This window comes from Shewanella kaireitica (assembly GCF_023284045.1).
Classification (GTDB): domain Bacteria; phylum Pseudomonadota; class Gammaproteobacteria; order Enterobacterales; family Shewanellaceae; genus Shewanella; species Shewanella kaireitica.
The window spans coordinates 1-57,671 of sequence record NZ_JAKIKQ010000020.1; the positions used below are offsets into that span (position 1 = coordinate 1).

A 57,671-nucleotide genomic window follows, 5' to 3' on the forward strand; every position below is an offset into this window, starting at 1 on the left:
GGCTCTGGCTCTGGCTCTGGCTCTGGCTCTGGCTCTGGCTCTGGCTCTGGCTCTGGCTCTGGCTCTGGCTCTGGCTCTGGCTCTGGCTCTGGCTCTGGCTCTGGCTCTGGCATGATTTCAAGCGCCTCGCCTTCAATATCAAGCTTTTTATCAAAGCTGACACCTTCATCTGACGGAGTTGACACGTCGCTATCTGCTGTTGGTGTAATATCTTTTACTTCAGCTTCTAGTGCCTCTTTGGCAGCCTCTTCTTGCTGAGCTTTTTGTTCTTGTTCTTCATTTGCTAATCGTTGAGTACGCTTATAGAGATAAACGCCAATTAAGATAAGCAAAATAATGGCAATAATTTTCATTTTTTTCCACCAGTGGTTGGCCAGAGACTCAATATGCGAGTCTGTTTAAGCATGTCAAATTGCACGAAAATAGAACGTTATTATTAATCTATTCTCTTTACTAAAATCAAGTATTTATACCTATTTTTTAATCGGGTATCAAAAATAGTGCACTATATCGACCAATTTAGTCAAAAAGGCAGCATAGTTCAGCTGAAATAGCCCACTCATAAAATGGAAAGCTTGCGCTAAAAGGAGTGTTAAAGCGCTATTTTGTGCGCACCTTCAAACTTTAATACATGATTTTTGTTTGTCGCTTGGTAGGGTTTTATGATGGTAATAACCCAGTGGCTTACTAAGGTATAACATGGCTTTTGAACAACTTTTAACTGGCAAATTACTTAGCGAGTTTAAAACCATCTCTGCGATGGTCGAAATCTACTGTAAAGCTCACCATAAAAGCACTGATGGGGATGTTTGTCAGGACTGCCAAGCATTCAAAGAATATGCTCATACACGTCTAGATAGATGCCCATATGGACAAGACAAGCCAACGTGTAATAAGTGCCCGGTACATTGTTACAAACCACATATGAAACAAAAAGCGCGCGAAATAATGATATTCGCAGGCCCTAGAATGTTACTTCCGCACCCTATTATGGCTATTAGGCATTTACTCTCTGAGCGTAAAGATGCGCCAGGAAAGCCACCTGCAGAAGCTTCAAACAGACATCTTCGCATTAAAGTTAAATCTGAAAATTAACCTTCTAAGCACTGCTGCTGGCTAACTCTGCTGGTTGCAGACAAATTATATATCTGACTCATTATATTGAGAAAACCTCCCTAAGCGCACGATACTCTCAAATAGTATCATGCGCTTTCTTGTCGTATCTATCATTCACTACTAGACTTTCGGAAAGTAAACGGACTTATTTGAACAACGTTGCGATGTTGATATGGCTCGTTGGGAACATTCAGCATGGAGGCTGCCGCTTTGACCAAAGAGATCCTGCTCGTAGAAGACAATAAAGTCATGTTGTTGATGATGTCGCAAATGCTGTCTTCTCGTGGCTATCAAGTCGTAACTGCCAAGCACGGTATAGATGCGCTCTTACAACTCGAATCTCACCCCAATATTCAACTTGTTCTTAGCGACTGGATGATGCCAGAGTTAAACGGCATTGAACTTTGTTACCAGCTAAAATCTCCCGAGTATGGCCGCTATATCTTCTTCGTTCTACTTTCAGGCCGAGACGATAAAGAATCGATTGTAGAAGGCATCAACGCTGGCGCAAATGATTTTGTAGCAAAAGATACCAACATCAATGAACTTGATGCTAGGCTAAAGGCAGGCTTTAGAACGCTTGAATTGCACAATCAGCTAGTGGCTAAAAACATCGAACTCGATCGTGCCTATGCCACCATAAAACAGGATTTAGAGTCAGCCAGCGAGCTCATTCAACGCATGCTGCCTAACCAAACAAGCTTTAAAGGCGTTGAAATTAACTACACCCATATTCCCAGTGCACAAATTGGCGGTGATATGCTGGGCTGTATGCAACTCGATGAAGAGCACATAGCCGTCTATCTGTTTGATGTAGCAGGACATGGCGTAGCTTCAGCTTTAATGTCATTTTCTATCCAGCAAAGTATCAGTTCAAATTCAGGCACCACCTCTAATGTAAAACGTAAGAAAGATACCGATCCTTTTTACAGCCTCATAGAACCTAGTGAAGTTATCTCCCACCTGAATCAAAGCTATATCAGCCACGACCAAAACAACCTGTATTTCACTATGGTTTATGCCGTTTTAAACACTAAAAACGGCTTGCTGACATATGCCTTTGCAGGTCATCCCCCCATGATTTGGCTGCGAAAGTCAGAACTGTCTAGTGAATTTATCGAACAAGATAGCTTTGTCGCCGGCATGTTCGACTTTGCAGAGTACAAGACAGAGCAAGTACAACTAAAGCCTGGCGACAGGGTGTTTCTCTATTCAGACGGTATCACTGAAGCGGAAGACCAACAAAAAAATCAGTATTCAGAGGTCGGCTTAAAACAACTAGTTCTAACCCAGAGCAACAAACCTAGAGCGCAGCAAACCGACAGTATCGTCCAGGCCGTTAGTACTTGGGCTGGCATAACACAGTTCGATGATGATATCAGCCTGCTTGCCCTTGAGTGGCAAGGTGAATAGAGAGGAAACACTATGCAATTCGATATTATAGAAAAAGGTCAGTACACCATAATCCAAATCAATGAAGGCCGTTTTGATGCAAAACTTGCCCCTGCATTCAGGGAGCAGTTGGAGCAAATAAAAGGCAACATTCGAGATCATTTGGTGCTAGATCTGGGTGAAGTACGCTTTATGGATAGCAGTGGACTCGGTGCGGTAATGGGTGCTTATAAAATGCTACGCAATACCAAAATAAGCATTGTTAACCCACAAAAGCCCATCACGGATCTGCTCAAACTAACCCGTATGGACAAACTAATTCTCAGCCACCCAACAATTGAAGATGCACTGGCTCCAACCGCTTAAAGAGGTAGATGTTATGAAAGGAATGATCCTAGCCGCAGGGAAAGGCACCCGTATTAAGCCAATATCTTACGCAATTCCAAAACCAATGGTGCCTATTTTGGGGAAACCCGTAATGGAATCAATGATCCAACTATTTGCCAAAAGTGGCATAGATAAAATAGTGATCAACACTAGCCACTTAGCTGAAATTATCGAAAACTATTTTGGCGATGGTCACCATTTCAATGTGCAGCTTTCCTATTCATATGAAGCTAAAGAGGTTAATGGAGAATTTGTTAGCCAAGCATTAGGTTCAGCTGGCGGCATGAGAAAAGTACAAGATTTCTCAGGTTTTTTCGACGAAACCTTTGTGGTAGTTTGCGGCGATGCTTGGATTGACCTAGATCTTAAAGAAGCTGTCGAACATCACAAGAAACACGGTGGTATCGCTACTATTATTACTCGCGAAGTGCCCTCTTCAGAAGTGAGCAAATACGGCGTTGTGGTTACAGATAAGTATGAACAAGTGGTTAGCTTTCAAGAAAAGCCACTAGAATCAGAGGCCTTATCCAACAAGATCAATACCGGGATCTATATTTTCGAACCCGCCATCTTTGACTTTATCCCCAAAAACACCGAATTCGATATCGGTAGCGACCTATTTCCACTGTTAGTCGAAAGAAAAACCCATTTCTATGCCGTTAACATGGATTTCCAATGGTTAGATGTTGGTAAGGTTAAAGATGTCTGGGAAGTGACCAGTGATATATTGAATGGAAAAGTGAAAGGCTATCCAATTCCTGGCACCCAGCTAGCCCCCGGCATTTGGGTTGGTATCAATACCCAAATTGATATCTCTAAATGTAAGATTACTGCGCCAGTAATTATTAGCAGTGGCTGCGAAATTCAAAATGGCGCAACCATCATAGGTCCAGCTGTTGTGGGGGCTAATTGCAAAGTCGACGCTAAGAGTCTTGTCAGCAATACCCTCATCTGCGATTACATCCACTTAGCTAACGACGCCTACATAGTTAACAAAACCATGTTTGGTGATTACTTGTTAGGGCACGATGGTTATACCCAGCTATTGGCCGACTGTCAGTATGTGCATATTCTGAAAAACCGTAATGTCTCACGCCCTTTAACCGGACAAGCCAGTATCAACGATATCTATAACACACTGCAAACCCCGACGGCTGAACCGGTGCCGCTACAACAGGTAAAATAAGGTCAGCTTATGAACGTGAACACAAGGACGTTTCACAAAGAATACCTCAGCAGTTTAGAAGCATCTAGAGAGGTTGCTGAAGACATAGTGCCTTACTGGAATAGCCTGGGACTTAATGAACTGATTATAGGGCAGATGGAGCTTTGCCTTGTGGAGGTGGTCAACAATGTTTTTGAGCACGCCTACTGCAATAACGAAGGCGACAAGTTTGAAGCCAAATCCTATATGAGCAAGACTCAAAATCTGATTATCGAGATCTCTGATTTTGGTCATTCAATGCCCAGTTGCGTGCTTGAGGAGCTATTAAGTACAGACTTTGTAGAACCGCTAGCTGACGACCCAGAAACTTGGCTACAAAGTAAACGAGGGCTGAAGATCATTCAAGAGCTGTCAGACAAGCTAGAGTATTTTTCACACCAAAACCGCAACACATTGAAGCTACAAAAAAGCGCAAGCTGAACCAAAATAAATTGCAGTTCAGGCTATGCAGCACGACTTGAGGTAGCCACAAGATAAAAGCGCCTTAGTCAAAACAGATAAGTGCACGGAGAATAGATAAATGGACTTTTACTTCAGTGAGTTTGAAAAACGAACTCCACCGCAACCTGCAAACTATAGCGCATCAAGAGAGCTGCTTTATCAGTATCTAGCGACCTGTAATATTGCGCTCGGCATCTGGTATCTGGTGTGGCGCTGGGGATTTGCACTCAACTACGATGCAATGTGGTTTTCGCTACCGCTGGCTTTTGCAGAGTCCTGTGCCTTTATCGGCTCTGTCCTATTTGCTTTTAACCTATGGAAAACTGCTGACGAGCCCATTAAAAGCCCACCAGCCACGATAAATGAATGCATTAATGACCCCATGGATGATAGACCCATAGGCGTCGATATCATGTTCCCGACTTATGATGAAGAGCCAGAATTAGTAGCCTTGAGTATTCGCGATGCCTTAAATGTACGTTACCCCCATGAAATAGAAACACGCATTTTTATTCTTGATGATGGCCGTCGGCCAGAGATGGCACAGCTCGCCGCCGACATGGGAGTCGAGTACATCACTCGTGATAATAATATTGGTTATAAAGCCGGTAACTTGCGTAACGCACTTGAGCAAACCTACGGTGACTTTATTGTTATATGTGATGCCGATACCCGTCCTTTTCCCAGCATTTTAGAAAATACTTTGGGTTACTTTAAAGACCCTGACGTGGCATGGGTGCAAACACCTCAATGGTTTTTCGATCTGCCAGCCGGCGAAAGACTGCCAGTCTGGCTCAAAAAACGCCTAGGCACACCCATTAGCTGGCTGGGGACAGCATTTGAGAAAATCTACGGCCCAGTCACACTCGGGCGCGATCCCTACGCCAACGATCCGCAGATGTTTTATGACGTCATTCAGCGACGCCGTAATTGGGCAAATGCCTCATTTTGCTGTGGTGCTGGCTCAATACATCGCCGTGAAGCCGTCATGGAAGCAGCGCTGAGAAGTTATAGCCAACAGATCAGCAAAGAGCATGAGGAGGTGGAAAAGCAGATCCGCAAACTCACTAAGGAGAAGAGTGTCGATAAGAATATCTCGGCTAATCTACGCCAAGAAATTATCTTCGACACTGAATTCACTCCCTACAAATTCCATGTTTCCGAAGACATCTACACCTCGCTTATCCTTCACGGTGATACCGAACGAGAATGGCGATCGATTCAACATCCTCAAATCGAAAGTAAAATGCTATCTCCGCAAGACCTACAGAGCTGGACAGTGCAACGCTTTAAATATTCAGGCGGCTCGATAGATATCTTCATGAATGATAATCCGCTATTTAAAAAAGGCATGAGCCTAAAACAGAAGTTAATGTATGGCGCCAGCTTTTGGTCTAATCTTTCAGCGATTTGGAATATCATCTTCTTGGCCTGTCCAATCGTGTACTTCCTTACCAGCATTGCGCCTGTCAGTGCTTACGACACGACATTCTATATGCACTTTCTTCCTTTTGTTATTACCGCAGAACTCGCGATGATGGTCGGTACTTGGGGGGTTGCGGGTTACCAAGGCAAAACAAATTTCCTCTCTTTTTTTCCGGTCAACTTGCGGGCTTTATGGACAGTCCTACGCGGTAAAAAAATCAGTTTCCCCACCACTCCAAAAAGTCGCCAGCAAGGTTTATTTCTGCACCTGGTGATCCCACAAATTTCAGTGTTTGTACTCAGCCTTGGCAGTATGCTTTTTGCTTGGTACGCCTACAGTAGCAACTCATTTGGTAGCTACTCCCTCGGAGGACTGATCCTCAATAGTTTTTGGACCATCAATAACATGATGGCCATGTGGGGCATGATCGCTGCCGCATGCTGGTCACCACCAGCGGATGACGTATCCAGCACTGTTGAAACGACCAAGGAGTTAGATTATGGAATCGAGTAGCTCATTTGTAAAAGCGCGCCACCATATAGTGTTCTTAGCAGGGCTATTTACGGCACTAGCCATCGCTTTTACGATCGAAACCCGCGAATACAATCAGGTGATGGGCAATCTCTCTTTCGCTCCATCAGAACCCATTCCCTTTAGAGAGAGTCGGGTATTAACTGACCAAGAGTATCAGTGGGCTAAGACTGCTTGGCGCTACTTCGAAAATAATTATCAAGACAATACAGGCTTGGTCAATTCAGTGGATGGCTATCCTTCAACAACTATGTGGGATACAGCATCCTACCTAATGGCACTGATCTCAGCTCAACGTCTTAACGTGATTAGCTATGACGAATTCAATCTTAAAATGGAAAAGGCGTTAGTAACCTTAGCGCGGCTGCCTCTAGTCAGAGATGAGTTGCCCAACAAAGCATACAATACACAAACTCTACAGATGGTTGATTACACTAACCAACCAGTCTCTGATAATGATGGTATCGGATGGTCAGCAATCGATATTGGCCGCATTCTGGTACCGATGAACATCCTCATTTGGCAATACCCTAAATTCAATAAACAAGTAAATAGCGTCTTACAGCATTGGCAAGTGGGAGAGATGACTATAGATGGCTACCTGTTCGGTTCAAGACCTGCAGCCTCTGGCACTGGGTTGGAGTTAGTCCAAGAGGGCCGTATTGGTTATGAAGAATATGCATCAAAAGCATTAAGTCTTATGGGTCGAGATGTATTTAATGCCTTAAAGTATGCCGACTATCTGAAGCTGATTACCATTGATGGCATTGAAGTTCCAACTGATAGCCGCGATCCAGCCAAGTATCATGCACATAACTATGTGGTGAGTGAGTCCTATATTCTCGACAGTATAGAGTTCGGTGCAGACAGTGTATCGCGGATCTTTGCCTTTAGGGTTTATCAAGCCCAAGAACAGCGCTACAAGCGCTCTGGCATTATCACTGCGGTAAGCGAAGATAACATCGACCAAGCCCCCTACTTTGTTTACAACACTGTGTTTTCTGACGGTAAAAAGTGGAACACCATTACCGATACTGGTGAAGATGCCTCTGACTTTAAAACGCTATCAACCAAGGCCGCTTTCGGTTGGTACGCGCTTTATGACACTCCCTATACCGATAAGCTTATCACTGGTGTCGACAGCCTCTATTCCGACAGTAAGGGTTGGTATTCAGGTCTTTACGAAAAGACCGGAGAAGCCAATAAAGCGATTACGGCTAACACAAATGGAATCGTCTTAGAGTCATTAGCTTACATTCAAAATGGTGCCTTACTGAATGTCGGTGTTGAAAATCAACTATAGAGAGATGCCTATGAAATTAATTTTAATACTATGTGTCGCTCTATTTGTCGTTGCATGCGGTAACAGCTACCAAGGTTTTTCTAACGATATTGTTAAACGACATTCTCATTGGGATGTTCCCGAACCGCGCTCAGGAGAGTTAACCGAGCAAGAGATGGAGATGGCGACTATTGCATGGCAGTACTTCGTCAATAACTACCAAGAGTCTACAGGAATGGTAAATGCGGTAAACGATTACCCTTCTGTCACCTGGTGGGATGCGTCATCCTATCTAGCAGGAATGGTAAGTGCCTTGGAGTTTGGCATTATTCAAAAAGAGGAGTTCGATCGCCGTTTTATCCGTTTTATTGCCACTCTTAATACCATAGACCTATTTATGGGAGAGCTACCAAACAAAGCGTATAACACCCAAACTGCCGCCAAGGTGGATTATGCTAACCAGCCCGGTGAAATCGGTTACTCTGCGCTTGATCTGGGACGATTACTTATATGGCTACACATTGTTAAACATCGATTTCCACAGTATGCCAGTGCTATCGACTCAGCGGTACTACGCTGGAACTTTTGTAATGTAGTCGATGAGACGGGAACCATGTTTGGTGCCCTGCTAGAACCGGGCAAACCAGTACAATATCTACAGGAAGGTCGCCTAGGCTATGAAGAGTATGCAGCTAAAGGGTTTGAGCTTTGGGGATTCAATACAAAACAGGCCTTGATGCCTGAACCCTACGCCACCATTAACATGTATGGCTACGACATCCCCTACGACACCCGCGATCCACGCAAGCTAAAAGCCCATAGTTACGTAGTCACCGAAAGTTATGTGCTGGATGGGATTGAATTTGGTTGGGATGTAACTTCAGATCGTAGCGCACACGATAACAACTATAGCCACGATTGGGTCGCTGAGTTTGCATTGCAGATCTACCGAGTACAAGAAAAGCGCTATCACGAAACCGGTATTCTCACCGCTAGAACCGAGCATCAGCTCGCTGGTGCGCCCTACTTTGTTTACGACACCATCTACACCGATGGCTTTGCTTGGAATACGATCTCCGAAGTGGGTGCATTCCTGCCTCAATATTCGGCAGTTGCCATCAAAGGTGCTATGGGAATGTGGGTGTTATGGGATACCGAGTATACCGATCTACTCTTTGAGCATGTGAGCCATGTTTATGACCGCGAGAAAGGGTTCTATGAGGGGATATTTGAGAATGGCACAGGGCTAATTGACACTTTCACCTCCAACAATAATGGCATTTTGCTCGAAATCCTACTGTATAAGAAGAAAGGTAAAATACTCCAATATAAGGATCCTGTCGCGCCTAGCCTATGGGAAAAAGCACTGCAAAGTCCTTTTGGTTATGAAGGCCAATGCTTACCTAGAACAGTTTCAGCTGACTAGTTCAGCAACCTAACTGGGGTTCTATGCTACGACTATGTGTTTTGCTGTTATTACTACTCAACCTTCAAGCTTGTGGTCTTATATACCAGGGAGTTCAGTCTGGCGTATCTGGAGTAAATGAATCACAGGTTATTCGTCAAGGTCGACACGGTGAACTCAACGAGCAAGAAATTGCCTGGGCCAATACCGCTTGGCAATATTTTGCCAATAATACCCAACTCTCTACAGGGTTAGTCAACTCTATAGATAATTATCCCACTATGGATATGACCTCTCTGGCTGATTACCTTATTGCACTGCAGGCTGCCCGCCAATTCGAACTCATCTCCAGTAAAGCTCATGACGAGCGGCTAACCATGGCGATTGATTTTTTGGTAACAATGCCACTCACTCGCCAAGGCGTGCCCAACAAAGTTTATTCAACCATTAATCGCACCATGGTTAATTATGCCAACCAACCTGCAGAGTTAGGATGGTCGGCAGTCGATATCGGTCGACTACTCATCGCCTTAGCGATCACTAAACAACACAACCCTGAGTTCTCAGAATATATAGATAAAGGTGTTTTACGCTGGAACTTTTGCGCTTTAGTCTCCGATAAGGGAGAGCTTTATGGAGGCAATATTAATAATGGCCAGGTACACAGCTACAAAGAGGGGCGTTTAGGCATTGAAGAGTATGCCTCTTATGGCTATTTAGACTGGCAAATCATCCCTAAAAAATCAATGACGCTTGAGCCATACGAAGTCGCGACAATCAATGGTATTGATCTGCTTTTCGATGGCAGAGATCCCCGTTTTTATGACGTGTTAAGACCTGTATTTAGCACCCCTTATCTGTGGTTAGGGCTTGAGTTTAATTGGGATGACCTTGACGACTTACACTCACTCGACGCCCTGCACAGTAATGAACCTTTAGCCGCCATGGCTGACTCAATCTATCAAGTTCAACAAAGCCGCTGGGATACCGAGCGGATCTATACCGCCCGCGGTGAGCATGTCGTTTCTGGTGAACCTTATTTTGTCTATGACGCCATTTATGCACTCGGCACACCTTGGATAACCGTCGCTGAAGATGGTAGCAGCCACGACCATTTAGCACTTATCTCAACTAGGGTTGCCTTTCAAATGTGGGCGCTATGGAAAACAGATTACACCGAGCGACTAATCACGCTAGTAAAAGAGCTATATCACCCACAGCGAGGCTGGTATGAAGGCCGCTATGAGATCTCAAGCGCCTATGAAAAAAGTATCACATTAAAAACCAATGCTGGTGTGCTAGAGGCATTGCTGTACAAAGTAAATGGCAAGCTTTACCGAGGACAAGAGGATAAAGAGTATCGCGATGTACGCTTCAACTCTCGCTTCGATCATCCTGGTAAATGCTTAGTGGAGACATTCGATGAGATATAAACACTATTTAGCCATGGCGCTTGCACTATGGCTCATGACGAGTGGAAAAACAGCTGTGGCTGAAGCGCTTAACCTTGAATTACGCCCCTTCAGCAAAGGCAACTATTTATTGGCAAAAGGGCGCTATCCACAGGCTGCAGCCCATTGGCATCAACTCAGTGTTTTGTTATTAAGTAATCCGCAAAAAGTATCCCAGCAGCAGATGTGGCAATCGGCAGGTCTTGCAGCATCACTCGCTGCCATAGCCGCTGACAGATCTGAAGACCCAATCGCCTATCAATATTGGGCAGATAGCACCCGTTATCTGCTAACTGGCGGTACTAATTGGTCTCAAGTGCAACAAAACCTACATCAACGTCTAGAAACCGCTAACACTCAACTATCGGTCGCCATGCAAGTCACCGATGTCACCAGCGGTATTGACGAAAACCTCGATATAGAACTCACCGCACTTCAACTGTGGGATGAAAAGCTAAACCTATTCGCCTTCACTACACCAAAATTGGGGCTTAATAGCTATGACTCCACAGTCAATAACGCTATGGTTCAGCCCGTTACAGCCGTTGCGCCAACAGCAATAAATCCGCAGCAAGAGGCGGGCAAAAAACTATCGGGTTATGATACTAATTTCTCTCACTCTCCGTCTTTTACTCCAACGCCCCTCCCCGCTGATACTAATGACCCGCTACCCGCAGTTCAACAAAAAGAAGAGCCTATCATCAATGCATCAGACACAGGTGCCGCCTCTGCAGCACAAGTTCAATCTGCAGCTTCAGAGGCATCAGCAGATGATATCTCTCCGAGCAATCCACTGGGAATTGGCAGCATCAATCAAACACAAGCAATCAAAGTAGAGTCACTGCAAAAACGACAAATAGAACCGATTTCGATAACAAAAGAGCCTATAGAAAACGCTGTTTCAGAAACTGCTACCGAGAAAGCTGAAGGTCAATAAAATCGCTAACATAGACTAACGATACAGCACTATAAACTAAATTCAGGCCAATCAATCACTATAACCTACAACTAATAATGCTAATCAGCTTGCTGTTTAAAGAATCTATTACTACATTTTAATAAGCTTAATGTCGTTGTAGAACTTACTACTGAGCGCTCAGGAAGAGTCAATAAATGAAAGGATTCATTATGAAAATACATAAAGAAGATCTCGATCAAATCTATCGCTCCGCTAGTAATCAATTTGATTTAACAGAATCCTCTCACCAGATTTGTCTCCTTGAACTGGCAGATTCTTTACTCGGTCTAAAACAAACCTCGCCAGCACAACTTGCCGCATTGGCTCAAAAAGAGAATTGCCCGTTGGCATTCAAGCTAGCAGTAAAGCTTGTGCAATCACGCAAATACTTAAAGCAAATCACAAAACCTATCTCCATTGGAATTGTCTTTGCCATGTGGGGTGAGCATCACAGGTTACTAGAAAAAAGTCCATCGAATATCAACGGTGAAAACTCTTTACTGACCAAAGTCACTCAACTCACTTGGGCATGTAAAGGCACCAAGGTAAATTGGCAACTTTACCCTGTTGACGACGGATGTCCTCACGGTAGCTTCACTATAGCCAAACGCATCGCGAGCAGAAGCTCACAACCAGAAAAGATATCGGTACTCAACCTCAAAGACGGCATTACTGCGACTAAGGGGCCACTAGCTAAACTAAAAAATGTCGATGATTCAAGAAAAGGCGGCGCTATTATTCATGGCTGCATGCAAGCGCTAGACGATGGCGTTGATGCTGTGATCTACACCGATGCAGACAACTCAGTACATATGGGACAACTCGGGCTCATATTGGCTCCTTTTGTCGCGAACAATGCTCAGGTTGTACTAGGTAACCGTAAAGATCCGCTGTCTATTTTAGTCAAACAAGAACAACGCTGGGGCATTGGGATCAAAACACTCAGGCATATGCAAAGAATGGTTGGCTCGGCTATTTTTTCACAGGGTATTCACGACACTCAAGCCGCTTACAAGCTCTTTAGCCGTGAAGCCCTATTGCCCATTCTTGCTCAACCCACCGTATTCGACTTCTCCTTCGATACCGACTGGATCTTAGCGGCAATGCAGCAGCAACAGCGTATTGCCACAGTCCCTTTTGCTTTTATCGACTCAGCAGCTGAGTCAGCCTCTATAACCCAGGGACCGATGAGTACTTGGTTAACTTTACTGCAAGGCTTAGTAAAAGCACTACGCGCAAGGGGAGCAGATTACAATCAAGAGATGGCACAACTGATCGACAAAGAGATAAAAACGGCAGAAGATTTAGATCGCATTATAGATCTATTGCCAGAAGAGCTGTTACACGCCAGTGACGCTGAGCTTGGTAGCCCTCAACTGATGAGCCCTGCGGCATTAAAGCTGTGGTTGAGTAAAGTAAAAGCTGAGCAACTCGCGACCATAACTTAGGAAGGACTCATCCAAGCTACACATTCGTGCGTCAGCAATATTCGCACAGCTATGAGAGTACTTAACATAGCCGATAAATGAGCAAGAAAGGATCTAAAAATGATAGAAGTTAATGAATTAAGAGCACTATGTGGAGATGATGACTCCATGGTAAAAATGCTACTTAGCATTTACTTAGAAGAATACGGGGAAAGCGATAATGTACTCCAAAGTCGCTTCTCCAAAGATGACGTTAATGGGCTATTTCAGCTTTCACATGAACTAAAAGGGATGTTTAGTAACCTTTGCGCTAAAGAAGCGATGACACTAGCTCAAGCAATTGAATCAAGCTCTCAAGCAGGCTCGCTTCCGGCGAGGAATGATATCAACGCACTGTGCGGTAAAATAAAAGAGATTAACCAACAAATAGCAGGTATTTTGCAATAAGGTGCACATTGAAATCACCAGTATCACCAAAGAGCATCCAGCATATCGCAGTGTGCTCTTTGATCATTCTGAGCGTAACGACCGCTCATCATACTTGGGCAAAAAACAATCAAAAGCACCTTAATGAACAAACGCCAACACCAGCTAATCCACAAAGAGTCTCGAGGGTCATATTGGGCTCAGAGTCTCCAGTTCAAGCACAGATTGAGTTTCAGCGCCGAGCTGTAATACCGATTATAGAAACAAGCAAAGCAGCTATAACAGCCAATAGCCAAAGCACTGATAGTGCAGCAATAGTTGAGAGAAATATCACCACTCTCACCCCAAGGTCAATATCCGTTCCCCTAAACCGTCATGAAAAACTTCTCATTAGTAAAGCCCAGCGCTACATAGATAAAAACTGGAATGAAGAAACCGGAATGATTGATTCGGTGCAAGGTTACCCTCACACCACGATGTGGGATGTAGCCAGTGGAATAGGTGCATTATTAGCCTTAGAAGCGCTCGGAGTTAGCGACTCACACATCATCGATATTCGGCTTGCTAAGCTACTTAACACCCTTTATGAATTGCCTTTGTATGACGATAAACTTCCCAATAGACAATACAATACAGTCACAGGCAAACCATCAGGTCGCTTTAGCCAGACTCCATCAAATGGTAATGGTTGGTCGGCTTTGGATCTTGGACGACTGTATATATGGCTCACCATTGTAGCCCGAAAAAAACCGCACCTTGCCAATGATATCAGCAACATCAAACAGAAATGGCGACTAGCAGCCGCCGTGCACCGTAAAACGCTCTATGGCACCAAACTCAACTCTAAAAAGGAGAACTTCCGCCAAGAAGGGCGCCTTGGCTACTTACAATACGCTGCGACTGGCTATCAAATGATGGGGTTAGATGTTGCTAATGCATTTAATTGTAACGCATTACAACAGGTGGATATCGATAGTATGCCGCTAAAAGTCGATGGCCGTAATCTGCCTTTCTTAACACTCGACCCTTTTCTGCTTTATACCATTGAGATAAGTGATGAAAGCTCTTGTTGGAATCAGCTAGAGACACTTTTCCTACTGCACAATAAAAGGTACATGATAAGTCAGAGGTTAACCGCTTTTGCTGAAGACTCGTTGAGTAAATCACCTTGGTTCTTATACAACAACATTTACTATCAAGGTCAAGCTTGGCATAGCGTTTCCCATTCAGGTAAACCTTTTGTCGACTCACAAACATTTAGCAATAAAGCCGCATTTGCGATGAGCGTTATTTTTCAAAATGAGTACAGTCAAAATCTCGCATTACAGGTCATAACCAACAGTGTCCGCCATCAAGAGATCCCTACAGGACTTTACCGTGATGGAAAAACAAATACCGCCTATAATATAAATACTAACTCGCTGATCTTAGTCAGCCTTTGGTACAAAATGCGTGGCCGAAAAGCAATTTGGCAAGAGTAGAAATGGTAAGTCACTGAATGAAAAATGCGATTACTAGTTAGGAAAGACACATTTGAAAATGCGCCAAGGACGGACAAGCAATACTGCACAATGGATCTCCATCCTTTGCTTTTTTACGGCTGAGACTTTAGCTAGCGAACACCAAACAGAGATGGCAAAGCATGCGCCAAAGCCTGTAGAAAAGAAGGTTATCAATAGCCCTGCCATTACCAAAATAGCGCAGCCCTCAGAAGCCGACTTGATTTGGAAAGGCGCCAGCAGTTCATTTATGTTGCCATTTGAAACTTGGAACACTGATCTCCCTTGGTATAAACGCTGGAGCGCCAGTGTTGCAATAGGCTATCCATTGGTAGATATCGCTGCCGTTATCCCCGCAAATGCCACCACAGGCCCGAGCAATCAAAATCTAACTGCAAGCCTATCGCTAAAATACTCGATTATTGGTAATTGGTTTATATCAGCAACCGCCTATCACTATTTTGACAAAGAGTTACAGCAAGCCTGGAACCCTGATTTTACCTATGTATTTGGTTATAGCGATTGGCGGCCATATACATTTAGTCTGCTGTATTCTAATTATGGTGGTAACCGTTTTTCGCCAGAACCGGGGGGTAAACATACAGAATTCTCTCAAGGAACCTGGGCACTAGGCTGGAAGTTTCCAATCAGCAAACCCTTTGTTGATTGGCTGTCTTTCACTGATGAGGGAGCGATAGGTTGTCAGTTTGATTACAACTATACCCCTGAGTATTTTGACTTAGACACTATCGAATATAAAACTAGCCATCAAACGATAAGCTTAGGTTGTAAGTATTCCATTGTCGGAAATTGGTACGTTAATGGAACCACCTTTTATTATTTAGACAGCAGCCAAAAACAACGGTGGAACCCTGATTTCACTTACGGCTTTGGTTACTTTGACTGGCGCCCAGGTACGATTACCATTCAATATAATAACTATTCAGGCAACCGCTGGAATAGTGCGGATAGAGGACCTGATACCGGCAGGTTTAAAGATGGTTCAATCAGTATTAGTTATTCATTCGATTTCTAATAACCGCTTATCCTCTAAAGACTCATCCTATTGAGTACTTTTTGGTGGCAATGAGGGCACTTATAAGAGTGGCGATGAATTTTATTTCCACACTCTGGGCAGGGCAGCATTTTTCTGTCTTTACTCAACAATAAAATAATCACCCCAATTGGCCCCAGAACATAGCCCAACAGCACGCCAGCAACGATATTGCCTTTGTAATAACCTATGATAACCGCGATCAGCAGCATCATTAGATAAAAGCACAGCCAAAATACAATGCTATCCATCACTAAAACACGAAGTTCACAGTAAGACTAAGCAAATCAACATCTTCTTTTTCACCATATAATAGCGGTGAAGTAATAAATTGGGCGCGATTGCCCGGTTCATGAGAAAAAATAGATCGCATTTCAAGGTTGAGTGAGATCGTCGAAGTTGCATCATAACGTAATCCTACAGTTACCCCTTTACTCTCTCTTAATTCATGGCTTTCAGCATACACAAGGTAAGGAGTCAGCTCGTCGAATGCATAAGCAGCGCTGGCATACCAGTTTACCTGCAGCTCATCATATTCAATTTCAGCCATCCACAACCAAGCATCCAAACTGTATTCAACGCCCAGAGTGTATATGTTCAACGTTTGAGGTTGTGGCGATGGCCGTTGAGTATATTTAGCCTGCATAAACCCTGCATGGACTCGATAATTGAAACTAACTAGATCAACATAAACACCCGCCAGATATTCAGTATCAAACTGCAATGTATCTGTGCCAATTTCTACTTCATTGAGTTTATCAAAACCATAATAAGGCGAGATATGTAGCGAGAGTTCATCAGATATTTCATAGTCCCAAGCAAGAGAAAAACCATCATAAGAAGTAAAGCCTAAAATGGCATCGTAGACCTCCTCCGGCGGTTTCGCCCAAGTGTAAGCCTGACCAACATAATAAAACTCCGACACCAAAAATAGTGGAATACGCAGCCTACCGGCGCGAATTTCAAAGTCACCAAATTCATAACCTAGATACGCCCATTCAAGTTCAGGTTCACTCCAGTTATCTTGAGTACGTTTCACCAATTGTGCTGAAACGTCCAGTCCCTCAAAGAGATCTACATCAAGCTGTAGTCCAAATATAGTATCGCAGTCATAGCAAGTTTCATCGGTAATTTCACGATTAACAAATAGCGGTGTTTTATTATCTGTTTTACTAATAGAGGTTGAACCAAAACCACTTAACATGATGTCATCAGTTAGCTCTATACTGGCCTGTGAATTGGCAATCATTCCCAAGCTCAATATTATAATCGTACATTGACGGCTTAATAACATGACTACTCTCCCTGTGGCACGGTAATTAAGATATTAACTTCTTCAGGAACCGACTCAATCGGCGCATAGGCGATACCATTAGGGTTTTCATTTAACCATTTAAGGATCTGCTTTATATCATCACTATCAAGCTCTTCTGGTGGTGAGCCTTTACCCGAAAAAGCTAAGCCAGCCCAATAGCCATTCATTTGTGTTACCGATTTACCCAGCAACATGCTGTAAAAGTCTTCACGGTGCATGGAGGTTTCAGGTAGATCAACCAGTACAATCTTAAGGCTACCACCTATCTTTTTAGACTTTCCACGATAGAGCATTCTGGCTTTGCTTTTACTTAAAGGAGGGAGCTCATTGTTAAGAGTAAAAATGGCAAACTCGACATCAGTGCTTTCAGCCGGATCGGCTGCCAACGCATAAATTGAAGGGGATAAATACAGAGTTGCTATCAATATGACCAGCTTTATTTTGCGAAACAAAGCCTTGTGGTTTAATCCATTAAACATATAAAAACCTTCAATCCTTGATAGTTTTTTGTACTATGCTGAATATAGTCAAGAGTCATGTATTACACAAGGTTATGGCTAGTACGTTCAATTCAAGGAGTAGAAATGAACTTATTGAATCGCATTTCAATAAAGACAAGGATGTTGGCGCTGGTATTACTGCCATTACTTTTTGCTGCATTTCTCTCAGCATTAGAGATCCGAAAGCAGACTAATAATGTAAGTGCACTCAATACATTAAATAGTAAAGTGACTTTCCTTGAATCATTTTCTGCACTCGATATTAAAATCAATCAAGCTAGAGAGCAGCTATACGAGCAAAGACAACCTTTTGTATTAGCTGATTTCACCCCATTAGTCGCCCAATTTCCAGCATTACTGCCTAGCGCATTTACCGCAAAGAATACAGAGGATATCCAAGCATGGTTTTCCAGCACCAAAGAGGCGCTAGCAGAATCACCGGAATTGACTAAAGAGAGCCTGGTTGACTGGTCGACCTGGATGCAGGAATTACAGGCCCAAGCACTTATAATATTAGAAAAAGATAGACTAGATGTGCCAGAACAGATCAACCAAAATCTAACCATCTTATTCCAACTACAATGGTTGTCATTATGGTCCGCAGAAGAGAAGTGGCTGATTAATCAATTGCTCAGCAATCGCACTGACACCGAACTGCTAAATCAATTGAACATGAGCGCAGAGAGGCAGCAGCTTTATGTCGAACGCTTTATCAATATTAATGCCAAACCAGAGCAAGTGGATCTACTGCTGAGCACCTTTTCTGATAAGGCATTTGAGCAAAGCTACCAGTTACGCAGCCATATTTTGCATCAAGACGTACTCGTTGAAAGCCCTAGAGAAAGCTTAGCCGCCTTCAGCCAAAGACTAATCTTAATCCAATTTATAGTAACCACATTTTCAGAGAAACTGACGAGTAATATCCACAGTGAAATCGCGCAATCAAAAAATCTAATCATTGTATTTTGTAGCGCTTTATTTGTGTCACTACTTATCATTGCCACCATAGGCGCAAATCTATATCGACGTATCCTTTATTATCTGCAGCATGTCATAAAAACCATGTCTAAGATCGAGGAAACCCATGATTATTCGAATAAAATAAATGAGAGCGGTAAAGATGAGCTCAGCTTATTCTCTAAAAAACTCAACAATCTTATTCACGAGCGTTACCTCAATGATGAGAAAATATTACGTGCAAAATCAGATGCAGAAAAAGCAAATCTAGCCAAAAGCTCTTTCCTGGCTAATATGTCTCATGAGATTAGAACCCCCTTAAATGGCATCATAGGGATGTCCGAGATTCTAGCAGGCACTAAGCTAACACCAGTACAAACAGAATATCTGCACACTATAGAAACGTCATCGCACACATTGTTATTGCTGATTAATGATATCTTAGATCTATCCAAAATTGAGTCCGGAAACCTATCGATTACCAATACCGATACAAATATTGCAGAAGTGGTTTATGACACCCTCACAATGGTATTAGCTAAGATTTCTGAAAAGAATCTCGACTTACAAATTGATATTCCTGCCGAGATACCGCACCTTGTTTCACTTGATGAACACCGTATGCGGCAGGTACTGATGAACTTGCTGTCGAATGCTGTGAAGTTTACAACTGAAGGCTTTATTAAAGTGGCTATCACCAGCCAGCTTGATGCACAGCCATACGCAAAAATACAGATAAAAATCTATGATAGCGGTATAGGGATCGCTGAAGACAAACAGCAACAGATCTTCTCCCCATTTACACAGGAAGATGGCACTATCACACGTCAGTTTGGTGGCACTGGCTTAGGTTTAGCCATTTGTAAGCAACTAGTGGAGTTGATGGGCGGAGATATACTTATTAGCTCAGAAAAAGGTAAGGGCAGCTGCTTCTCCGTTGAGCTAAAAGCACGCATAATTGCACAAGTCCCTCCCGTTAATAATGAATTCAAACACCTTACTTCCGCACTAATATCAAATGATAACCATATTATCGATATCATTGATGATGCATGCTTGAAGCAAGGGTTCAAGTTGAACTACCGCTATCAATCCTGCTTCGATCTACTACAAGACAAACAGAAATTTGATCTATTATTCGTTGATAACTCATCAGCCACCAGAGACGCCCTAACAACATTACCAGAAGTGCTCTCCAAAAAAGATATATTTACCATCGCAGTAAACACCCCTTCAGAGCAAAGAGCCCTCGACAATATTGACTCAACAATCACTTTGCCACTTCTTGGTAGACGCTTTAACAATGCCATAAAAAATGGTATCGAAAATAGAATACTGCGTAATAAATCACAGATAACAACTGTTAAAACACTAACCAATGGCAATGACGAAAAAGTAAAAATCGTTATTCTTATTGTTGAGGACAACTTGGTTAATCAAAAAGTGGCTTCACTGCTCGTCACGCAAGCCGGATTTGATTTTGTTATCGCTAATAACGGACTGGAAGCACTTGAGTTTATTATTAAAGGCGAAGAAATCAATGCAATTTTGATGGATTGTATGATGCCGGTAATGGATGGTTTTACTGCTACAACTAAGATCAGAGAGTGGGAAAAGCAACACTCAGAGCAACGCCTCCCCATCATTGCGCTTACTGCCAGTGTATTAGACCAAGATATAGAGAAGTGCTATGAGTCTGGCATGGACGATTACTTGGCTAAACCCTTCAAAAAAGACGTACTGCTCGACAAGCTTAAGCAAGTATCTAAGCTTGCGAGTTAAAATATCTCGTAATGGTCTATGCTTCCTGGGTCGGTGCTAGTTTAAGAATTACCGTTCATAATTTAATTTCAGTTAAAGCGATAAGCCTGTCAATTGGCCAATAGTCTTTACTGACTCAAACCTAAACTTGCATCTCACAAGTTAATAGGTTGAAATAACAACAATATGAATGAATTTAGTGATTTTATTGCACAAGGGTATTGGTGGCTCTCTTTGCTTGGTGGTCTTCACTGCCTAGGCCTAGGTTTATACATCCGTTATATCTATCATGAGAAAAATGGTAATCATAAAATTTTAGGTAGTATCTTTAGCCTAATGGCACTTTATTTTTTTACAGGCCTACTCACTAAAGAAAATGCGCCCGCCCCTATACACTTTATCTTTCTCTTAATCATCCCAGTCTATTTTCTGTTGATGCCGATGCTTTACCTGTATTGCTATCGAAGCTTGCATGATGCGAAAACCCCGATTGGTTTTTCACCTCACTTCTACCCTTCTTTAATCGTCGCGATTACCGTACTCAGCACTGCGATTTACCGCGTAATAAAACAGGAACAACTCCCAGAAATTTCCCTAAGTAGCGCTCCAGCATTGAGCCATCTGAGTTTGCTTGGTGCCACTCTGCCAGGGTTACTATTTTTGCAAACTACACTCTATTTTTTCTTTTTATTAAAAATGCTCAGCCACTATCCAGGGCGCACCTCTCGATTACACCAAGAGAGCCTGAAGGACATCAAGTTTAGATGGTTACTGGTGCTGACTTTAGCGTTATTGAGTAATTGGATTATCAGAGCTGTACTGGTCATTTTACCCTTTTACTTGGGGGAGCAGTTTATAAGCATCAATCATGCTGCAACAAAACTGGTACTACTACTCACTATTTATATCCTCGCTATTTACGGCTTAAAACAGATCACCTACGCTGCATTTTTACGGGGTAAATTAACCCGCCCTACTGAAAAATCGCCCATGAAAGCGAGCCAGCAATTACTCAGCTCAGAAGAGCTCGCTTACTTACAAAAACTGATGCAAGACGAAAAAAAATAATGTTGTAACTCGGCTTATATCATGGATTTTACGCCCCTAATTGCGCTAGTGTACTCAGGCTATCTCATTATAAATATACAAAAATACCTTGAAGGCTAGGAACTACAACATGGACAGATTGAACAAGCTAACTCTGCTTGCTACCGCAATGACCGCATTGCTTGGTACGAGTATAGCCACCTCAGCAGCAGAAAGAACTCACGATATTATTATTGATGACTTTTTCGATATTGGCGGTATGAGTGCAGTCACGCTCAGCCCGAATGGAAAAAAAGCCGTGTGGCTTGAGTCTCGCTGGGATAAAGAGCTTGATAAAAGCCAGCGCGATCTGTGGCTCGTCGACACTAAATCTCGTCAAACAAAGCGAATGACGTTTACCAACGAGAGTGAATCAAGCCCACAATGGAGCCCTAACGGCGAGTATGTTTATTATTTGGGTAAGATAAAACAGCCTGATGCAAAAGCGCCTTACAATGGAAAAACTCAAGTATTCCGAATTTCCATCAGCAGCGGCGATAGCCAACCTATGACTAAAGAGAAGGACGGTGTTAGCAGCTTTGAACTTAGTCATGATGGCAAAAGTCTATACTTTTTAGCCAATAAAACCGTAAAAGATACCGATGAATGGGCATCAATGCGCGCCAGCCATAGTGCCCCCAAATATGGCCATGGTGAACGTAAAACTAACCCGCTTTATCAGCTCGACCTAGAGCACTTTAAACAGCAATTACTGCTCGACGATGACAAAGTTGTTTGGGAGTTTAAAGTAAACAATGACGGCAGCAAAATTGCCCGTATCACCACCAGCGATAACGAACTAGTCTTCCTAGAAGGCTGGTCTGACGTTGAAGTTTTCAACACTAAAACCAAACAAAATGATGTACTAGCTGATGAACAGTGGCGTGAACAAGCTCCCTCACCTTACGGTTGGTTACTCGGTTTAGCTTGGCAAGAAAATAACACCGAACTAGCATTTAGAATCGATTTTGATGGCCACCCAGGTAAGCTATTTATTAGTAACACCAAAGCAACCGATAAGCCGTCACTTGAAGTTTCACGCCCAGATCTGGTCACTCTCACTGCAAGCGATCTCACTTGGCGTCCAAATAGTGATGAAATCTGTTACCGCGGCGCCGATCACGCTCGAGTCAAACTGTTCTGTACCGAAATTGATGACGGCGAACAGGGTGATACCCGTACCGTCATCCCTGGTGACACTGTCATTGGTAGCTTTAGCTTTAGTCAAAATGGAAAGTCGGTTGCATTTAGCCATAATGGTTTAGATCACTTCTACGACATGTTTATTTCCGATGCCGATAGCAGCCGGGCTAAACCTGCACGCTTAAGTAATATTAACCCGCAAGTTGATAGCTGGAAACTGCCTCAAGTGTCGGTGGTAAAATGGACTGCACCAGATGGCTCAACAGTTGAAGGGATCTTGGACCTACCTGCGGACTATAAGAAAGGGGACGGACCACTGCCATTGATAGTGCAAATCCATGGCGGCCCAACATCGGCAACACCTTATGCACTACAACACCGCTCTTACGGTCGTTCTACGTTTACCGCTAAAGGCTGGGCATTGCTATCACCAAACTACCGCGGCTCTACCGGCTATGGCGATAAGTTCTTAACCGATCTTGTTGGTCGTGAGCATGATATCGAAGTAAAAGATATTATTGCTGGTGTTGATCAGCTGATAGCCGATGGCATTGTTGATGGTGACAAAATGGCAGTGATGGGTTGGAGTAACGGTGGTTACCTAACTAACGCATTGATCAGCACCACTGAGCGCTTTAAAGCGGCGAGCTCTGGCGCTGGTGTGTTTGATCAACGGTTGCAGTGGATGCTAGAAGATACTCCTGGTCACGTGGTTAACTTTATGGAAGGCCTGCCTTGGGAGAAACCAGAAGCTTATTCGCATGGCTCTTCGCTTAGCTATGCAGACAAAATCAAAACACCAACGCTTATCCACATTGGTGAAGGCGATCAACGCGTACCACTCGGGCATGCACAGGGTCTTTATCGTGCACTTAAGCATTACTTAGACGTACCTGTCGAGCTTGTGGTTTACCCAGGTGAAGGTCATGGTTTGAGTAAATACCAACACCGTAAAGCTAAGATGGAATGGGATCAGAAATGGTTCGAACATTATGTTTTAGGTAAGCCTGCCGAATAAGCTTGTCTGTGACATGTATAAAAGCGCCTCATTAGGCGCTTTTATTTTGTCTTTTTAATGAGATAGAAATCGATACAAAAAGCCATTCATTTTCGGTTCAGAATGGGTATGCTAGTGTTTATACTCATTTGTAGTTTGCTAGATAAGGATAGTTTTATGACCAGCTTAATCAAACGCATCTCCAGCAGCATTTTTCTAGTCGCCAGTATGTTAATAGCACCACAAGCATTAGCAGAAGATGGTTATAGCCAAGCCAAGAGTACTTTCCAGCAAGCAAATCAAACCCAGAAATTCTTCGATACAGCCTATGGTTACGCACTTTTTCCAACCGTAGGTAAAGGCGGAATAGGCATAGGTGCCGCATATGGCAAAGGCCGTGTTTACCAAGGCGGTAACTATAAGGGCGATACCAGTTTGACCCAAGTTTCTTTTGGCTTTCAACTTGGTGGCCAAGCCTATAGTGAGATCATCTTCTTTAAAGATGAATCCGCTTACAAAGACTTTACCAGTGGTAGCTTTGAGTTTGGCGCGCAAGCATCAGCCGTTGCCATCAATATAGGCGCGAATGCGCAAGCTGGTACAACAGGTAACTCCGCTGGAGCAGGAAAAAAAGCCGCAACAGCGGCATACATAAATGGTATGGCAGTCTTTACTGTAGCCAAAGGTGGATTGATGTTTGAAGCAGCATTAGCAGGACAATCTTTTACTTTTGAAGAGAAATAGCCAATAAAGCTGAGTAATATTCTAATCAAAAAGCCTGCCGCTCATTACAAGCGGCAGGCTTTTTAATATTTAACGTCTAAACCCAGTAGGTGCTATCAGTTTTTACTCGCTCCCATAAACTGAATTCTTGTCGGATAAGTTTCACCATTGCTGTTCATGCTTTGTGTAATCCGCTGCATCAAACCATCTAGTTGGGTTAAATCTTCAGAACTTAGCGCGGCGACCATCCGTTTTTCCCGCTGATGCAGTACAGGCATTATTTCTTCAACCAACAACTTACCTTTTTGCGACAACTTAACTAACTTACTGCGTTTATCATCTGGGTTTTCACAGCGTTCAATTAACGCTTCTTTTTCCAATCTAGTCAGTACTTTTGTCAGCCCGCCCGAGCTGAACAACATGCTTTGGTACAGCTCTGTTGGCGACAGCACGTGCGGCGATGGGTTACGGCGCAAACTGGACAACAGATTGAAATCTGAACTTTGTAATCCGTAAGACTCAACACACTCTTTAATTATCTGAATAAAAATATTGTTTACTTGCGTCAATCGCAATAAAGCTGGGTATGAGGTTGCTGCACACTCAGGCCAATTCGCGTCATTCTGTTGCAAAATGTCTTCCATGCACTTTTCCACTTGTTCTACCTCTCACTTTTATTCATTGATCACCATTATATCTTGCGAGAAAGATAAACGCCATCCAGTATCTTTCTAGAAAGATACTTTGAGCAATAAGCTGATAATGCCAAAAATTTTGGGCTCACACTATTTAGTGATGAAATAAATAAGCTAATAATCAAAGCTTTAAAAAAAACAGTAACGCTGTTTATGTTGAACATGCACAGACTGTTATTTGTGGCAGAGATCAGCAGCCAGTCAGTGAATTGGATTTATCGCGAATTTTTTAGCGTTTTTAAACTGCCTGAACTGAATTCAGCTTTAGCAGCACATTTGCAAAACTAGGCAATTGATACGTTTTGCCAGTAAAAATTGATTATGTATGACCCTCAGTTAACTGATCACTGCTAGCAACCATGCTTACAGTGCAAGTAAGCGCGATGCTTAACACAACATTCGGTCGATGCATTCTCTAGGTCTCAAATACTCGCTTGCTGCTTTGCTAATGAGAAAAGCGACAAGCAAACCTTATTAAAACAGTAACGGTTATGGCAAAAAGTGGCTTAAACACTGAAGTCTAGCCCTAGTCCAACCGTAAACAGCTGAGTAGCAGACCCGCTACTTGCACAGCAAGACTGACTTTGTGGTTAAACAAACAGACTCACTGCGCAAGTGGCATAACCCGCGCTATCCAAAGAGAGAGCGTGTATAACAAAGAGAGTGATGAGATGGGAATGTTTAAAGCAGCATCCTTAACAATGATGATGGGGCTTACCGTAGTGGGTTGCGGTAGCGATGATTCACCTGACGTAGAAAATAGACCACCAGTCGCTGTGCCTGATACCGCAGCAGCTTTAGCCGAAGGCGCACCAATTCGTATCAAAGTACTCGCCAATGATTATGATCCAGATGGCGATGCTATCGAGATAGTCGATTTTGTCATTACTGATGGCAGCGGCTCTGTATCCCAGAGCAATGATGACTTATTGTTCACACCAGAATCTGCTGGCACAACGCTAATTAACTACACCATATCCGATCCCTATGGTGCGACTGACTCAACCACAGTGACCATCACAGTCACCAATCCTGAGCCAGAAATCGCTGAATATGTAGGTTCAAATACCTGTGTTAGTTGTCACACAGATAAAGCCACCTTTTTCGAAACTGGGCATAACTTTAAGTTGAATAAAGTGGTCGACGGTAAAGCACCTGAGTATCCATTTAGCTCGATAGACGGCGCGGTTGAGCTTATGCATGGTGTCAACAATAGCACTGGTACACCGAATGACTGGAATGACATCAGCTACGTCATCGGCGGCTACGATACTTGGGCGAACTTCCTCGACAAAGACGGCTTTATTCTGACAGGAACCGGTGTCGCAGTATCTATGCCACAAAACGGCGAAGATATTTCAATCAATCACATGCAAGGTTACTTGCCTGACGCTCCAGCTGATTCACAACCATTCGACTGTGGCATATGCCACTCAACAGGGTGGAAGGACTACACGCCAGACTCAGATCTAAACCCTAACCATCAAGATGGTCTTAAAGGTTTTGCAGGCACTTATAATCAGCCAGGCATCCAGTGTGAAGCTTGTCATGGTGCCGGTAGCATACATATTAAAACCATGTCAGCAGACGATATTTCACGTGTCGCTAAAGGACGCTTAACCGCTGATCTTGTTAAAGATGACATGGGTTATGGTTTAGCCATTACCTGCTCAGAGTGTCACAGCAAGAAAACCAACCGTCACTACCCAGACTTTGTCAGTGAACACAATAAAGACTTTGGTGGCGACAGCATTGGTGGCCGCACGATTCCATACTTTGACGGCGGCCGAGTGGCTGGTGATGCAATGTTAGGCTTAGATGCTAATACCGGTGAAATGACAAGTAAAAAGCATGATATGGCTTGCCATACTTGCCATAATCCTCACCGCTCAAAAGCTAATACCGATCAGCCTGGTCATGAAGATGCGATGCTAAAAGAGTGTAGTGATTGTCATGGTGATAAAGGCTTTACTCCCGATCTAGAAGTACACGCATTCGTGGCAAAATGTACCACTTGTCACATGCCAAAGAGCAATCACTTCTTTAGAATTAATCTTGAGTTTCCATCGGCGAGTCCAGAAAACTTCTCTGATGACGGCATGTATGTGCAGCCTTGGAATGTTGCTAAAGATAGTTGTGGCAGCTGTCATGATGATTATGACGAGCGTGCAGCCATCATTGAAAAAATGCACCAATAAGCTAAATCAATAAACGAGCTCAAAACAAAAGCCAATTAGCATCGCTAATTGGCTTTTACAAAAAAGTCTACTATTCGGTAGTGCCTTAGGTTAGTAGCCCTCATCTGCCATAAAACAGTAGTTAGGGATGATTAGATATTGATACCTATCGGCTCCCATACATAATCAAGTCATTGCGAAAACAAAGGCAGCCTGTTTTCGATATTCTGAAGGAGATATTCCAACAACATTTTTAAACAGTTTTGTAATACCACTTGGATTGCTATAACCAAAATCACTTGCTGCTTTTTTCAAGTTCCAGTTCTCTCGAATAAGTTGGCCTCTCATTCTCTGAAACTTAACTTTTTGCAGCGCCTCTGTGGGCGGGATTTTGAGTGTATGTAACGTTTTTAGTAACTTCCTTTCGCTACAACCTAACGTAAAGGCGATATTGTTTAGCGACAATTGGTCTGGTGGTAGCATATTAGCCGCAGCAGTAATTTTCTTCTCAACAGGGATTGGATTATTTAGGCTAACTTTATCAGTAAGATTACTTTCTGATGGGTGTTTGGCCACAGTAATGCTAAACGCATTAGTGTCGAAGTAAACGGTTTCAAACTTATCAGCGTACTTGCCATAAAACCGTTTATCGAAGGGGAGCGCGATATTTAAATCTTGGTTTGATAGTCCCAAGAACGGTGACAGAATACTCTTAATCGTGGTGTGCAGCATCAAGTCGCCGTATTTGAGTACAGTATGATTGCTAAAGCGCTGGGAAATGAGTTTTATCTCGGTGTCTGTTTCCAACAGTTGTAACTTAGTCGAGCTTAATTTGCTGGAGTAGATTTTTGCAAAGCAGACCAGCATTTCGGCTGGTGTTCTAGCCTGTACCCCTAACATCTCGGCCATGCTGCCTTGGCTTCCTTGAATGTAAGGTTCAAGATCATAGTAAAAAAACTTATCTTCGCTATGCATTTCTACCGTATCTAGCGCAGTAAAAATCGCTTGGCCGCTAACGAGATCGGTGGGCTCTAGAGTTTTAAAATGACCAAATTTTGCTGGCATCGCAAATCGCGTGTCATCACAATACCTTAACAATTTCTGCGTCGACGCCGCAGGTCTAACACTATACTTAATCATAGGTATTCACCTTTACTCTAATTTAAACTGAGCCCCCCCAGACTGCATTTATGCATATTAAACTCCTTGTGTGGTAACCAGCTCTTTATGGGACTATGTACCTAGCATTGACGATTATTGTAGCGAGATATTCTTTAGCTTGCCGTGTTCGAGTAAGCAAAAAGTTAAATATGTGTACTTGGCATGTGACATTAATCACATTAGGTATCGGGGGGACAATTTTTCAAATTGAAGCCAATCGTGAAGTCATTAACCTGTTAATAGAAGGTTTATTCAATAAGCCTATTATAAGAAGTAAAGGTGATGAACATGAGAAAATTAAGTGTAGTGTACTTAGCAATATTACCGATAATGTTTGGCTGTAACAGCGATGATGACACCCCGCCAGTAGAAGTTCCGACTAACCAAGCGCCTATAGCGATGCCTGATGTCGCCACAGTGACCCAAGGTGGTACGGTGGTGATTGATGTTTTAGCCAATGATAGCGACCCCGATGGTGATGAGTTAACCGTGGTTTCCGCCAGTGATTTAGAGATAGACAGTAATCATGTGGTGTACTATTCAGCTGATGATGACAAGGTGGGTGAGCAAACATTTAGCTATACCATTTCCGATGGCGACCTAGAGGCAAGCTCAACCATTACCATTACCGTTGAAGCCAAAGAACAACCGCCAGAACAAGAGGCTACTTTTGTTACGGCGCAAACCTGTAAGACATGCCATTCTAGCCAATACAATGAGTGGAAAGACACCACCCACGCTGACGATTATCGCACCCTGTATACTGGTGATGCCGATAAAACCATTGAAGCAATTATTCCTGAGTTAGACTGGGGCACTGAAGCTGACCCGATAACTCATCAAATAAAATATAAAGCAAATAATAGTATTACCACATACAAAGGTGATGACGGTAAATACTATGTGATTTTGCTTGATAAAGTGAATCCTGATAATAGTCAAACTTATCGCATTGACGGTATTTCATCGACGACTTCCAAACAGTTTATCAGTTATGACTACGAGCAAAAGTCTGCCGATCCACAAGATGCCATCGGCCTTACCATGCCATTTGCTTGGGTGAACTATGAAGGCAGAAGCTATTTTAGCGGCTTCTACACCAGTTCAGTGTTTTGGAACGCTGACGGTAGCCTTAAAAAGATGGATGACGTTCATAGCAATGGTGCGATTGTCGCCGACGAGTTACATAAAATGAGCTGGGAAAACCAGTGCATGACTTGTCATACGACAGGCTCTAAGGTGATGGGCTGGGAGGAGAATGACTACTACGGCATGTTGGTGAGCAAAGGCAACATGCACAGTGGTGAAGTGGAAGATGGTATCTCTTGTGAGAAATGCCACAATGCCGGCTCTATTCATGCCACTTCGATGAATGGCGATGATATTACTAACCCAGCTAAGCTGACCTTTGAGCAGAAAAATGACAGCTGTGTGCAGTGCCACCAAATGTCGAAACATCATGATTTAAAACAATACTCGCAGTTATATCAATTTGTATTGGATGATGAAGGCAATCCAACTACTGAGCTTGGTAAGACATTTAAGGTGGGCGATCGCGTACTAGACTTCACTACCTTTGATACCCAAGGTGTATGGCTAGGTACTGATCGGATTAAAGGTCAGAAAAACTCAGTGGTCGAGTACAATGGTTCAAAACATGCTGAGATGCAGGTGGCGTGTAGCGATTGTCACAACCCACACAGCATGGAAGTTAACGCTCCTGCGGACAACCCAGATAAACTATGCCAGAACTGCCATGATAAAGGTGCCGATCATAAAATGCCGATCCACGATATGGTAGGAGCAACCTGTATGGACTGTCACTCAACAGCGATTAGCTCAGTGGCCTTTATGTGGGATAACAGCAGCCATGATTTTGAGGTGATAACACCTACTGAATCACTTGCGAACTATGATGCATTAGTGCCATATAGCCGCAATGAAGGTAGCGACCCACAGCAACAAGCTTACTTTAATATGGCTGTGAGCTGGGGACCTGCTTGTCATGCCGACGGCCCATTTGTACCAAGTGCATTTGTATGTACCTCTGCTGCGGTACTGCCAAACGCCTGTGCCTCTTGCCATGATAAGGAGATGCCAACGATTGGTGTATTTGATGATGTTGAGCGTGCAAAACTGCTTAAAGGTGAAGAGCGTTATCAACGATTCATAGACGCATCTAAGTAAATAGCTCTCATTCCCCCCTGCCCAAAGCCACTACCCATGTAGTGGCTTTTTAACGGCTACGTTAGATCTATAAAACCCAATATAAGAGATAACTAGCTAGGTGCAGCTACCGCTAACTTCAACGGCATGAACGATACTATTTTGTTATCTCGTCAGCCTGGGATTATCTAAGGTCGATATTATGCTGTCAGCGATAACTACTTATGGCCCCAAGGCACAGGCGGCAGTGCCACAGGCTTGGTTAGATCAAAGTCGACTCTAAAGTCACGTTCTTCTCGGGTTAACCGATAAGTGAACTGTTCAGGTTTAACATACATATGCCACACATTAGTGATAGAAACATCTAAGCCGTTCTCTCTGAAGTTATTAATCGAATAAGCATCAACCGGGAAAGACTGCTCTGTCGCGGCACCCATATCAGCAGTCATGCCGCCATACATAGTCACTTTATCTTCACTACCATCTTTATGGCGGTGATCATGCGCCAGGTGCAGACCATACTGAGTCTTAGTGATCACCCAGGTTCTAGAGTGATCATCACCAACATGAAACGGCACTTTAAGCTCGGTATCGCTACACTCGCGCACATGCATAATCAGTTTTTTGCCACTAAATGCAGAATCAGCTGTATTTCCCGCTGTCACCGTACCTTGAAATGCTTTGCCACAATGAGCCGCGAGATTATCGAAAAAAGCGCTCTGCTCTGAAGTCACAGCCATAGCTGGTAGCGATAGTGCGCCAACCGTTAACAATGCAATTTGTGAGTATTTTGTTGTTTTCATTATTATCTCCGATGATTTGTGACTAACCCTATCATAAACAGATAAATTTTAACTTAAGAGGCCAACGCTCGGCGGGAGTAAAAAATCCCCTCAGTGAAAAAGTGCTGAGGGGGAAACTTGCAGGATGATATGAACTAAACCTTCTCAACTCGGATTGGAATGCCATGGCGGCAGTTCGCACCAATCCAGTAATCATTGAGCATACTCGCAGTTTGATTACGGGTCGGATCTGCATTGGAAGCATTTGATTAAGATGCTTAAGAGCAGAAAAGCCCCCTCAGCCAAATAGAACACTGAGGGGAAATTGGTTGCTGATGAATTAAACCTTCTCAACTCGGATTGGAATACCGTGGCGGCAGTTAGCCCCAGTCCAATAATCATTGAGCATACTCGCAGTTTGATTACGAGTCGGATCTGCATTGGAAGCATTTGATTAAGATGCTTAAGAGCAGAAAGCCCCCTCAGCCAAATAGAACACTGAAGGGAAATTGGTTGCTGGTGAACTAAACCTTCTCAACTCGGATTGGAATACCGTGGCGGCAGTTCGCACCAGTCCAGTAATCATTGAGCATACTCGCAGTTTGATTACGGGTCGGATCTGCATTGGAAGCATTTGATTAAGATGCTTAAGCGCAGAAAGCCCCCTCAGCCAAATAGAACACTGAGGGGAAATTGGTTGCTGATGAACTAAACCTTCTCAACTCGGATTGGAATACCGTGGCGACAGTTCGCACCAGTCCAATAATCATTGAGCATACTCGCAGTTTGATTACGGGTCGGATCTGCATTGGAATCCATTTGATTTAAATGCTTAAGGTTGCCCCTCAAAACGCCATGCAAAGAGGGGATCCGTTTTAACTAAACCTTCTCAACTCGGATTGGAATACCGTGGCGACAGTTAGCCCCAGTCCAATAATCATTGAGCATACTCGCAGTCTGATTACGGGTCGGATCCGAAGGGATCATTTGATTAATAGCAACACCACCTGCTCGCTCCTTTAAGCCTGCTAGCTTTTTGCCATTAATCACTCGGTCATCACCACCAAATCCTTTTGAATGACCAAATCCATGGGAGACACATACCGCACCTTTGGCCACACCTAGATCCGTTTGCAACCTGCCTTCAGCAGGTTTGCCATTGGCAGTAACCAACCGTACGGTGTCACCGTCCTTAAGGTTTTGCTGTTGAGCAGTCTCTGTATGCATATAAACAAAGTTGGTTGGACTTATCTCTGCTATGCGTTTGTAAGCGACCGCATAGTTAGAGCGCACTGTCGCTTTATAGCTAGAAAATAGCAGTGGATATTCAGAACTTGGCCAATGACTGTCCCAGCTATCACCATTCCAAAAACGATGCTCATGATAAGTGACTGTGCCTGGATAGTATTCGCCAGAATAAGCGTGGCGAACCTGTGCTACTGCTTCGTGATAAAGCTGCAAACATTTAGCCCCTGCGCCTTTAATGAAGTCACCGTCATAGCGATCATCAGCCACATAGTAACCACCACGTGATAACAGCGCCTCAACCTCTGCTGCCTCTGTTGCTGTTAGTCTTGGCGTTAAAGGTTTCATCGCATAATCTAGCCCAGCCCACTGCCGATCTTCGGCTGTTACCGTTGGCAAGCTTTCACACTGCGCTGCCACATTAGCAAGGTATTTAGCATGCCAATCTTCGAAACAAAGTAGATCTGCGCTAGAACCATCTTCCCGAGCAATCGCCCCTTTACCAAAACCAGGAAGTTGCATATCTAGCGCGATATCAACCAGTAACTGCTCCATACATACGTGCTGGCCTGCAGCAGTTTTAACCGTTCTAGGCGTCACCAAAGGCGCAGCAGCAACCACACCTAACATGTGTGAACCCCACATACGATCCGCGGCATACTCTTCCAGCATTGAACGATCCGGAATAAAGTAATCAGCGTAGCGGTTGGTTTCATTCATATGGCAATCAATACCAATAACTAACGGTAAACGTTTAGGATCTGCAATACTCGCGACCACTTCTTGGCTGATTGATGCCGCACTATAAAGGAAGTTGTTGCGCCAGTTGAACAACACCTTAGCTTGATAAGGATCACTATTGGCATGGCTGGTCCACTGCTCTGCCGCATTCATTGCTGGCAAGACTTCATGCCATGGCGTGCTCGCCGGGTAAGGGTTTTGGCCTTTGGCGACTTTCTGTTGATACTCGGTTGATGATTCATAAGCGCCATCTCGACAAGCATTAACCACACCATCAAGGCTGACACCATTGTCGATATTGGCCAGATCGTAACGACCTTCCATACCGCCAATCGGACCATTACCGTAAATCGCACCACCTTTTGCATCATGACTGCCAACCAAAGTATTTAAGGTTGCCCAGATCCATCCCATCACATAACCATCTGATGAGTTAGTACCACCGTTACCTGCCACACAAGCCTTACGCCCATAATGGCCTAAATCTTTGGCAACTTGGCGCATATCTGCAACTGCAATACCCGACTTAGCAGCATACTCTTGCATACTGGTGCGCTGCGACTCCTCTCTAAGTAGATACAGTGAAGAGGCAAGGGTAACTTTACGTCCAGCATTGTCTTTAAGGGTTTTCCTAACAAACAACTCCGCTTTATCACCACTTTCTGCAGAGACAAACTCTTGGCTACCCGCTTTAATGATGATCGCTTCATCGCCCCCTAAGCCAAAGTCTTTGGCTTTCGCAAAGCGGCGATATTGCGGATGCTTTGGATCAACAATCACTAAATGACCCGCATTGGTGTAATTGAGTTCGCCTGCTGCCTTAGCAGCCTGCTCACTAGCACCTTCAAGATGAGTTTTATTAAACCAACCCTCTTCCAGCATAGTGCGGATAACACCAAAGGAGAATGCTGCATCTTGTCCGGGTTTGACCGCCAACCAAGTCGCATTAGTGTCTGCTGCCACCGTGGTGCGTAGCAACGGATCAACACAAACATACTTAAATTTTCTATCGACTCGGCTATCTGCAAGGCCACGACCAACACGGTTTAAGCTCGCGCCTGAAGACCCAGGGCTGGTTCCCATAAATAGGCCGTACTCGACATTTTCCCAATCAACATCATTGAGCCACTCTTCAAAGCCCGCCGCCATACCCAAACTGTAACCGGTTGCTTGGGCAGCGCCACAATAGGCATGTTTAGTGCCTAAATTACTGGTGCCCCACGCTTGCTGCATAAAACGCGCATAGAAGCTGCCACGTAACGTGTCTTCTGCACAGTAAGTGGCAAACAAGTGGTTAGCTGCAGAGCCAAACTCTGGGTAGCCCGGTTTTACTGGTTTATCGAGTTGACGCAGACTACGTAAGCCTTCGACGTGGCCTTCACCAAATAGATCGCCACCGGCTAAAATCTCTTGCAGTGCTTGCTCGTAACTAATAGTGACCCATCTACCTTCACCACGCTTACCATCGCGCTTAAGCACTTGGGTGACACGGCGTTCATCATCGACAGAGTCAGCACAACTTGCACCTTTAGCACAGGTTGTAGCACGGTTTTCTAGCCCTTTCTCTCCCGCTAAGGCGATATAGCTCTGCTTAACACTGGTTTCAATTGGTAGCGGTGAACCGGAGTTATTTTCACAATATGGATTACCACCGACTTTTAAGATCTTGTCATTTTTAGCATCGACACGGACTCGCAGGCCACAAATGTTATAGCAGCTAAAGCAGCGTGAATAAGCGGTACGAACACCCGCAGTTTGCTGCCATTCACCATTAGCATCTTGCTGACACTCTGGCGGGATCGGATGGCCAAATCGGCTCACATCTTGACTACGCACAGGATGTATCGGCTTGGATTTATCCCCACAACCAACAGTTGCCGCAGCGACAGAAACAACGCCTGCCTGCGTTAAAAATTTACGTCTATCCATTACCAGCTCCTAGCGTTGCCATTCGAGGAAGTTAAGTGACAAAATCTGTTTATCCTGTGGCTGTTCAGGCAAACCGATATAAAAGATATTTGGTTTAGTCCCCTCTCCAGCCAACATGGCGTACACCTTATTATCAGCAACCAGTTTTGAGACGGTGCTAGTGGGATCGTTTAAATCGCCAAAGCTGCGCGCCTCGCCAATGCAGGTTTCTACACAGGCAGGCAGCAGCCCCGCTGATACACGATGAATACAGAAGTTACATTTTTCAGGAGGAGTCTCTAAGCTTTCATCTTTACGTCTTGCCCCATATGGACAAGCATCGACACATAACTGGCAGTGAATACACTCGTCATGATCGATCACCACAATGCCATCTTCCTCGCGTTTGTAAGTTGCCTCAGCAGGGCAAACATCAACACAAGGAGGGTTATCACATTGATTACATTGATTAGGTACCGCAAGCGTCGCTAAGCCGGTGCTGGTTTCGAGTGCCGCTTGGTTGACACGCGTTCGACAACGGCCTGCCTCAGTTTGGTTTTCCATTGCACAGGACACAGTACAAGATAGACAGCCTGTGCAACGGCGAACATCAAACACCATAGCCAATCTTTTCCCAGCGGTTTTAGCTTGAAGTTGCGCGCTAGGGATGAGAGTCAACATTGCTCCACCAGCGGCCATTTTTAATATGGATCGTCTATCCAACATATTCTTTCCTTATTGTGAATGCAGTAATTAATACTCATAGCACTTATAAAATCCATTTTTTAAAATACACTTAAAAATGTAAATATATAAACAAAGGAACAGTTAAACGTCTAAATATCAAATAATGGTCACAATAGAAAAATAATTTAACTTTTAATGAAATTAAATCTAGAGATAGATTTAGGAGTGGCTTCACATTGTAAAAATAATTTTATTTTTAATGAAATTAAATCTAGGGATAGATTTAAGAGAAGCTTCACATGATAAAAATAGTGACTTAGACTTATATCACACTTTTAAATAAACAAAAGATATCGGCAATAAAACTATTATTTTTCAATGCCTTATCTGTACGTAAAATAAAACATCTATATAGTACCAACGTGCAAGTTAATAACAACCCAAGGCTGAATTAATTCTCTAGAGTAAATATCACTATTTGATATTTGCGAATATTAATATGTAAAACACGAGAGCTAAATCAAAAATATAAAAACAAGCTTTTAAAAAGTGTGACTTATAACACTGAATATCACAACTCTTATATAGATTATATAAACCACATAAAACGCAGGTGATTTATCCATGAACAAAATAGACCAATTAAATTACAATCAATTAAAAGTGTTTATTGCAATATATGAACATGGTCAAAGTCACCAAGCTGCAAATGAGTTAGGTATGACCGCCTCTGGTGTCAGTAGAACACTAAAAATATTAAGAGACATATTTAAAGACTCTCTTTTTATAAGGCGCTGCTCTGGTTTTGTCGCTACCGAGAAAACCCACCAACTTATTCCTATGGCAAAAAGCCTAGTAGAACAGTATCAAAAAATAGAGATGCAGCATTCTGTATTTACCCCTGCTGAATCTGGAGGACAGTTCGTCATCCATGCCTATGATGAATTTGTTTATGCAGTACAGAAAGTCGTTCGTGATGACATTCTGAAAGAAGCACCCAATCTTAGGTTTGATGTTCGGGTACTGACTCATGATTGCTCCACAGAGCTTGCCAATGGCGATATGGACTTTGTGGTCGTATATGAAGGGTTTAATGCTAAAAACCTTAATTATGAAATGTTCTCTGAAACTGACAGCCTGTATATCTTGGCCCAGCGTGATCATCAGATTTTCCATCAAGCTATTACGCTTGAAAACCTTTCCCGTTTCCCCTGCTTAGAGATTGATAACTACGACGATCTCGCTTGCCCACTACTGGTCAACTTATGCCGTGAACAAGATCTATGCATGGAAGTGGAAGGTTATACCGACAGCCTAGCATCAGCAATGCGTTTACTCAGCGAAACCGACGCTATCACTCTGAGCTGCAACCAATTTACACGCCAATTCGTCAACATGTTGCCAGATATCAATTACATAAAATTACCAGAAGACTTGGCACAGAAATGTCGAGTTCGCCGCCGTGAAAACCGTGAAATTGGTAACTATGTTCTGTTCGGAGACACCAATCATTCGGCCGCATTCAACTGGGTCAAATCAAAATTAATTTGCGGGCTAGAAAGAGAATGGCGCATAGCCAGTGAAGCCTAGCGTTATATCAATAGGAGAAGTCAAAAGCGGGTCGATGAGAGACCTTATTTTGCATTTAAAGGAGCTAAATCAGAACCAAAACAGTGAGTGACCGAGTCAGTAACAGCTACGCCTGAAGCTAAGTTACTGACAAAGCAATATCAATGTCGTCAATGCGAAAAGAATAAGTAGTGAATTAACACTATCAAGATGGGGAAAACATATGAAAATTAACAGACGCACCTTCCTGCAGGGAGTTGGAGCCAGTTCTGTTGTAGGCTCTTTGTCTGGCTTAGTGCCAGGTATAGCCACTGCAACAGAACGCGGAGGCGCACCAGACAAGTTGCTTAAGCGTGAGGGTAAAATCGTTTATCACACTTGTCAGCGTAACTGTGCTGACCGTTGTCTGCTGAAGTTTACCGTTCAAAATGGCCGAATGACCTATGTCGAAGGCGCATCAGAGATGAAGAAAATGGGTACATCTCCATGCGTTAAAGGCCACGCCTACGTCCAGTATACTTATGCTGCCGACCGCATTTTGCACCCAATGGAACGAGCGGGAGCAAAAGGTGAAGGTAAATGGCGCCGCATCAGCTGGGATGAAGCTTATCAAAAAATCTCTAGCCGCTTACAACAAATCATCAAAGAGCATGGCGCTGACTCCATTTTGCCATACAGCTATTCAGGCCATGAAGGCGTTATCGGTAAATACGGCGGACCAAGCCGTTTCTTTAACGCAGTTGGCTCTCGCAAGCTAGATCGTAAAGTGTGTGTTTTCGCCGCTTATGAAGGATTAAAGTCTGTTACGGGTACTTACCAAGGACCCGATCCCTACGACAATATTTACACCAACTGTTATATCTCTTGGGGGCAGAACGAAACTGCCACTAACGTGCATGGTATTAAATTCATTAACCAAGCACGCGACAAAGGTGCCAAGCTATTAGTTGTCAACCCAGTTCGAACACCTATCGCATCACAAGCTGATATCTGGCTCCAACCAAAACCAAGTACCGATACCCATCTTGCGACTGGGATCATGAAGTACCTAATTGAAAATAACTTAGCCGATACTCAGTTTATCGAAGCTAATACTATTGGTTACCAAGACCTGCTTAAACGCGTAGACGAAATGAGCTATGACGAAATAGAGAAAGTGACTGGTGTACCAAGAGAGAAGATGTTCAAATTTGCCAAAGTTTACGGCGAATCTGAGCTCTCTGTTATTCGCCTCGGTTATGGTATGCAGCGTAACTACAACGGTGCACGTATGTCTCGCGCTATTGCGATGATGCATGCCGTTGCGGGTCAATACGGTAAAATTGGTAATGGCTTCGTTTACGATAACACCCAAGCCGATGACAGCTTAAACTACTCTAAAGGCCGTGCGGATCATATCCATCCAAATGGCGACACCGTGGGTCATGTGAACATGACGGAGATCGCTAAAGCGATTCATCCAACAAACCCAACCGCTTACGGTAAACCTATCAAGCCAATTAAGGCTGTAATCAACTACAACGGTAACTTTGTATCAGTCGCACCAGACTCCAATGCGTGTCGTTTAGGCGCGATGCGTGATGATCTGTTCTTAGTCGTCCATGACTTCTTAATGACAGATACCGCAGAACTGGCTGACATTATCGTGCCATCAACCACCCAGTTTGAGTTCCCAGATATGGGCACCGACTACAACTGCTACCACATGCAAACTTCTGAAAAAGTGATTGAGCCTTTAGGTGAGTCTAAAGACAACTGGATCTTCTTTAAGGAACTTGCAGCTCACATGGGGCTTGATCATCACCCAGAGATGCGAGTTGACTATGAACAGATCCTGCGTGATTTCTTAGACACCGAAGAGCCAGCGTTTAGACACAACAACATCACTTATGAGCAGATCATTAAAGAGAAGTTTGTCACCGTCTATGATCAGCGCCCTTACTTTGGCGACGGCAAGTACAAGACGCCAAGTGGCAAGATTGAGTTTTACTCAGAGATGATGAAAGAGGCGGGCTACCACCCAGTCATCGACTTTGGTTTGCCAGAAGATGAGATGATCCCAGAAGAGAAGAGCTTGCCATTCCGCATGCTATCTCCAGCGATCCCTCAGCGTGCTAACAGTTCATTCTACAACGTGAAGTACATTCGTAACTTCCCTGCATACTTCGCCAAAATTAACACCGAAGATGCTAAAGCGCTTGGCATTAGTAATAACGACAGAGTCAGACTCAGCAACCACCGAGGCGAGGCATTCTTTGTCGCACAGGTTTCAAGTCAAGTGGGTCGCGGCACCGTAATGGCACCAAAGAACAACTGGCGCCGTATGGATCCGCAAGGTAAAGCCAGTTGTACCAACAACCTCACTACCGACAAGTTAACCGATATGGGTGGCTGTTCAGCCTACCACTCGACTAATGTCGCGATAGAAAAAGCCTAAGGAGTAAAAGATGTCTATTAATCAAAAAGTGGGCTTTGTCTTCAGACAAGAAAACTGTGTCGGTTGTGGTGCCTGTACTGTGGCCTGTCAAATTCACAATGAGCTTCCTGAAAACCATCGCTTCCGCAAGGTCGATCGCTATGAAGTACAGCGCGAAGATGGCGCGGTTGATGTGTGGCTATCCCACTCTTGCATGCACTGTGAAAACCCAGCCTGTTTGATGGTTTGTCCGGCAAAAGCTTACCACGTTAGAGACGACGGAATTGTGGTACTAGACCGTGAAAAATGTACTGGCTGTGGCTTATGTGCCAGCGCCTGTCCTTATTCAGCAGTCAGTATTCGCGAAGACGATGGCAAGGCCGACAAGTGCAACATGTGTGTTGAACTTCTTGACCGCGGAATGAAGCCAGCCTGCGTCACCGGTTGCCCTGTTCAATGTATTGAAACAGGCAATATCGATGAGGTGTTAAAGCGACCTTCAGCAAGTAAAGAAGGTATCGGCTACGGCGATTGCATCACGAAACCTAACATGGTGATTATTAAGGAACGCGCATAATGACTAGCCAATATGGCCCAATGGCAACGGCTTACTTTGCCTTTAAGTCGATGATTTTCTTTCCATCTAAGGCAGAGGCGTTAAACGGATTAATCGCGTATCTCGAAGCGAGTAACCCACAAAGCCCTTTGTTAAACGAAGCAAAGCGCTTTATCGACGATGCATCTGAACTGGAGTTTGACTTCAATCGCATGTGTATTGGGCCATATAAGCTGTTGGTTGCTCCCTACGAGGGAGTCTACCGCAGCGGCAATCATGTCATGAATACAGACGAGACCGTCAGAGTTGCCGAGTTTTACCAACATATTGGCTTGGTCATTGACGAAAAATTCAATGAACCCGCCGACTTTATCGGTAACGAATTGGAGTTTCTCTACTGTGTTCACGCGTTAGCCAGTGAGCAGAAAGCAGCAAACGATATCGAAGCCTTTGAGGAGCTAACGGCCATTGCCGATGAGTTTCTTACTAAGCATCTGGGTACTTGGATCACTCCCTTCTGTGAAGGAATAAAAAACCATGCTCAACATGCATTTTGGCGTGAGTTTGCTATTGAACTGCACCTTTTTGTCACTAAGCAAATGCAGTGATGGCTTAACCTTATATAACCACAGTTAAGCCACTATGTACCAAGCAAAAAGGTAATAGCCGTCGGTAGCTGAACTTATACCCCATCAGGTATTCGACGGGTAGAACCAAATAGGCGACCTAAAGTCGCCAAAGGAGTTATTAATGAACAGAGCAATAAGATTGTTTAGTTTTATTGTCATCAGCCTGTTTGTCTCAACGGCAGCTATGGCTGCTGACGTTGCAACACTGCAACCTCAGCAATGGCAAAAAATTCAGGAACACGCTATTCCAGGAGACATCCCTGAGATCCGCGGTATGCCAACACAAGTTGAACTATTAATGCCGGCATCAGTACCAGAAGATGCCAATGAAGCTGTACTTGGTTACTTAGGTGCCACCGACAGCATTGCATTTTTAGTGTTTGCCAGCCTATTTGGCGTCATTGCGCTATTTATCATTTTTATCATGGTAAATGGTATCTCGCGTCTAGATAAAGGCTTCTCAGGCAAGGTGATCAAACGTTGGTCAGGCCTCAGTATCAGTGTGCATTGGTTAGGTGCTATCGCTTGCATACTACTCATGCTAACTGGCTTAGTTTTAGCGTGCGGTCGACACTACTTTGAGCCAAGCATGAACGCGCCAAGCTGGGCATCACTAGTAGGGCTTTCAAGTGGCCTGCATGAGTTGATGGCGTTCCCATTCATCTTGGGTTACGTGTTAATGATTTTGATGTGGGCACCAAAGCAAATCCCTGCAAGTTATGACTTGAAATGGTTTGCTGTTTTAGGTGGTTACCTCAATACCGGTAAGAAACATCACCCAGATGCTGGTTTTGCCAATGCGGGTGAGAAACTTTGGTTTTGGGTGTTTGCCCTCTTTGGTGGCGTGATGGTGGCTTCAGGGCTAACAATGATGTTCCCAGAAACCTTCGTAGTGACCAAGAATACCGCTAACTTTATGCTGGTATTACACATTGTCTCTACCATCATTATCAGCGCGTTCTCAGTCGTACACATCTTCATGGCAACCGTCATGTCTGAAGGCGGTATGTCTAACATGACCTCTGGTTACTGTGACGAAAACTGGGCTAAGCAACACCATAACTTATGGTTTAAAGAGCTGAAGTAACTCAGTCGCTAAATAGCACTATCGGCCCGTCAACACTTAGCTGTTGATGGGCAATCCAACAGCACACATTTATTCGTTCGGCACCAACTCTAGCCTCTAGAGAGGGCGACTTTTTGCTGCCGAAATATAGGGAAATACACAGATGAAAACCTTAAAATCGATTGTCGCGGTTGCAGTAAACTTATGCTGCGTTAACGCTTATGCAGCTGATAACAATGCCGAACTAGAAGCGCGTATTGCCAAGCTTGAAAATAACGCTGCACCGTCACAGTTCAAAAATAGCCAAGTCAGCCTATACGGCTCTATTCGTCCAACATTAAGTTACTTAGACGACAGCCAAGATGAAACTTGGGATGTTCGCGATGCACTCTCTCGCATCGGTATTAAAGCCAGCACTGAATTTGCCGACGGCTGGACCGCTATCGCGCAAGGCGAATGGAGTGTCGATATTGCCAACTCTGGCAACTTCGGCAAAGCGCGCCAAGCCTACGCTGCCATAGCGTCACCATACGGCCAAGTCGGCATTGGTAAGCAACGTCCTGCGCAGTACACCTTAGTGGCTGAATATGTCGATATCTTTAACCACGGCAACAGCCCTTACGCCTACGACCATGAAAGCCCATTCTTTGTCGATAACTTTGTCACTTATCAGCTAGTCACGGGTGACTTTACCTGGATGGCAGGTGCCCAGTTTGATGGCGACAATGGCGATGACGCCACCGACATGGTCAACCTTGGTGTTGGTTACGATATTAACCAACTACACATAGGTTTAGGCTATGTCACGCAAAATACGCTTGATAGCAATAACATTGAAGGCGACGACAACACCTTTGGTGGCGTAGTGGCTTACACCTTCAGTAATGATCTGTACCTTGCGGTGAGCTATCAAGACAAGCAGTACAACTATGATGCCGGCAGCATGAATAAAGATCGCAGCGGCAGCACCTTAGACACCGCACTGGCCTACCCTATTTTTGATGACTACAAAATTAAACTCGGTTACTTCCAGTTCAAAGATGGTATCGATGGTGAAACGTCTGCAGATTACGATGGCTTCAACACCACTCTTGAATGGAACCCAATCGAAAATGTTCGCGTCCACCTAGAGTATTTAGATAAGAGCTACGATCATCAAGAGAATGATCACGCGATTACCATCGGCTTTAGATACGACTTTAACCTCACGTGGCAAGGCTAGTCTAACCGCTAGTTATACCGATCGGTATTAGCAAGCTCCAACCTAAAGAGGCCATCAAGGCCTCTTTTTATTCCTGTCACTTCGGGAGAAGAACATTGTTAGGATTTAGAAAATCGCTCATCGCGTCAATGGTGACTATTGTCGCCCTATGTCTGGTGATCTCAAACTGGTTGTCCTACATCGAGATCAAGCAAGCAACCATAGCCAACACTAATGAAAAACTCACTAATGTCGTCAATTACGAATCCAATAATATTGAAAGCTGGTTTAAAGAGAAAGCCGATGCCATCGATGCCCTAGCTCAGCACTATCAAACAGGCAGTTATCAAGACAACTATGTTAATGCAGCAAGGCTGTCTACCGATGTTGGTGGCGTTGCACGGATCTACTTTGGCTTTGACGACGGTAGCGCTTATTCCACTGAGACCAACAGTAAGTGGATCGACGGCAAAGCCATAGCCGAACAATACGACCCTCGTACTCGGCCTTGGTATCAGCAAGGTAAGTCATCGCACAACCTTGATATTACCGATATCTATGTTGATGACGGCACTGGCCATGACGTGATTTCAATCTTAAAAAACCTCGGCGATGGTGTGGTACTTGGGGATATAGAACTCACCTACTTAAATGATACCGTCAAAGCCGTTAACTACCCAGGTGCGGTAACACTAATTACCGATCAAACCGGTAAAGTGTTGGCCTCTGAATCGCCAACACTTGTCACTGGAACCCGCTTCTCAGATTTTGGCTTAGCCAAAGTGCAGCAAACCTTGCTCGCTAACGATGAAGCGATGCAAGAATACACTTTAGATGGTGTCGACAAACTTGCCGTTTCAAAAGCGATTCCATTAGTGAATGGTAAGAAGTGGTATCTGTTTATTGCGCTTGATAAGTCAGTCGCTTATGCAACCGTTGATCACGCTCTTTATAGTGCCATTATCTCCTCTAGCATCATGTTAGCTTTGGCTATTAGCCTGTTACTTGGCGTGTTATACCTACTTTATCGCCCTATTTTGTCGCTAAAAGAGATGATAACAGAGCTGTCTACAGGTAATGGCGATCTCACTCGTCGCCTAGCCGTTAACAATGATGACGACTTAGGGCAGATTTCAGCAGGCATTAACCGCTTTATCGAAAACCTGCAATCAATGATGCTTGAGGTCTTACAGTCATCAACTCATATCGCCAGCAGTGTTGAGCGCTTAAAGTCAGAAACTGAAGCCAATAGCGCTATCTTGGTCGCCCATACAACAGAGACGGAGCAGATAGTTACCGCGGTGGAGGAGATGAGCGCCACCGCCAATGATGTCGCCAGAAATGGCGCAGAAACCGCTTCCTTCACTCAAGTCACCAAAAACCAAACAATGGAGTCAAAGGCCGTTGTTGCAGAGGCAACCTGCACTGTCGCGCAACTGGTGCAGGAGGTCGAAAGTACCTCCCACAATATTGAGCAGATAGACAAAGACACCATCAACATTACCCAAGTGCTTAAAGTGATTGGTGAGATTGCCGATCAGACTAACCTGTTAGCGCTTAACGCCGCCATTGAAGCGGCTCGCGCAGGGGAACAAGGCCGCGGCTTTGCTGTTGTCGCTGATGAAGTCAGAGCGCTCGCCGCCAGAACCCAAGCAAGTACAGCTGAAATAGAGCTGACGCTTAATCAACTCCGAGAAGCCTCAAATGCAGCGATGGCCTCGATGGATGCAACCAAAAACACCTGTATCAAAACGGCTGAAACCACTGAGGTTGTCGCCTCAGATCTTGACGCTATTGGTGACTCAGTTAATCAAATCAATGATCTTAATACTCAAATCGCTACCGCTGCGGAGGAGCAAAGTTCGGTATCAAGTGAAATTACCCGCAACATGTCAGCCATTAGCGAAATGGCCAGCGAGCTAGCCATCAATGGCGAGACCACCAGCAATGAAACTGTCAATCTGGCGACAGCTAACCATCAGCTAGAGCTGATAGTGAGTCAATTTAAGCTTAAATAACTGCAAAGACTGATTAGCTTTGGATATCCTAGTCACATGGAAGTGATAGAACCATCTCATGCGCAGACACAGCCGTGACACGCTATAAATACATCCTTGTAAGCTCGACCATGACCTCCCTGTCATGGACGGTCACGGCCGTATCAACACTGGATTTATGTCCCCTAAAAACTGGGGATAAGCCACACATATTTGTGCTATTGAGTGAAAGAAAAAATATATAAAATTCAACAAACTAATCAGCAATACAAGATCTAACCTGATAAAATAGCAATGCATATATACCCATTTAAACTTTACAAGGAGAGTCAGGTGTATAAAAAGCCTTCTGCAATTTTATTAGTCATAACCTTATTTTCAAGTACTGCTCATGCAAATGACCAAGATCAATATGACAATATGGCTAAGAACTTGTCTATGCAACTTCAAACATCAATGAAAGTCATAAACGATCCTAAATTAATAAAGTCTTCTGCAAAATACGCCAGGAGTTTATACAACGCTTTCATAGCAGAAGGATTTAGCAAAGAACAATCCATGCAGCTAGTAATCGCATCGATGGCGGTAAAAAAGTAAGCTCACTAGGTTCTGTGTTTTAACCTAATATGATAAGAGCTTACCTCCTGTAAATTCGAATAAAAAATTGGAATTGAACGATGTTTTTTAAAAGAAAAAAAGAAACAAGGCCAACACTGGCTTGGGAACGACTCGATAATAATGGCGGACCTGCATATACATTTAGAACCAAGGTGCCTGGAGGTTGGTTAGTCGCAACCCGTGAGCCTCATGGTGACGGCGTTGGTAGTGGAGCCACATTTCTGCCTGACCCAAATCACCAGTGGAACGGCTATTCACTCGGTCAAGAAGAGCTAGAACAACAAGAGATCGAGCAACAAGTTCCAGAAGCTCCTTGTGCAAAGTGCAAAAAGTTAACCAATCACATCGTTGCCGGCCAATATAAATGTGGCTGGTGTGACTAATTTACCACCTCCTTGGCACACACTATAAAATTTGGGGCAAAGTAACGCTCATTGCTAAGCCCCGATAAATGAGTCGTCCACTTCAGTGCAATATAACGCGCCTTCGGCGGCTAAAAAACTTTGCCAGACCACCAAACTACTTCGCCTGTCAGCAAGCACTTACCACAGATAATACGCAACAAACCATTAACAACTAACTATTTGTTATTTATAGATTAATCTAGTAGCATCCCAGCCATAAATATTGGTTACCTTGCCATAAACCAATCAGATTTTTCATTTAACAGGACGTTAGAATGGACTCATTTCCAAAATCTCAGATCATCGCATTCAATCGCAAAGATATCGCCAGTATCGAGCAAGCCTTAATCACATACCAAACAAAGCTCGCAGCGCATCAAGCCTTCAAAAATAGTCAATTTGATATCGCATTTATGGATTTCAGTAACGGTCAGCGTCAGCATCTTCAGCTGGCCGATACCGCACAAGCAGAGCTCGCACTGCAAGCATTGAACCTCACCCCTGATGGCGGCTACAACCTACAAGATATAGTGACGGAAAAGAGCAGCCTGTATATTTCAGAGGCGCTGTTATTTGCAATTGCCCTTGAACATGAGGAACTAAAGCCTCAGCTGCGCCAGACGGCGCAAGCTATGGTTAATTATGCTCGCTATGAAAATGACACCAGCGAAATGTGGGTCGATGATATGCGGGTTTTTGGTGCTGAAGCCCTGTTTATGATGGCGATGCAAGATGCTGAAGATGCCGTTTATCTAGCGCAGTTTTTTATCCCCTACTGGGATGATGAGCATGCCACAGGCTATGAGCATATGCTGCTCACTCTGCTGCGTCATCATGGCTGGTGTGACGCCATGCTAAAGGCATTTGTTTGGTGTGATAATAGCGCCTTTCGTTTCGCCTTTTATGGCAGCCACTGGGAAAGCACCACCGCAGAATATCAGCCGCTTGGCGAGTTTTTGCAGCAGAATCCACAGCAATACCCACGCTTTATTGAATTGATTAAGCAACGTTTTGCAGCCCAGCCAATGCTGGTTGAGAACGAAAGCGAAGATTTAGCTAGCCAAAAGCCAATACTGGCAATTTATCAAAGCTTATTTCCCGAGTTTTGCAGCTGGGAGGATGAAGAGGTAAGCCGCCAACTTGGGCGTCATTTTATTAATGACACGCTTGAAAATGAGGCGATGGATCTACAGCAACAGCTAGAAAATGAACTCGATAGCCCACTATCGGCCCATGCTCAAAGTGTCTTCCAGCGCCAAGAAGAATACCGCCAATATGACAAGCTCAAAGAGGAGCGACAAGCCGAATTGGGTGGCACCCATATGCTTACAGATTTCATCGCTACGTTAGACAATAGCGATGCGCTGCTGAAGTATGTGGTGCTCAATGAAAACCCTGCGATTCTCGAAACTATTAAGCCTTTTGATATTTGGGCACATTGTAAAATTCATGCCCCTTCGCTATATGATGCAATGGACGAGGCTTGTTGGGATAGAGGTAACTTAGACAATCTGCGTGAAAACATACACGAAGTACTAAGCTATCCAGCCAACGATCTACTCGAAGATGAAGAATGCTATTTTGATGTTGAGTTTGAACAAGGGGTTATTTGTAAAGCTTACCTAAGCCCAGGTAATAACAGTATTAGCCATGTAAAGTCAGCGCATATCATGCTGCGCTTTGTCGATATTTTCTATCGTGTTTTAGGTCAGAAAACCTTATCGGCAGAGCTATGTGAAATGCTCACTGGTGAAGGTGACTATCAGCCGATTATGACTACTGAAGCCTACTATGCGCGCTTTGACCCTGCGCCCGCTGCAGCGGAAGGCGAACTCAGCAAACATGATAAGCGCAAACTAGAACAGCTTATCGATGCTTTTTGCGATATGGATGATCCGGTCACCTGCAGCATGCTGCAGCGAGCCGACAACCTCTTCAAGCAGAGAGCTTGTTATGACGTTAGCCACTGGCACGAAGATAATCTAGGCACCGATGCACTTAAAGCGTACCTGCTACAACAAGATAGCAGTCGGCACATTAATGATACCTATACAGCTGGATTACAAGCAGAGTTAAGCAAGGTATTTGAGCGCGCCCTATGCTTGCTGCTCGAACACGCCGAAATTCAAGGCGAAGGTCATTTCGAAGACAAGGGTTTTAATCAAACAGAGCTTGAACAAGTCAGAAGCTTTTTCACCCAAGAAAATCCAACGCTTAGCCAATCTGAGATAATCGCGCTGTTTGATAAACACCTGCACCGAGACGAAATATGCCGCAGATCTAATCTGTATTTTCCTAAAATCAGTGAAAAGCAGATCAGTTACCACTTTTTCCAAGACTACGATGATGATTACCAGCGTGCAGCTATTAGCTGTTTTTGGCTTAAACAAGTGCCTAGTGCTGCAGCTAAAATAGCTGAGCGATTATGGCAATTGTTGATCACCATGGCGCCAACGAAGATGATCCACCATATGGGCCGGCTTTATAGCTGCCATGATTATCGTTTGAAGTTCGACAATCAGCTCGATGAAATTAACTTCTATGGACTGCTTAACCGCCATGGGATTGCCGAAGATTACACCTTAGCTTATCAAGTCGAGCAATCTATTGGCAGCAGCAGTCGCCAAAGTGAATACCTTGCGCTTGTTGATTTGATGGAAGAGACTATTCCTGCCAACGCTGCCCAAGGTGGCATGATAGCGGCTAGCAATAGAGCGCAAGCACAAGCTTTACTGCGAGGCTTAGACTATACCTATCAGAGCCATAAGCTTGAATTCCATCAAGATGTAGCGCTGCGCTTCCCAGAGCTTCCGTTTCAGTTAGACGATGACTTACGCCAGTGTTTAGCTGACTTTATCGCTCTTAATAGCCGCTCATGGGAAAGTGTTATTGCGCATCAATTTAGCGCATCGACACTGTATTTCGATCATGCCACCGACACCAGTGACCTGCCGAAAAAGTTGCGTTTGCCATTTCGTTTGCACCCAGATGCCGATATTAGTCAATCGCGTCATTGCTCGGGTATGAGTTGGATTAATGCCACCATCGCCCAGCGAGTTGACGATGAATTATTGATTTTAGTACTCGATAAAGACGCGGCCAACTACGATCAACTCTACCTCGGCGGGCAACTGCTTATCGTTGATAGCGATATCGATGCTGCTACCGTTATTGACGCTGTGCAACAACTACCAGAGCAGGCTGAACGCAAACAAACTCTTGCAGCTAGCCTATGGGCTTACTTACAGGGAGAAACCTGTTATGAGGATTTTGCGCCGGTATTTAATGCTTATTTAACTACTGAAACAGTTGTCGGTATCGATCAATATCGTTGTTATAGCTTAGGGCAGTTCTTATGGCGTATCGATGAGCCGCGCCGTGAGCGACTGCTGCTATTACTGGCAAATCATAGCTATCGTGCCTACAAGGTAATTATCGAGCAGTTGGTAACGGCACAAATGGATCAACAAGTCAGCCAAGGTAAAATCGACCTAGTGACTCGTTTTGAGCTAGATAGCGATGATTATGAGCAGAACGCTTATAAGCAGCTGATGGATTGGTTATTTAGCCATGATGTAAAGCATGAACTCATCGTACTGTTTGCCATAAAGAACTACCGCAGTTGCATGGGAGATTATCTGGCGCAGCTAGCTCGGCAAGGAGAGCTAAAACCGATATTGGCCTATCTGCATGTGAGCAATCGTGCCAGATTAGTAGATATCTTAGCGCAGCAAACGGATGCCGCCGAACTGCTAACGATATTTAAAGGTGAAAAATCCCGCCAAGTGCGCGATCGCATTGCCGCAGCCACTGCTGCAGCACCCGCCTAAAGCTAACCTGCGCTTTTAGCTTTTAATCAAACCAAGCGGCTGTTTTCTCGGCTGCTTGGTTTTTTACTGTATCGTCAACGTACATAGATACCATCGCCAATGCAGCTGCCAGTGCGCCTAAATCATCGGAGAAACCAACAACCGGGGTTAAGTCGGGTATAGCATCAATAGGAGCGATAAAATATGCCAAAGCGCCAAATATAACTGTCTTGGCCCACTTGGGTGTATCAGGCCGCTGCGCAGCATAATAGAGGCACAATGCATTATCGATAACTTCTCGGCCAGCTTTTTTGGCAAACTGTTTTACCTTCACCCAAAAGCTCTCATCGCTGTAATCTGAGTTATTTGGCATATCTGAATTATCAGCCATTACCCACTCCAATAAAAAAGGGAATACCCAATGATATTCCCTTATTTCTGATGATTTAGCTAGCACTTGTAATCAAGAACAATCACTACCTTTGATGCTTTGGCGTCGTGCCCCAAGCATTCTTTTTAGCCGGGCGTTTGCCGCCAGCTTTAGCGCCTTGCCCCTGCTTATTTCCAGTCGCTTTACTTTGACCAGCTTTACCTTGGCTCGACTTTTTCTGACCGGGTTTATCTTGGCCAGATTTTCCGTGCTCCGACTTGCGGTCAGCAAATTGATCAGCCGAGAAACGGGTGAAGGCTTTCTTGCCTTTGCCATCATCCTTGGTGTTCAGTTTCTTCTTATTTCGCAGCGCTTCGCGTTCTTGACGCGATTCAGCAGGCACTAAACAGCTGGGGCTATTTCCAATCAACTTCTCTTTGCCCATTGCGATTAACGCTTCACGGATCAGCGGCCAGCCTGCTGGGTCATGATAACGCAGTAAGGCTTTATGCAACTTACGCTGACGGCCTTTCTTCGGTACCGACACCTCTTCACTGCTGTGCTTAACATTCTTCAGCGAGTTCAGCTCAGTGTGATAAATGGTGGTGGCATTTGCCATCGGCGATGGATAAAAATTTTGCACTTGATCGAGCTTAAACTTCTCGCCTTTCAACCATAAGGCAAGGTTGACCATATCTTCATTGGTGGTTCCCGGATGCGCCGAGATAAAGTAAGGGATCAAATACTGCTTCTTCCCAGCCTCTTTTGAGTACTTATCGAAAAGCTCTTTAAACTTGTCGTAACTGCCCATGCCCGGCTTCATCATTTTATTCAGCGGGCCCTCTTCAGTATGCTCAGGCGCAATCTTCAAATAACCGCCCACATGATGAGTAGCCAGCTCTTTGACATAACGCGGATCTTCAGTGGCGAGGTCATAACGTACCCCAGAGGCAATAAGCACTTTCTTAATGCCGGGTACATCGCGGGCAGCACGATAAAGATCGATGGTCGCTTGGTGATCGGTATCTAAATGGCCACAAATCGATGGGAATACGCAAGATAGACGGCGACAAGTGCTTTCTGCTTTTACACTAGAACAACCCAAGCGGTACATATTTGCAGTTGGGCCACCAAGATCAGAAATGACTCCAGTAAAACCGGGCACCTTATCTTGGATATCTTTAATCTCTTTCACAATCGAGTCTTGTGAGCGGCTTTGAATAATGCGTCCTTCATGTTCGGTAATCGAGCAGAACGAACACCCACCAAAGCAGCCACGCATGATATTGATCGAGGTCTTAATCATGTCGTAGGCAGGAATTTTTTCTTTGCCGTATGACGGATGCGGCACACGCTTATAGGCTAAGTCAAAAACGCCATCCATCTCATCGGTATTTAGCGGCCAAGCTGGCGGGTTAACCCAAATAGCGCGTTCAGCATGCTTCTGGAACAGCGCTCGTGCACAACCTGGATTTTGCTCTTGGTGCAAGATACGCGATGCGTGGGCATATAAGAATTTATCTTCAGAGACCTTCTCAAAGCTTGGCAGCAACACATAGGTTTTCTCCCAAGGCTTAGGTCTTGCAGGCTGAACGCTGATTGCCTTTGGCGCATCATTGTCAAAAATTTTCTCATCAGTTGGGCCAGATAGGTTTTTACAACCGACGTCATCGGCGCCATAAGGATTGGGAATAGGATCAATTTTGTGTAACTGATCCAGCTTGCGCGAATCCATGCCCTTCCACTCAGGCAACGGCTCTTTACGGATTACTGTAGTACCGCGAATGTCGTGCAACTGGCTCATCGGTTCGCCATTAGCAAGACGGTGAGACACTTCCATTAATGGTCGCTCGGCATTACCGTAAACCAAGATGTCAGCTTTAGCATCTAAGATAACGCTACGACGCACTTTATCTGACCAGTAGTCGTAATGAGCAATACGGCGCAGACTGGCTTCAATACCACCAATCACCACTGGTACCTGCTTGAAGGCTTCTTTACAGCGCTGGGTGTAAACCGTCACCGCGCGATCTGGACGCTTACCACCGATGTTACCCGCAGTATAAGCATCATCATGTCGCATACGGCGCTCGGCGGTGTAGCGGTTAATCATCGAGTCCATGTTACCGGCGGTCACACCGAAATAGAGGTTAGGTTTACCTAACTTCATAAAGTCATTTTTATTAGACCAATCTGGCTGCGAGATAATGCCGACCCTAAAGCCTTGCGCTTCCAGCATGCGACCAATTACCGCCATACCAAAACTTGGATGATCCACATACGCATCGCCAGTAACAATGATAATGTCGCAGCTATCCCAGCCTAGCTTGTCCATCTCTTTACGAGACATAGGCAAAAATGGCGCTGGGCGAGTAAGCTCAGAGCGAAACTTGGGATGGGTGAAAAGTGTGGATTCTACTTGCATGAATTAGATAGCCTAACTGAAATAACAAAAAATACGCGGATTAAGCGCCCCAACTGATGCTCACAACGGGGACGCGGAGTATAACAGGCTCCGCACCATAGGTGTGACTAAAAAAGCATCAAATTAATGCTTTTTTTAGTATAGATGATATACCCAAACCAGCCGAAAATGCTTTATTCGACGACTTAACCATAAAGCCCTTTAAATGGCTGTGGGTATTGCTGGGGCTAGGTTTGTTGTCTTTACACCTGACGATTCCGCCCTCTTGAAGAGCAAAAACCGCTATAGGTTAGCCACATAAGCAATTAAATTGGTTACAGCTAGCCCCAAGGTTACCGCCCAAGTGGTTAATACTCCCCAGAAACGACCAAAATGATAGCCACCTTGCCCTTGTGTTAAGCCAATGGCATGCATTAACCGTGCGACTATCCATGCAGTGCCGAATATATGCAGCAACGCTGCACCGGTGCCATTCATCTCGGCAACGACAAGTAACAGCAGCACTATCGGCGCATTCTCGAGTAAATTCCCATGCACTCTTTGAGCGAGTGTCAGTGCTTCATTACCAGCACTACCAATACCAATTTTATGGGTACGTCTTAGTTTTATCACTCTGTAGGTGAGTGCTACAGTGAGTATTGCTGTCAAGCTGATATACAGCCCAGATATCGCGAGTGGCATTAATTGTCCCTTTGAAAATAGTCCTTAAAAGTACAGCATTACAATTTAGGATCATTATGTAAATAAATGGCAACCTTTTAAACTCAAATAGGTTAAGATGCGCTCGTAAAATAATGATGCTTAAACGGTCATATTAGTTGAACGCAAAACCATCAACTAAGCTACTGTTTAATATAAACAAACAACCCTAATATTACTTTTTAGCGAATAAGATATTGGATAATCAAGAGTTCCTAGAGAAACGCCGTTTTATAATTAGACTCGGTAAAGCTCTACATAAATTTGGTACGCCGGCCTACCGCCTTGAAGCCCACTTGCAAGCAGTCTCAAATCTGCTTGGCATTGAGGGTTATTTTTTGATCTCGCCAACCGCGCTAACCTTTGTGCTACAACATGATGAAGATCAAGAATATAACCACGTCGCAAGGGTTAAACCTGGCGAGCTCGATCTAGGCTCACTCGCCCGCACTGATGAACTCGTTGAAGAGCTTATGTCTGGTAAGCGAACCCTTGCTGAAGCGCTTGACAGATTAGAAGAGATCTCCAATAAGCCAAACCCCTATGGTACTGGTCTGACTCTTTTAGCGTTTGGCAGCTCAGCTGGTGCGTTTGCCATGTTGATGGGTACCAGCTGGAACGATGTTTTTTGGTCCGCGATGTTAGGCTTGATGGTTTATGGCTTAGTTTACCGTGCCGAACGTTCTAAGCGCATGGCGGAAATGCTGGAGCCGCTTGCAGCTATCTTGTGTGCCATTGCCGCGAGTGGTATCGCACAATTTGATCCCAGTATGAATATTCCGGTGGTGATCCTCTCAGGCATCATCATCTTTATCCCAGGGCTTGCCTTAACACTCGGCTTAGCAGAACTCGCCGCCAGAGACTTAATCTCAGGTACTGCGAGGGTGATGGATGCCTTCATGTTGTTGTTTAAACTCTACTTTGGGGTCATCCTCGGATTAACCATTGGCAAAACTCTGTTTGGCGAAACCACTTATGTTCCACCTGAGTCGTTACCCGAATGGGCTATTTGGTCTGCGGTACCGATCCTGTCGATGGCGCTGGTTATCATTTTTAAAGCACGCATGAAAGACTCTCCATGGGGCGTGCTTGCAGGTATCGTGGCCTTTTTCTCAGCGATGCTTGCCAGCATTTACTTTGGGGATTCTATCGGTATTTTCTTTGGTGCATTAGCGGTGGGTGTATATTCAAACCTTTATGCTCGCTGGATGAAAGCACCAGCAACGATTGCACTACTGCAGGGCATTGTGATCTTAGTACCCGGTAGTAAGACCTATATTGGCCTCAACACCCTAATTTTAGGTGAGACCATGTTTAATCAATCACATCTTGGCACACAGATATTTCTTATCTTCATGTCTATTGTGGCAGGGCTTATCTTCGCCAATGTCGCTGTTCCGCCGCGTAGAACCTTATAAGTATGCATAAGTAACAAATTTATACATGCGGGCGCCTCAGTGCGCTCGCGCTGTGCCGATTACATTCGTTTCCCCTTAAGTAAAATCATCAGCTTAAGCTTGACTATAGCTTCAGTTCCATGTGTTATGGACTTGTAAACCACTTGTTTATTTCGCTGTTACAACTGGACTTATCTTATCTATGACTCGATTTAGCAGCTCCACTCTAGCCTTACTGTTTTTTGCACTATCGAGTGCTGTTTGCGCTGAGGAAACCGCAACGAGTAAGCTTGATGCTAAACCTTTGGATTACGAGCAAAAAAAGAAGATCAAAAGCATTGTGATTAAAAGTAATGATATTTTTGATCTTTCAGATCCTGAAACCTTCTTTATTCACCGCTGGGCCAACTACCTGCATATCAATACCCGCGACTATGTCATACGCGATAAGCTCAGCTTTAAAGAAAACGATAATGTCAGCCAGAAAGATCTCGATGAAGTGCAACGTATTTTGCGCGCAGAACCCTATATTCGAGATGCTGAAGTTGATTTTGCCGCACCAGCACCCGATGCAGATGTTACGACAAATGAAGACGAAAACATTCTAGTGGAAACCTGGGATAACTGGTCTTTACTGCCCACTTTTAGCGCAGGCCGTAGTGGTGGTGAAAGTAAGTTCTCGATTGGTATTAAAGAGGATAACTTGCTTGGTTTGGGGATCCGTACACGCTTTAAATATCAATCAAATGCCGATAGAACTGGCTATAAATTTGCTATTGAAGCGCCCGTTAATTTTATTCGTCACGCCACTATCGCGGCAGATTTTTACGACAATAGCGATGGCCAAGCGACTCAGCTCTATTTTGAAAAGCCTTTCTACACACTCGACGGCAGTAATATGTATTCCGCTGAGTATTTAGATGACCTTCGTGTCGATACCTTAAAACAGAACGGCTTAGAATTTAACGAGTTTGAACATGCTGTCACCTATAACAGCGCTCGCTATGGCTGGCTACTCAACCACAACAGTGATGAGCTTTCGCGGATCATTACCGGGCTGACTCAAGATAAACATGATTTCGATAATATCGAAGAGTACCCAACGTCAGAATTGCCACAAGATCGTGATTTTCTCTACCCATGGGTTGCTTATCAATACCTGCAAGATGATTTTAAAGTACTCAACAATGTCCACCTGATTAACTACAATGAGGACTTTAATCTCGGCTGGCAACACTACGTAAAGCTTGGTATCGAAACCCGAGATCTGAGTGATGACGCCCCCGTTGGCTACCATATCAATTGGCAATCGAGCCGAGGCTTTCAAGCCCAAGATCATTTATTGTTACTTGAGATGGATGGTGAAGGTGTATTTGCCACCAGCCAGAAAGACTACTTTAAAGTGAATGTCGCCGCAGAGTATTTTTATCACATTACACCTAAGTGGACTGCCTACTCCAAATTAAGATTAAGCACCTCTCAAAATAATTATGTCGACCGACCTTTTGCCCTTGGTGATGATACAGGGATCCGCGGTTACCCTAACGACTATCAATATGGTGATAATCAATGGGCATTTACAGCCGAAGTGCGTAACTACCCCAATATTAATCTGTATCAGTTGGCAGAGTTGGGGTGGGCAGTGTATACCGATGTTGGACAAGCAACCGGCGGTAATGACGACAACAATGAAATATCTGGGGTGATAGGCAGTGTCGGGATTGGCGCACGGATCTACTCCTCTAAATCAAGTTATGGCAACGTCGCTCATATCGATTTTAGTGTGCCCTTTACCACAGGCGTAGAGGTCAATAATTGGGAATGGCGTTTCTTAGTCAAAAATAGGTTCTAGTGACGCGCAGCTAACGGCACGCTGTATATATCGGCGTCATTAATCCCAAGCATACTAATTACAACAGTCTCATTATCAGCTTTTGCCAATGCTCGTTGGCCACGAATACTCACTGCAGGCAAGCTAAACACTACCTGTTGCTCGCCCGAGTCATTCATTGCCACAACTTGATCATTTTTGTCTGTGCGTTTAACAAAGTACAGCGTTTTATTTTGATAAAAGAAACTGCCCCAGTCACTACTTAATAGCTCACTAGTGACTTGAATATCTTCACTACCGTCACTGGGATGATAATAGATGCCAGCCTGTTTATCTCTCGTATAGTAAAGACCACCAACATCATCTTCAACCGCATATTTAGCAGCATGGCCAACCACAAACTCAGTGCGTTGCTTAGCAAGATCATAAGCGTAAATTCCCCAACTCCCATCAAGATTGCCGGAGTAATAAATTTTACTGCCATCACGAGAGAATGACGGGTTACGAACATCCCCTTTTATACCGCTTATTTTAGTCGGTAATTCAACGCCAACCTCACCAAAATAAAGGCTGTAACTATTAGCATCTTTAGCTTTTATCGGTAGCACATACTGACTCCC

At 44.2% G+C, this 57,671-nt stretch carries 43 protein-coding genes and 1 pseudogene (1 of these 44 running past the window's edge); 32 read left to right on the forward strand and 12 right to left on the reverse strand.

The features are described 5' to 3' along the window. Positions 1-353 (reverse strand): annotated as a pseudogene (locus L2730_RS18850) (hypothetical protein); the annotation flags it as partial. Between the two features lie 346 nt (positions 354-699). Here L2730_RS18850 and L2730_RS18855 point away from each other — a divergent pair. From L2730_RS18855 to L2730_RS18920, 14 genes are all read left to right on the forward strand, one after another. Further along, positions 700-1,095, forward strand: a complete 396-nt coding sequence (locus L2730_RS18855) for a nitrous oxide-stimulated promoter family protein (protein ID WP_248976004.1) — start codon at positions 700-702, stop codon at positions 1,093-1,095. A 216-nt stretch (positions 1,096-1,311) separates the two neighbouring features. Next, a complete protein-coding gene (locus tag L2730_RS18860; RefSeq protein ID WP_248976005.1) occupies positions 1,312-2,529 on the forward strand; it encodes a SpoIIE family protein phosphatase in 1,218 nt (405 codons plus the stop codon). Between the two features lie 12 nt (positions 2,530-2,541). Next, positions 2,542-2,874, forward strand: a complete 333-nt coding sequence (locus L2730_RS18865) for an STAS domain-containing protein (RefSeq protein WP_248976006.1) — start codon at positions 2,542-2,544, stop codon at positions 2,872-2,874. Between the two features lie 13 nt (positions 2,875-2,887). Beyond that, the gene (locus L2730_RS18870; RefSeq protein WP_248976007.1) at positions 2,888-4,081 is read left to right on the forward strand and encodes a nucleotidyltransferase family protein; all 1,194 of its coding nucleotides are present in this window, start codon (positions 2,888-2,890) and stop codon (positions 4,079-4,081) included. A 9-nt stretch (positions 4,082-4,090) separates the two neighbouring features. Beyond that, positions 4,091-4,540 (forward strand): ATP-binding protein, encoded by a 450-nt coding sequence (locus L2730_RS18875; RefSeq protein ID WP_248976008.1) that lies wholly within the window; start codon positions 4,091-4,093, stop codon positions 4,538-4,540. Between the two features lie 100 nt (positions 4,541-4,640). Beyond that, entirely contained in the window at positions 4,641-6,500 is a 1,860-nt protein-coding gene (locus tag L2730_RS18880; RefSeq protein ID WP_248976009.1) for a glycosyltransferase family 2 protein, read from the forward strand. Further along, entirely contained in the window at positions 6,487-7,821 is a 1,335-nt protein-coding gene (locus tag L2730_RS18885) for a DUF3131 domain-containing protein (protein ID WP_248976010.1), read from the forward strand. The genes L2730_RS18880 and L2730_RS18885 overlap by 14 nt, the downstream gene beginning before the upstream one ends. A gap of 10 nt (positions 7,822-7,831) precedes the next feature. Then, the gene (locus L2730_RS18890; protein WP_248976011.1) at positions 7,832-9,226 is read left to right on the forward strand and encodes a DUF3131 domain-containing protein; all 1,395 of its coding nucleotides are present in this window, start codon (positions 7,832-7,834) and stop codon (positions 9,224-9,226) included. Positions 9,227-9,249: 23 nt separating this feature from the next. After that, the gene (locus L2730_RS18895; protein WP_248976012.1) at positions 9,250-10,638 is read left to right on the forward strand and encodes a DUF3131 domain-containing protein; all 1,389 of its coding nucleotides are present in this window, start codon (positions 9,250-9,252) and stop codon (positions 10,636-10,638) included. Next, on the forward strand, positions 10,628-11,593 hold the full coding sequence (locus tag L2730_RS18900; protein WP_248976013.1) for a hypothetical protein: 966 nt from the start codon (positions 10,628-10,630) through the stop codon (positions 11,591-11,593). The genes L2730_RS18895 and L2730_RS18900 overlap by 11 nt, the downstream gene beginning before the upstream one ends. 191 nt (positions 11,594-11,784) lie before the next feature. Further along, complete coding sequence (locus tag L2730_RS18905) at positions 11,785-13,062, forward strand: glycosyltransferase (protein ID WP_248976014.1); 1,278 nt, start codon at positions 11,785-11,787, stop codon at positions 13,060-13,062. Between the two features lie 99 nt (positions 13,063-13,161). Continuing rightward, the gene (locus L2730_RS18910) at positions 13,162-13,488 is read left to right on the forward strand and encodes an Hpt domain-containing protein (protein ID WP_248976015.1); all 327 of its coding nucleotides are present in this window, start codon (positions 13,162-13,164) and stop codon (positions 13,486-13,488) included. A gap of 8 nt (positions 13,489-13,496) precedes the next feature. Further along, complete coding sequence (locus tag L2730_RS18915; RefSeq protein ID WP_248976016.1) at positions 13,497-14,948, forward strand: DUF3131 domain-containing protein; 1,452 nt, start codon at positions 13,497-13,499, stop codon at positions 14,946-14,948. 58 nt (positions 14,949-15,006) lie between these two features. Beyond that, positions 15,007-16,002: a hypothetical protein gene (locus tag L2730_RS18920; RefSeq protein WP_248976017.1), complete on the forward strand. Its 996-nt coding sequence runs from the start codon at positions 15,007-15,009 to the stop codon at positions 16,000-16,002. 271 nt (positions 16,003-16,273) lie between these two features. On the opposite strand, the gene L2730_RS18925 is transcribed toward L2730_RS18920, so the two are convergent. Both L2730_RS18925 and L2730_RS18930 read right to left on the reverse strand, forming a co-directional pair. Next, on the reverse strand, positions 16,274-17,314 hold the full coding sequence (locus L2730_RS18925) for a hypothetical protein (RefSeq protein ID WP_248976018.1): 1,041 nt from the start codon (positions 17,312-17,314) through the stop codon (positions 16,274-16,276). 2 nt (positions 17,315-17,316) lie between these two features. Beyond that, entirely contained in the window at positions 17,317-17,814 is a 498-nt protein-coding gene (locus L2730_RS18930) for a hypothetical protein (protein ID WP_248976019.1), read from the reverse strand. 105 nt (positions 17,815-17,919) lie between these two features. Between L2730_RS18930 and L2730_RS18935 the strand changes: the two genes are divergently transcribed. The 4 genes from L2730_RS18935 (at position 17,920) to L2730_RS18950 (ending at position 24,523) form a co-directional block, all read left to right on the forward strand. Beyond that, the gene (locus tag L2730_RS18935) at positions 17,920-20,574 is read left to right on the forward strand and encodes an ATP-binding protein (RefSeq protein ID WP_248976020.1); all 2,655 of its coding nucleotides are present in this window, start codon (positions 17,920-17,922) and stop codon (positions 20,572-20,574) included. A gap of 165 nt (positions 20,575-20,739) precedes the next feature. Continuing rightward, positions 20,740-21,621, forward strand: a complete 882-nt coding sequence (locus L2730_RS18940; protein ID WP_248976021.1) for a hypothetical protein — start codon at positions 20,740-20,742, stop codon at positions 21,619-21,621. 109 nt (positions 21,622-21,730) lie between these two features. Next, a complete protein-coding gene (locus L2730_RS18945; protein ID WP_248976022.1) occupies positions 21,731-23,800 on the forward strand; it encodes a S9 family peptidase in 2,070 nt (689 codons plus the stop codon). 156 nt (positions 23,801-23,956) lie between these two features. Next, complete coding sequence (locus L2730_RS18950; protein WP_248976023.1) at positions 23,957-24,523, forward strand: lipid-binding SYLF domain-containing protein; 567 nt, start codon at positions 23,957-23,959, stop codon at positions 24,521-24,523. Between the two features lie 95 nt (positions 24,524-24,618). Here L2730_RS18950 and L2730_RS18955 read toward each other — a convergent pair whose 3' ends face one another. After that, on the reverse strand, positions 24,619-25,146 hold the full coding sequence (locus L2730_RS18955) for a MarR family winged helix-turn-helix transcriptional regulator (RefSeq protein WP_248976024.1): 528 nt from the start codon (positions 25,144-25,146) through the stop codon (positions 24,619-24,621). 698 nt (positions 25,147-25,844) lie between these two features. On the opposite strand from L2730_RS18955, the gene L2730_RS18960 reads away from it, so the two are divergent. Beyond that, entirely contained in the window at positions 25,845-27,395 is a 1,551-nt protein-coding gene (locus L2730_RS18960; protein ID WP_248976025.1) for an Ig-like domain-containing protein, read from the forward strand. Between the two features lie 165 nt (positions 27,396-27,560). Here the strand turns inward: L2730_RS18960 and L2730_RS18965 are convergent, their stop codons facing one another. Further along, positions 27,561-28,514 carry a helix-turn-helix domain-containing protein gene (locus L2730_RS18965; protein ID WP_248976026.1) on the reverse strand — a complete coding sequence of 318 codons (954 nt, stop codon included), beginning with the start codon at positions 28,512-28,514 and terminating at the stop codon, positions 27,561-27,563. A 309-nt stretch (positions 28,515-28,823) separates the two neighbouring features. Between L2730_RS18965 and L2730_RS18970 the strand changes: the two genes are divergently transcribed. Then, complete coding sequence (locus tag L2730_RS18970; RefSeq protein ID WP_248976027.1) at positions 28,824-30,722, forward strand: Ig-like domain-containing protein; 1,899 nt, start codon at positions 28,824-28,826, stop codon at positions 30,720-30,722. 197 nt (positions 30,723-30,919) lie between these two features. On the opposite strand, the gene L2730_RS18975 is transcribed toward L2730_RS18970, so the two are convergent. From L2730_RS18975 to L2730_RS18985, 3 genes are all read right to left on the reverse strand, one after another. Then, the gene (locus L2730_RS18975; RefSeq protein ID WP_248976028.1) at positions 30,920-31,504 is read right to left on the reverse strand and encodes a hypothetical protein; all 585 of its coding nucleotides are present in this window, start codon (positions 31,502-31,504) and stop codon (positions 30,920-30,922) included. Between the two features lie 858 nt (positions 31,505-32,362). Continuing rightward, positions 32,363-35,398, reverse strand: a complete 3,036-nt coding sequence (locus tag L2730_RS18980) for a molybdopterin-dependent oxidoreductase (RefSeq protein ID WP_248976029.1) — start codon at positions 35,396-35,398, stop codon at positions 32,363-32,365. A 9-nt stretch (positions 35,399-35,407) separates the two neighbouring features. Next, positions 35,408-36,103, reverse strand: a complete 696-nt coding sequence (locus L2730_RS18985) for a 4Fe-4S dicluster domain-containing protein (RefSeq protein ID WP_248976030.1) — start codon at positions 36,101-36,103, stop codon at positions 35,408-35,410. Between the two features lie 585 nt (positions 36,104-36,688). Here L2730_RS18985 and L2730_RS18990 point away from each other — a divergent pair. From L2730_RS18990 to L2730_RS19035, 10 genes are all read left to right on the forward strand, one after another. Continuing rightward, a complete protein-coding gene (locus L2730_RS18990; protein WP_248976031.1) occupies positions 36,689-37,654 on the forward strand; it encodes a LysR family transcriptional regulator in 966 nt (321 codons plus the stop codon). Positions 37,655-37,856: 202 nt separating this feature from the next. Continuing rightward, positions 37,857-40,070, forward strand: coding sequence for a molybdopterin-containing oxidoreductase family protein (locus tag L2730_RS18995; RefSeq protein WP_248976032.1), 2,214 nt, complete (start codon positions 37,857-37,859; stop codon positions 40,068-40,070). Between the two features lie 10 nt (positions 40,071-40,080). Continuing rightward, positions 40,081-40,626: a 4Fe-4S dicluster domain-containing protein gene (locus L2730_RS19000; RefSeq protein ID WP_076412353.1), complete on the forward strand. Its 546-nt coding sequence runs from the start codon at positions 40,081-40,083 to the stop codon at positions 40,624-40,626. Then, positions 40,626-41,213 (forward strand): TorD/DmsD family molecular chaperone, encoded by a 588-nt coding sequence (locus tag L2730_RS19005; protein ID WP_248976033.1) that lies wholly within the window; start codon positions 40,626-40,628, stop codon positions 41,211-41,213. Before L2730_RS19000 ends, L2730_RS19005 begins: the two co-directional genes overlap by 1 nt. A gap of 142 nt (positions 41,214-41,355) precedes the next feature. Then, complete coding sequence (locus L2730_RS19010) at positions 41,356-42,321, forward strand: formate dehydrogenase subunit gamma (protein WP_248976034.1); 966 nt, start codon at positions 41,356-41,358, stop codon at positions 42,319-42,321. Positions 42,322-42,463: 142 nt separating this feature from the next. Beyond that, entirely contained in the window at positions 42,464-43,522 is a 1,059-nt protein-coding gene (locus L2730_RS19015; protein ID WP_248976035.1) for a porin, read from the forward strand. Positions 43,523-43,650: 128 nt separating this feature from the next. Then, positions 43,651-45,519 (forward strand): methyl-accepting chemotaxis protein, encoded by a 1,869-nt coding sequence (locus tag L2730_RS19020; protein ID WP_248976065.1) that lies wholly within the window; start codon positions 43,651-43,653, stop codon positions 45,517-45,519. A 312-nt stretch (positions 45,520-45,831) separates the two neighbouring features. Continuing rightward, on the forward strand, positions 45,832-46,095 hold the full coding sequence (locus L2730_RS19025; protein WP_248976036.1) for a hypothetical protein: 264 nt from the start codon (positions 45,832-45,834) through the stop codon (positions 46,093-46,095). Positions 46,096-46,175: 80 nt separating this feature from the next. Continuing rightward, a complete protein-coding gene (locus L2730_RS19030; RefSeq protein WP_248976037.1) occupies positions 46,176-46,499 on the forward strand; it encodes a hypothetical protein in 324 nt (107 codons plus the stop codon). A 296-nt stretch (positions 46,500-46,795) separates the two neighbouring features. After that, entirely contained in the window at positions 46,796-50,350 is a 3,555-nt protein-coding gene (locus L2730_RS19035; RefSeq protein ID WP_248976038.1) for a hypothetical protein, read from the forward strand. A 22-nt stretch (positions 50,351-50,372) separates the two neighbouring features. Here L2730_RS19035 and L2730_RS19040 read toward each other — a convergent pair whose 3' ends face one another. The 3 genes from L2730_RS19040 to L2730_RS19050 form a co-directional block, all read right to left on the reverse strand. After that, positions 50,373-50,720, reverse strand: a complete 348-nt coding sequence (locus L2730_RS19040) for a YkvA family protein (protein ID WP_248976039.1) — start codon at positions 50,718-50,720, stop codon at positions 50,373-50,375. Between the two features lie 85 nt (positions 50,721-50,805). Beyond that, positions 50,806-53,124 (reverse strand): YgiQ family radical SAM protein, encoded by a 2,319-nt coding sequence (locus L2730_RS19045; protein ID WP_248976040.1) that lies wholly within the window; start codon positions 53,122-53,124, stop codon positions 50,806-50,808. Positions 53,125-53,406: 282 nt separating this feature from the next. Further along, positions 53,407-53,805 (reverse strand): MAPEG family protein, encoded by a 399-nt coding sequence (locus L2730_RS19050; protein ID WP_248976041.1) that lies wholly within the window; start codon positions 53,803-53,805, stop codon positions 53,407-53,409. A gap of 215 nt (positions 53,806-54,020) precedes the next feature. Between L2730_RS19050 and L2730_RS19055 the strand changes: the two genes are divergently transcribed. After that, positions 54,021-55,241 (forward strand): threonine/serine exporter family protein, encoded by a 1,221-nt coding sequence (locus L2730_RS19055; protein WP_248976042.1) that lies wholly within the window; start codon positions 54,021-54,023, stop codon positions 55,239-55,241. Positions 55,242-55,422: 181 nt separating this feature from the next. After that, a complete protein-coding gene (locus tag L2730_RS19060; protein WP_248976043.1) occupies positions 55,423-57,072 on the forward strand; it encodes a BamA/TamA family outer membrane protein in 1,650 nt (549 codons plus the stop codon). Here L2730_RS19060 and L2730_RS19065 read toward each other — a convergent pair. After that, positions 57,069-57,671: the 3' portion of a DPP IV N-terminal domain-containing protein gene (locus L2730_RS19065; RefSeq protein ID WP_248976044.1), read on the reverse strand. It continues 1,497 nt past the right edge of the window; only the last 603 of its 2,100 coding nucleotides appear in the window; its start codon lies off the right edge, out of view — the gene reads right to left on this strand; it ends in the stop codon at positions 57,069-57,071. The genes L2730_RS19060 and L2730_RS19065 overlap by 4 nt on opposite strands.

What these genes read in the sequence shown, in the direction of transcription:
- L2730_RS18855 (WP_248976004.1), top strand. Translation starts at nt 700, where the DNA reads ATGGCTTTTGAACAACTTTTAACTGGCAAATTACTTAGCGAGTTTAAA.
- L2730_RS18860 (WP_248976005.1), top strand. Translation starts at nt 1,312, where the DNA reads ATGGAGGCTGCCGCTTTGACCAAAGAGATCCTGCTCGTAGAAGACAAT.
- L2730_RS18865 (WP_248976006.1), top strand. Translation starts at nt 2,542, where the DNA reads ATGCAATTCGATATTATAGAAAAAGGTCAGTACACCATAATCCAAATC.
- L2730_RS18870 (WP_248976007.1), top strand. Translation starts at nt 2,888, where the DNA reads ATGAAAGGAATGATCCTAGCCGCAGGGAAAGGCACCCGTATTAAGCCA.
- L2730_RS18875 (WP_248976008.1), top strand. Translation starts at nt 4,091, where the DNA reads ATGAACGTGAACACAAGGACGTTTCACAAAGAATACCTCAGCAGTTTA.
- L2730_RS18880 (WP_248976009.1), top strand. Translation starts at nt 4,641, where the DNA reads ATGGACTTTTACTTCAGTGAGTTTGAAAAACGAACTCCACCGCAACCT.
- L2730_RS18885 (WP_248976010.1), top strand. Translation starts at nt 6,487, where the DNA reads ATGGAATCGAGTAGCTCATTTGTAAAAGCGCGCCACCATATAGTGTTC.
- L2730_RS18890 (WP_248976011.1), top strand. Translation starts at nt 7,832, where the DNA reads ATGAAATTAATTTTAATACTATGTGTCGCTCTATTTGTCGTTGCATGC.
- L2730_RS18895 (WP_248976012.1), top strand. Translation starts at nt 9,250, where the DNA reads ATGCTACGACTATGTGTTTTGCTGTTATTACTACTCAACCTTCAAGCT.
- L2730_RS18900 (WP_248976013.1), top strand. Translation starts at nt 10,628, where the DNA reads ATGAGATATAAACACTATTTAGCCATGGCGCTTGCACTATGGCTCATG.
- L2730_RS18905 (WP_248976014.1), top strand. Translation starts at nt 11,785, where the DNA reads ATGAAAATACATAAAGAAGATCTCGATCAAATCTATCGCTCCGCTAGT.
- L2730_RS18910 (WP_248976015.1), top strand. Translation starts at nt 13,162, where the DNA reads ATGATAGAAGTTAATGAATTAAGAGCACTATGTGGAGATGATGACTCC.
- L2730_RS18920 (WP_248976017.1), top strand. Translation starts at nt 15,007, where the DNA reads ATGCGCCAAGGACGGACAAGCAATACTGCACAATGGATCTCCATCCTT.
- L2730_RS18925 (WP_248976018.1), bottom strand. Translation starts at nt 17,314, where the DNA reads ATGTTATTAAGCCGTCAATGTACGATTATAATATTGAGCTTGGGAATG.
- L2730_RS18930 (WP_248976019.1), bottom strand. Translation starts at nt 17,814, where the DNA reads ATGTTTAATGGATTAAACCACAAGGCTTTGTTTCGCAAAATAAAGCTG.
- L2730_RS18935 (WP_248976020.1), top strand. Translation starts at nt 17,920, where the DNA reads ATGAACTTATTGAATCGCATTTCAATAAAGACAAGGATGTTGGCGCTG.
- L2730_RS18940 (WP_248976021.1), top strand. Translation starts at nt 20,740, where the DNA reads ATGAATGAATTTAGTGATTTTATTGCACAAGGGTATTGGTGGCTCTCT.
- L2730_RS18945 (WP_248976022.1), top strand. Translation starts at nt 21,731, where the DNA reads ATGGACAGATTGAACAAGCTAACTCTGCTTGCTACCGCAATGACCGCA.
- L2730_RS18950 (WP_248976023.1), top strand. Translation starts at nt 23,957, where the DNA reads ATGACCAGCTTAATCAAACGCATCTCCAGCAGCATTTTTCTAGTCGCC.
- L2730_RS18955 (WP_248976024.1), bottom strand. Translation starts at nt 25,146, where the DNA reads ATGGAAGACATTTTGCAACAGAATGACGCGAATTGGCCTGAGTGTGCA.
- L2730_RS18965 (WP_248976026.1), bottom strand. Translation starts at nt 28,514, where the DNA reads ATGATTAAGTATAGTGTTAGACCTGCGGCGTCGACGCAGAAATTGTTA.
- L2730_RS18970 (WP_248976027.1), top strand. Translation starts at nt 28,824, where the DNA reads ATGAGAAAATTAAGTGTAGTGTACTTAGCAATATTACCGATAATGTTT.
- L2730_RS18975 (WP_248976028.1), bottom strand. Translation starts at nt 31,504, where the DNA reads ATGAAAACAACAAAATACTCACAAATTGCATTGTTAACGGTTGGCGCA.
- L2730_RS18980 (WP_248976029.1), bottom strand. Translation starts at nt 35,398, where the DNA reads ATGGATAGACGTAAATTTTTAACGCAGGCAGGCGTTGTTTCTGTCGCT.
- L2730_RS18985 (WP_248976030.1), bottom strand. Translation starts at nt 36,103, where the DNA reads ATGTTGGATAGACGATCCATATTAAAAATGGCCGCTGGTGGAGCAATG.
- L2730_RS18990 (WP_248976031.1), top strand. Translation starts at nt 36,689, where the DNA reads ATGAACAAAATAGACCAATTAAATTACAATCAATTAAAAGTGTTTATT.
- L2730_RS18995 (WP_248976032.1), top strand. Translation starts at nt 37,857, where the DNA reads ATGAAAATTAACAGACGCACCTTCCTGCAGGGAGTTGGAGCCAGTTCT.
- L2730_RS19000 (WP_076412353.1), top strand. Translation starts at nt 40,081, where the DNA reads ATGTCTATTAATCAAAAAGTGGGCTTTGTCTTCAGACAAGAAAACTGT.
- L2730_RS19005 (WP_248976033.1), top strand. Translation starts at nt 40,626, where the DNA reads ATGACTAGCCAATATGGCCCAATGGCAACGGCTTACTTTGCCTTTAAG.
- L2730_RS19010 (WP_248976034.1), top strand. Translation starts at nt 41,356, where the DNA reads ATGAACAGAGCAATAAGATTGTTTAGTTTTATTGTCATCAGCCTGTTT.
- L2730_RS19015 (WP_248976035.1), top strand. Translation starts at nt 42,464, where the DNA reads ATGAAAACCTTAAAATCGATTGTCGCGGTTGCAGTAAACTTATGCTGC.
- L2730_RS19020 (WP_248976065.1), top strand. Translation starts at nt 43,651, where the DNA reads ATGGTGACTATTGTCGCCCTATGTCTGGTGATCTCAAACTGGTTGTCC.
- L2730_RS19030 (WP_248976037.1), top strand. Translation starts at nt 46,176, where the DNA reads ATGTTTTTTAAAAGAAAAAAAGAAACAAGGCCAACACTGGCTTGGGAA.
- L2730_RS19035 (WP_248976038.1), top strand. Translation starts at nt 46,796, where the DNA reads ATGGACTCATTTCCAAAATCTCAGATCATCGCATTCAATCGCAAAGAT.
- L2730_RS19040 (WP_248976039.1), bottom strand. Translation starts at nt 50,720, where the DNA reads ATGGCTGATAATTCAGATATGCCAAATAACTCAGATTACAGCGATGAG.
- L2730_RS19045 (WP_248976040.1), bottom strand. Translation starts at nt 53,124, where the DNA reads ATGCAAGTAGAATCCACACTTTTCACCCATCCCAAGTTTCGCTCTGAG.
- L2730_RS19050 (WP_248976041.1), bottom strand. Translation starts at nt 53,805, where the DNA reads ATGCCACTCGCGATATCTGGGCTGTATATCAGCTTGACAGCAATACTC.
- L2730_RS19060 (WP_248976043.1), top strand. Translation starts at nt 55,423, where the DNA reads ATGACTCGATTTAGCAGCTCCACTCTAGCCTTACTGTTTTTTGCACTA.